This window comes from Synechococcus sp. CS-1328 (genome assembly GCF_025128095.1).
Taxonomy (GTDB): domain Bacteria; phylum Cyanobacteriota; class Cyanobacteriia; order PCC-6307; family Cyanobiaceae; genus CBW1002.
In genome coordinates this window covers 168148-213147 of sequence record NZ_JAHLYT010000048.1, presented here as the reverse complement: position 1 = coordinate 213147, position 45000 = coordinate 168148, and the positions used below count along the sequence as shown (strand labels likewise).

41 protein-coding genes (1 of these 41 only partly in view) are annotated in these 45000 nt (G+C 67.6%); 28 read left to right on the top strand and 13 right to left on the bottom strand.

The features are described from left to right. Positions 1-136: 136 nt before the first annotated feature. Positions 137-343, bottom strand: a complete 207-nt coding sequence (locus KQ310_RS09195; protein WP_259721448.1) for a hypothetical protein — start codon at positions 341-343, stop codon at positions 137-139. Further along, on the bottom strand, positions 330-497 hold the full coding sequence (locus tag KQ310_RS09190; protein ID WP_259721447.1) for a hypothetical protein: 168 nt from the start codon (positions 495-497) through the stop codon (positions 330-332). The genes KQ310_RS09195 and KQ310_RS09190 overlap by 14 nt, the downstream gene beginning before the upstream one ends. 543 nt (positions 498-1040) lie before the next feature. On the opposite strand from KQ310_RS09190, the gene KQ310_RS09185 reads away from it, so the two are divergent. From KQ310_RS09185 to ggt, 12 genes are all read left to right on the top strand, one after another. Further along, entirely contained in the window at positions 1041-1727 is a 687-nt protein-coding gene (locus KQ310_RS09185; protein ID WP_259721446.1) for a sigma-70 family RNA polymerase sigma factor, read from the top strand. A gap of 3 nt (positions 1728-1730) precedes the next feature. Continuing rightward, positions 1731-3203, top strand: a complete 1473-nt coding sequence (locus tag KQ310_RS09180) for a sensor domain-containing diguanylate cyclase (protein WP_259721445.1) — start codon at positions 1731-1733, stop codon at positions 3201-3203. 47 nt (positions 3204-3250) lie between these two features. Further along, positions 3251-3739 carry a YajQ family cyclic di-GMP-binding protein gene (locus tag KQ310_RS09175; protein WP_259721444.1) on the top strand — a complete coding sequence of 163 codons (489 nt, stop codon included), beginning with the start codon at positions 3251-3253 and terminating at the stop codon, positions 3737-3739. 228 nt (positions 3740-3967) lie between these two features. Further along, positions 3968-5173, top strand: a complete 1206-nt coding sequence (locus KQ310_RS09170; protein WP_259721443.1) for a radical SAM/SPASM domain-containing protein — start codon at positions 3968-3970, stop codon at positions 5171-5173. Continuing rightward, positions 5164-6183: a hypothetical protein gene (locus tag KQ310_RS09165; protein ID WP_259721442.1), complete on the top strand. Its 1020-nt coding sequence runs from the start codon at positions 5164-5166 to the stop codon at positions 6181-6183. The genes KQ310_RS09170 and KQ310_RS09165 overlap by 10 nt, the downstream gene beginning before the upstream one ends. Positions 6184-6263: 80 nt before the next feature. Beyond that, complete coding sequence (locus KQ310_RS09160) at positions 6264-6752, top strand: hypothetical protein (RefSeq protein ID WP_259721441.1); 489 nt, start codon at positions 6264-6266, stop codon at positions 6750-6752. Then, entirely contained in the window at positions 6749-7708 is a 960-nt protein-coding gene (locus tag KQ310_RS09155; protein ID WP_259721440.1) for a hypothetical protein, read from the top strand. The genes KQ310_RS09160 and KQ310_RS09155 overlap by 4 nt, the downstream gene beginning before the upstream one ends. Positions 7709-7710: 2 nt before the next feature. After that, on the top strand, positions 7711-10473 hold the full coding sequence (locus tag KQ310_RS09150; RefSeq protein ID WP_259721439.1) for a PEP/pyruvate-binding domain-containing protein: 2763 nt from the start codon (positions 7711-7713) through the stop codon (positions 10471-10473). An 11-nt stretch (positions 10474-10484) separates the two neighbouring features. Next, the gene (locus tag KQ310_RS09145) at positions 10485-11675 is read left to right on the top strand and encodes a BtaA family protein (protein ID WP_259721438.1); all 1191 of its coding nucleotides are present in this window, start codon (positions 10485-10487) and stop codon (positions 11673-11675) included. A gap of 76 nt (positions 11676-11751) precedes the next feature. Continuing rightward, positions 11752-12720 carry a GNAT family N-acetyltransferase gene (locus KQ310_RS09140; protein ID WP_259721437.1) on the top strand — a complete coding sequence of 323 codons (969 nt, stop codon included), beginning with the start codon at positions 11752-11754 and terminating at the stop codon, positions 12718-12720. A 5-nt stretch (positions 12721-12725) separates the two neighbouring features. Next, the gene (locus KQ310_RS09135; protein WP_259721436.1) at positions 12726-16568 is read left to right on the top strand and encodes a hydantoinase B/oxoprolinase family protein; all 3843 of its coding nucleotides are present in this window, start codon (positions 12726-12728) and stop codon (positions 16566-16568) included. After that, a complete protein-coding gene (gene ggt / locus KQ310_RS09130; protein WP_259721435.1) occupies positions 16568-18532 on the top strand; it encodes a gamma-glutamyltransferase in 1965 nt (654 codons plus the stop codon). The genes KQ310_RS09135 and ggt overlap by 1 nt, the downstream gene beginning before the upstream one ends. A gap of 18 nt (positions 18533-18550) precedes the next feature. On the opposite strand, the gene KQ310_RS09125 is transcribed toward ggt, so the two are convergent. Next, complete coding sequence (locus tag KQ310_RS09125; protein WP_259721434.1) at positions 18551-19063, bottom strand: HdeD family acid-resistance protein; 513 nt, start codon at positions 19061-19063, stop codon at positions 18551-18553. A 153-nt stretch (positions 19064-19216) separates the two neighbouring features. Here KQ310_RS09125 and KQ310_RS09120 point away from each other — a divergent pair, with 153 nt between their 5' ends. The 8 genes from KQ310_RS09120 (at position 19217) to KQ310_RS09085 (ending at position 29810) form a co-directional block, all read left to right on the top strand. Beyond that, positions 19217-19714: a DUF2231 domain-containing protein gene (locus KQ310_RS09120; protein WP_259721433.1), complete on the top strand. Its 498-nt coding sequence runs from the start codon at positions 19217-19219 to the stop codon at positions 19712-19714. After that, positions 19714-20337, top strand: a complete 624-nt coding sequence (locus KQ310_RS09115) for a DUF2231 domain-containing protein (protein ID WP_259721432.1) — start codon at positions 19714-19716, stop codon at positions 20335-20337. The genes KQ310_RS09120 and KQ310_RS09115 overlap by 1 nt, the downstream gene beginning before the upstream one ends. 159 nt (positions 20338-20496) lie before the next feature. After that, positions 20497-21459 carry a cytochrome c oxidase subunit II gene (locus tag KQ310_RS09110; protein WP_259721431.1) on the top strand — a complete coding sequence of 321 codons (963 nt, stop codon included), beginning with the start codon at positions 20497-20499 and terminating at the stop codon, positions 21457-21459. Positions 21460-21469: 10 nt separating this feature from the next. Then, a complete protein-coding gene (locus tag KQ310_RS09105; protein ID WP_259721430.1) occupies positions 21470-23161 on the top strand; it encodes a cbb3-type cytochrome c oxidase subunit I in 1692 nt (563 codons plus the stop codon). A gap of 3 nt (positions 23162-23164) precedes the next feature. Beyond that, the gene (locus tag KQ310_RS09100) at positions 23165-23776 is read left to right on the top strand and encodes a heme-copper oxidase subunit III (protein ID WP_259721429.1); all 612 of its coding nucleotides are present in this window, start codon (positions 23165-23167) and stop codon (positions 23774-23776) included. Then, positions 23773-25293 (top strand): GMC oxidoreductase, encoded by a 1521-nt coding sequence (locus KQ310_RS09095; RefSeq protein WP_259721428.1) that lies wholly within the window; start codon positions 23773-23775, stop codon positions 25291-25293. Before KQ310_RS09100 ends, KQ310_RS09095 begins: the two co-directional genes overlap by 4 nt. Continuing rightward, positions 25290-28025 (top strand): MGH1-like glycoside hydrolase domain-containing protein, encoded by a 2736-nt coding sequence (locus KQ310_RS09090; protein ID WP_259721427.1) that lies wholly within the window; start codon positions 25290-25292, stop codon positions 28023-28025. The genes KQ310_RS09095 and KQ310_RS09090 overlap by 4 nt, the downstream gene beginning before the upstream one ends. A gap of 174 nt (positions 28026-28199) precedes the next feature. Then, the gene (locus tag KQ310_RS09085) at positions 28200-29810 is read left to right on the top strand and encodes a GMC family oxidoreductase (protein ID WP_259721426.1); all 1611 of its coding nucleotides are present in this window, start codon (positions 28200-28202) and stop codon (positions 29808-29810) included. Positions 29811-29914: 104 nt separating this feature from the next. Here the strand turns inward: KQ310_RS09085 and KQ310_RS09080 are convergent, their stop codons facing one another. Next, on the bottom strand, positions 29915-30898 hold the full coding sequence (locus KQ310_RS09080) for a VOC family protein (RefSeq protein WP_259721425.1): 984 nt from the start codon (positions 30896-30898) through the stop codon (positions 29915-29917). 17 nt (positions 30899-30915) lie between these two features. Further along, the gene (locus KQ310_RS09075; RefSeq protein ID WP_259721424.1) at positions 30916-31878 is read right to left on the bottom strand and encodes a DMT family transporter; all 963 of its coding nucleotides are present in this window, start codon (positions 31876-31878) and stop codon (positions 30916-30918) included. 56 nt (positions 31879-31934) lie between these two features. On the opposite strand from KQ310_RS09075, the gene KQ310_RS09070 reads away from it, so the two are divergent. Genes KQ310_RS09070 through KQ310_RS09060 form a run of 3 tightly spaced genes read left to right on the top strand, consistent with a single transcriptional unit; the run spans position 31935 to position 34362 of the window. After that, positions 31935-32753 carry an SDR family NAD(P)-dependent oxidoreductase gene (locus tag KQ310_RS09070; RefSeq protein ID WP_399238013.1) on the top strand — a complete coding sequence of 273 codons (819 nt, stop codon included), beginning with the start codon at positions 31935-31937 and terminating at the stop codon, positions 32751-32753. A 17-nt stretch (positions 32754-32770) separates the two neighbouring features. After that, positions 32771-34099: a biotin/lipoyl-binding protein gene (locus KQ310_RS09065; RefSeq protein WP_259721423.1), complete on the top strand. Its 1329-nt coding sequence runs from the start codon at positions 32771-32773 to the stop codon at positions 34097-34099. Next, entirely contained in the window at positions 34096-34362 is a 267-nt protein-coding gene (locus KQ310_RS09060; RefSeq protein ID WP_259721422.1) for a hypothetical protein, read from the top strand. The genes KQ310_RS09065 and KQ310_RS09060 overlap by 4 nt, the downstream gene beginning before the upstream one ends. On the opposite strand, the gene KQ310_RS09055 is transcribed toward KQ310_RS09060, so the two are convergent. From KQ310_RS09055 to KQ310_RS09035, 5 genes are all read right to left on the bottom strand, one after another. Further along, complete coding sequence (locus KQ310_RS09055; RefSeq protein ID WP_259721421.1) at positions 34290-35969, bottom strand: TolC family protein; 1680 nt, start codon at positions 35967-35969, stop codon at positions 34290-34292. The two genes, KQ310_RS09060 and KQ310_RS09055, sit on opposite strands and share 73 nt — an antisense overlap. Before the next feature lie 74 nt (positions 35970-36043). Continuing rightward, the gene (locus KQ310_RS09050; protein WP_259721420.1) at positions 36044-36286 is read right to left on the bottom strand and encodes a hypothetical protein; all 243 of its coding nucleotides are present in this window, start codon (positions 36284-36286) and stop codon (positions 36044-36046) included. A gap of 11 nt (positions 36287-36297) precedes the next feature. Beyond that, positions 36298-36543, bottom strand: coding sequence for a hypothetical protein (locus tag KQ310_RS09045; RefSeq protein ID WP_259721419.1), 246 nt, complete (start codon positions 36541-36543; stop codon positions 36298-36300). A 4-nt stretch (positions 36544-36547) separates the two neighbouring features. Further along, positions 36548-37117 (bottom strand): DoxX family protein, encoded by a 570-nt coding sequence (locus KQ310_RS09040; protein WP_259721418.1) that lies wholly within the window; start codon positions 37115-37117, stop codon positions 36548-36550. A gap of 69 nt (positions 37118-37186) precedes the next feature. Continuing rightward, a complete protein-coding gene (locus tag KQ310_RS09035; protein WP_259721417.1) occupies positions 37187-38593 on the bottom strand; it encodes an NAD(P)/FAD-dependent oxidoreductase in 1407 nt (468 codons plus the stop codon). Positions 38594-38778: 185 nt separating this feature from the next. Between KQ310_RS09035 and KQ310_RS09030 the strand changes: the two genes are divergently transcribed. Continuing rightward, positions 38779-39033 (top strand): Nif11-like leader peptide family natural product precursor, encoded by a 255-nt coding sequence (locus KQ310_RS09030; RefSeq protein ID WP_197170480.1) that lies wholly within the window; start codon positions 38779-38781, stop codon positions 39031-39033. Between the two features lie 66 nt (positions 39034-39099). Here the strand turns inward: KQ310_RS09030 and hemL are convergent, their stop codons facing one another. Then, on the bottom strand, positions 39100-40428 hold the full coding sequence (gene hemL, locus KQ310_RS09025; RefSeq protein ID WP_259721416.1) for a glutamate-1-semialdehyde 2,1-aminomutase: 1329 nt from the start codon (positions 40426-40428) through the stop codon (positions 39100-39102). A gap of 175 nt (positions 40429-40603) precedes the next feature. Here hemL and KQ310_RS09020 point away from each other — a divergent pair, with 175 nt between their 5' ends. Further along, positions 40604-42070, top strand: coding sequence for an FAD-linked oxidase C-terminal domain-containing protein (locus tag KQ310_RS09020; protein ID WP_259721415.1), 1467 nt, complete (start codon positions 40604-40606; stop codon positions 42068-42070). A 14-nt stretch (positions 42071-42084) separates the two neighbouring features. Here the strand turns inward: KQ310_RS09020 and KQ310_RS09015 are convergent, their stop codons facing one another. Together KQ310_RS09015 and KQ310_RS09010 are read right to left on the bottom strand one after the other, a co-directional pair. Then, entirely contained in the window at positions 42085-42300 is a 216-nt protein-coding gene (locus KQ310_RS09015; protein ID WP_259721414.1) for a hypothetical protein, read from the bottom strand. Continuing rightward, complete coding sequence (locus tag KQ310_RS09010; protein ID WP_259721413.1) at positions 42284-42586, bottom strand: hypothetical protein; 303 nt, start codon at positions 42584-42586, stop codon at positions 42284-42286. Before KQ310_RS09010 ends, KQ310_RS09015 begins: the two co-directional genes overlap by 17 nt. A 51-nt stretch (positions 42587-42637) precedes the next feature. Here KQ310_RS09010 and KQ310_RS09005 point away from each other — a divergent pair, with 51 nt between their 5' ends. The 3 genes in view from KQ310_RS09005 to KQ310_RS08995 are tightly spaced (at most 22 nt apart) and all read left to right on the top strand, a layout consistent with a single transcriptional unit that may run on beyond the window. Further along, positions 42638-43522, top strand: a complete 885-nt coding sequence (locus KQ310_RS09005) for a PfkB family carbohydrate kinase (protein ID WP_259721412.1) — start codon at positions 42638-42640, stop codon at positions 43520-43522. A 22-nt stretch (positions 43523-43544) separates the two neighbouring features. Continuing rightward, positions 43545-44255: an ABC transporter permease gene (locus tag KQ310_RS09000; RefSeq protein ID WP_259721411.1), complete on the top strand. Its 711-nt coding sequence runs from the start codon at positions 43545-43547 to the stop codon at positions 44253-44255. After that, positions 44252-45000, top strand: partial view of an MlaD family protein gene (locus KQ310_RS08995; RefSeq protein ID WP_259721410.1) — the 5' portion only. It continues 157 nt past the right edge of the window; only the first 749 of its 906 coding nucleotides appear in the window; it begins with the start codon at positions 44252-44254; its stop codon lies off the right edge, out of view. Before KQ310_RS09000 ends, KQ310_RS08995 begins: the two co-directional genes overlap by 4 nt.

Genomic DNA, 45000 nt, shown 5'->3' with positions numbered 1-45000 from the left:
GCTCACCATGGAGCCGGGCGTGGGAATCCACGAGGGATTGGTTTGGTGTGAGAACCCCAAGCTCTCACGGGTCCCTGCCCACCCAATGACCTGAGACCCATTTCGGCGCAAGGGTTTTCAGAGATGTGTCGGGCAGTCAGGCTGCAAGGTCCGCCAGATCATGCACACGCAGGGGTTGGCGATCGTCGAGCACGATCCAGGCCTTGAGGATCTTCTCCACGGCCCGCTGGGCCGTGGAGCCCCAGTCTTCCTCTGGAAACTCCGAATCGAGTCCGCGCGCCAGGGTACGCAGGTGGCGGCGCACGATCGACAGCAGCAGCAGGGCGTCTTCAGCCGACGACATAGAGCACCCGGCCCTCCCGGACCGAATCACCCATAGGTTGCCATAGCGACTGGCTGAGGCGTTGGGCATCTGCAGCGCCCACCACCACCAGATCCAGCCCATGCCCAAGGGTTCCGATCTGACGGAGGCAACGCTGCCAGCGCTCCGCCGACATACAGGCGAAGGACGCACTGCCGCGTGGCAATCGAGCAGCGGATCGACCCGGTTCCCCCTAAAACCGCAATCCCCAGCCGACTGGCTGGCAGGGCCTGAAGAAGGAGCAGGAAACGCTGGCGGGCCTCGAGATAACTATTGAAGAGGTGCTTGATTGACGCAAAGGTGCAGCCCGCGCGAATCAGGTGTATCCATCAGCACAACTGGCTTAATGTGGACGCAAAAGCAGGTGACACCTCCACCGGCTTTCCATAACGGAGAGGCACGTTTCCAACCTGAAGAACACATGGACTCTGGCTGACTGAAAGCAGGTCGCAAAGACCCTGATACGCCTGGTTGTTCATCTTTTCATCCAATGTCCTACTCTCAGTTGCCTGTTGATTCTGGGTCCGACGGACTCACGGAGTATCTGCTTCTCTTACGACGAGTTCCGCTGTTCACGGCATCAGAGGAAATTCACCTCGCCGCCATCGTGCAGCAATGGCTGAAGGATCCCCAGCCCACCAAAGCGCTGCGATGCAGTGCGGAGAGGGCCAGAAACCGCATGGTGTCCGCCAACCTCAGGCTGGTGGTGATGATTGCACGCCGATACAGCAATCGCCTCGAAGGCCTTCACCTGGAAATGCTCGATTTGCTGCAGGCCGGCAACCTGGGCTTGATCGAGGCCGTAGAGCGATTTGATCCGAAGCGAGGCTATAAGTTTTCCACCTACGCCTTCTGGTGGATTCGCAAAGCGATCGGCAATTGCCTAAGGGAATCGGGCTCTCCCATCCGCATCCCCGTCCCGATGATCACGTTGGTCAGCCGTGCCAGGAGGCTGCAGGCCCGCTCCGATCGGAGCCTCACAACCGGCGAGCTGGCTGCTGCGCTTGATGTGGAGGAGGAGCGCCTGGAGGCCTCGCTTCGTGCCGTTCGGCACAGCCGCATGACCTCCCTGCATCAGCCGATTGCCGGCGCGTCAGACGATCTCTGCCTGATCGATGCGATCGCTGATGAGCGTGCTCCGGTGATGGAAGAGGACTACCGCTGGTTGCGGGAACAGGTGGAAGCCCTGGATCACCGAGAGCGCCGTCTTCTGAGCTTGCGTTATGCCGAACCGGATGGTCGCTCCCTGAGCTCCACCGCAGAGGTGATGGGGCTGACCAAAGGTGTGGTTCAGAATCTGGAGCGGCAGACCTTTCGGAAGCTGCGCCGTTGTCTGGCGCCGGTTCTTGATCCCCGCACGGCCTGAGCCATGACTGCGCAACTGCGTCCTGCCGATGCTGCCGTCATCATTCATGCCAACGTCGATCAGCCCTACCGCGCCATCGTCGAGCAGATGGGCCATGGCGTGCTCACGCTCTCCAGTTCCGGAGCGGTGCACTACGCCAATCAGGCTCTGGCAGACCTGATCGGCCACGCCCGCGAGACAATTTGCGGCCAACCGTTCACCGCGCTGACGCCCTCCAGCCAATGGCCCACGGTGGAGCGATTGCGGCAGGTGTCTCCAGGCCGCACCGAACAGGCCGAGCTGGTGCTGCTGCATCGCAATGGAGAACCCGTTCTCACCCTGATGAGCAGCAGCGGCCTCCGCAATGGTGACCTCGAGACCCAGTGTCTGGTTGCAACTGATCTGAGCGGCCTGGCTCCTGTGCACCTCGATCGGGGCAGTGAGACTTATCGCAACCGGCTGTTGACCGAGGCCCTCTCGGCCTTCCTGGTGGAAATCGACGCAGATCGCTGCATCCGCTGGATCACCCCCTCGGTGCGAACCCTGCTGGGCTGGACCTCCCATCAACTGCTGGGTGGCAGCCTCGCGGAACTCCTGCCAGACGTCGATCTCCTGCCGGACTTCAATCCCGCCCAGGCCTTCGCCCTCTGCCCGGATCAGCGCAGTGTGCTGCGCCTTCGGGCCAGCGATGGCACCGACCGATGGATGCGCTGCCTCTGCTGGCCCCTGGCCGGCGAGGGTCACGCCTGCAATGGCTGGATTCTTGCGTTCCAGGATGTCGGCGCAGCAGGGAAAAGCGGCGACGGCTCTCCTCAGAGCAGCTCCCATCAGGGCAGTTCCCATCTGGGCGGCTGCCATCCGCTCGAGAGATCCCGGATCACAGGCCGTTGCTGCAACAACGCCTCGCCCCCAGAACACGGCCATCGACGGGCATCGCAGGGGGAAGCCGGCATCGGCAGCGATCGCCTCACCGGCCTGATGAACCGCACGGCACTCCTGCAACGGTTGACCCGGCTGGACCAGTCCCGCTGGCGCCGCTGCCAGCCCGTGGGGCTGGCCTGCTGGGATCTCGATGCATTCAGGCTCCTGAACCAGACCTATGGCCGCGAGGCCGGCGATCAGTTGCTGCGCTCCCTCGCCGATCGCCTGCGCCATCTGGTGCTGCCCAGCGATCTGATGGCGCGTCTGGGCGGCGATCAGCTGGTGGCGGTCTTCGCCGGCATGGGCAGCCTCGAGGAGGTGGTGCAACTGGCTGAATCGATCCGCAGAGTTCTGGCGCTGCCGCTGCCGGTGAGCGGCCACTGGATCCGGCCTCGGCTCAGCGTGGGGGTGACCCTCGAGCAGCCGGGCGACTGCCCCGAAGATCTGCTCAGCCGCACCTGCCGAGCCCTGCGCCAGGCCAAGTCCCAGGGCGGTAATCGGGTCTTTCCCGTGGCAGCACCGCCGGCAGCACCGCTGCTGAGGGCTGCCGATCCGGATCTGGCCAGCTGCTGCTGAGCCGCCGGACACATACGATTTCCCCCAGGCCTTCACTCTCTGCGCGAATGAGCTCCTACTCCTTCGATGTCGTGTCCGATTTCGATCGCCAGGAGCTGGTGAACGCCATTGATCAGGTGCGCCGCGAGGTGATCCAGCGCTACGACCTCAAAGACTCCGGCACCGAAATCGAGCTGGAGGACACCAGCCTGGTGATCACCACCGCCAGCGACATGACCCTGCAGGCGGTGGAAGACGTGCTGCGCCAGAAGGCGACCAAACGGGATCTTTCGCTCAAGATCTTCGAGTTCCAGACTCCCGAACCGGCCGGTGGAAACCGGGTGCGGCAGGTGGTGACCCTCCGCAAGGGTCTCAGCCCGGAGCTGGCCAAATCGCTGAGCAAGAAGGTGCGCGACACCATCAAGAAGGTCACCGTGGCGATCCAGGGCGAAAGCCTGCGGGTCACCGGCAAGAACAAAGACGATCTCCAGCAGGTGATCGCCCTGCTCAAGAGCGAAGATCTCGAGGTGCCGCTTCAGTTCGAGAACTACCGCTGAGACCAGACCACCCAGTCCCCAGGCCGCGGACATCAGGCTGCGGACAACCAAGCCACGCCAAGCCCTTCAATTGGCTGGGCCCCTTCCCGCTGCCACTGAGCAGGCAGTGACTGGGCAGGCGCTTGACGCGAAACTATTGGTGCGCCAAAGGGTTTCTTAAGATAATCGTTGGAAACGTCCAAGCGCAGACGGGCCCCATACCTTGAAGAGTCGGAACGTTGCGGCACGATGCGCGGACTGGCCCAGCTGCGGAAGTTACGGCTGAGCTGGTTCCTGCTCAGCCATGGCCTGGGCAGTGCCCATGATTTCGTGGATGTGCTCTACCGCATCTATCTGAATCACAGCAAGATCATCCATTTTCGTGATGGATTTCCTGTTTATTCCCTCTCCACCCCGGCACTGTTCAGCCGCCCGGCCCATCACTTCATCGCCCGCACCCTTTACCGCGGCATCCAGAATCGCAACATCCCCAATCTGATGAGTCTGGCCGTCACCGACGGCTGTAATGCTCGCTGCAGCCACTGCAGCTTTTATGAGGGCGTTGAGGATCCCGGCCGCCCGCTGCTCAACCTTGAGCAGACCCGGGATCTGATCCGGCAGGCTCAGGAGCTGGGCGTCTCGATCATCAACCTGGTGGGCGGTGAACCGCTGCAGCGACCAGATCTGAGCGAGATCATCCGCAGCGTCAACAAGGATCTCTCCACCGTGCTGCTGTTCACCAATGGCTGGCACCTGGCGGAACAGGCGGTGGCCCTGCGCCGCGCCGGCCTCGACAGCGTCTACGTGAGCCTCGATGCCGCCGATGCGGCTCGGCATGACCAGCGCAGGGGGCTGCCGGGGTTATTCGATCGAGCCCTGCAGGGGCTGCGGGCGGCACGCCGGCAGGGCTTGTCGGTGGGGATCTCGGCCACCCTCACCCCGGAGGATTATGCCGCCGGCGAACTGGAGCGGCTGGTGGAGCTGGCCCGTCAGGTCGGTGCCCACGAAGTGCTGGTCTTCGATGCATTGCCCAGCGGTCGGCTGCAGCACCGCGATGATCTGGTGGATCGCGAGGGCCATGCCGGCGGCGACGACTGGGTGGAGCGGATGATCCGCTCGGCCGATCGCTGGAATGCGGATCCCCGCTATCCAGGCGTGGTGTTCTCGGCTTACATCAGCAGCCACCGCAGTGTGGGCTGCGCCTGCGGCACCAGCTACTTCTATCTCTCACCCTATGGCGATGTGATGTCGTGTGATTTCAACCACGCCATCTTCGGCAATGCCGTGCAGGAACCGCTCTGGCGCGTCTGGCAGCGCCTCAGCGACGATCCTGATTTCCAGCGGGCCAAGTGGGGCGGCTGCAAGGTGAAGGATTCCGAGTTTCGCGCCAAACCCACGGTGCGCGGCGGTGCGGCCACCACTGTTCCATCGGTTGAGCCGTCGTCATGGTCCTGACCCCCCTGCTGCTCACCGCCTGTGCGGTGGATCGCAGCCTCACCGGTGCCGCCGCCGGCTTCGTGGCCGCCGTGATCCTGCTCGGCCTGGCGGCGCTCGTCTGGCTGGCGCGCTTCCGGGATCGGATACCGAGCCGGCTGGGTCTGATGGCCGTGGGGGTGCTGATCTTCGAGCTGTTCACCGCGCCGATGTGGCACAACGCCCACCTTGGCCGCTGGGCCTATCTGTACCAGGATGTCAGCTGGATCCTCACCTTCGGTTGGAGCGTCTTTTTCCTATTGGTGGTGGAGATCATCGACCAACTCCGGCCCCGCTGGCGAGCCTGGCGACGCTTCACCCTGCAACTGCTGGTGATCACGCTACTCACTCTGCCCCTGGAAATTCTAGTGGTGCACTTGGGCATTCGCAGCTATGCGCCCGAGGTGCTGGATGCCGTGGTGGGGGGCTTCGTGGCTGGTGTGCCGCTGCAGCTGCTGTTCTACGTGCCCGTGTTCACCTCCCTGGTGCTGAGCTTCTACAAGTATTGGTGCCTGGTGCTGGAGGATCCGTTGCTGCTGCCGATGCGGCGGATTCACTGGGGTCGGGGCCTGGGCTTGACCCTGGTGGCGGTGCTGCTGTTTGAGGTGATGGTGGAGCCCATGGTTGAAAACCGCGGGTTTCCGGCCTGGTCGATGCTCTATCGCGACATCAGTGTGTTGATGAGCGGCCTCTGGATCCTGGTGATCGCCATCACCGCCGCCGTTGTGTCGTCTTATTTTGCCCACCGTCCGATCGCTCAGAGATTCGTGCTGGCGCTGATGGTGGCCACGGCCATCGCCCTGCCGATCGAATACACCCTCTGGAGCCTGGGGATGCGGGTCTATGGAGCCAGCGCCGTGGCGAACTTCTCGGGGTTCACGATTCCGCTGCTGGGGGCTCCGATTGAAATCGCCTTTGCGATTCCCTGTTATCTGGCCCTGATCATCTGCTTCGTTCGCTACTGGGACATCGTGATCGACAACCATCTCTGAACTGCCCCATCTCTGAACGGCCCATCACTGCCCAGCCGAACTGCTCCGATCCTCCGCACTCTGGCCCGCACCACCAGTCCATGACCTCCGCCTCTCCACCGCCGCCGTCACTGCCGGGCACGCCATCCCAGCGCCCCGGACCCAGACGGCAGGCCCCATCGCTGCAAGCCGTGCTGTGGCTGCTGCTGCTGGGCATGCCGGTGCTGCTGATCGGCCTGGTAGTGATGACAGGATCCCTGGGGAATGCCGCAGGACTTCTGTTTGTTTCGGTGGTCTGCACGGCCGGAATCGGCGGGGTGTTCTGGCTTGGCCTGGCCCTGCTGATCGGCTGGATGCTGAATCTGATCCTGCCCAGCCCACTGCGGCGGCCACTGACCCTGCCAACGACGGGCAGCGACCCGGTGGTGACGCGGCTCACCACCTATGTCGGCCGTGCCCGGCAGCAGGGCATGGCACCGGAGCGGATCCGCCAGGATCTGGCCCGTGGCGGCTGGAGTCCGGTGCAGATCGAGGCGGCCCTGGCCGATTCCCGCCCCGCCGATTCCCGCCCAACCGAAGCCCAGCCATGACCGGGGTGATCCGATACCCCCTGGCGCTGCGGCTGTGGCAATACCAGCGGGAACGCTTTCCGCTGGCTAAGCATGGGCCGCTGATCCTGGTGTTCAGCAGCGCGGCCGTGGGCTACGGCGCCGCCCTGCAGGCCCGTACCGCCAGCATTCCGGCGCTGCTGGCCGGATCGGTGGTGGCCCTGCTGCTGTTTCTGCAGATGCGCATCGCCGATGAATTCAAGGACCTGGACGACGACCGCCGCTGGCGGCCCTACCGGGCCGTGCCGCGCGGACTGGTGAGCCTGCGGGAGCTGGCCGGGGTGGGGGTGGTGGCCGCGGCCCTGCAGCTGGCCCTGGTGCTGGCGATCGCGCCCACGGCTCTGGGGGCTCTGGCCGTGCTCGGGGGCTACCTGCTGCTGATGTGCGCCGAATTCGGCTGTCGCCGCTGGCTCAAGGCCCACCTGGTGGTCTACGTCTTGAGCCACATGGTGATCGTGCCGCTGCTGGCCCTGCTGCTGCTCGCGCTGCAGAGCGGTGCCGTCCAGGGCGGGGCGTTGCCGCTGGTCCCTCTGGCGCTCTATCTGCTCACGGCCTATCTGGCCGGGCTGGTGATCGAACTCGGTCGCAAGATCCGGGCACCGATCGCCGAAGAGCCGGGGGTCGAGACCTGGAGTGCCCTCTGGGGTCTGCGGCCGGCCCTGACCCTCTGGTGGTGCTGCGTGCTGGCCTCCGGCGGGGCGGCCTTTCTGGCCGCCATGGCTCTCGGGGATGGCGCGACGGCCGGCCGTGGCACCGTGGTGGCACTGGTGCTGCTGCCGCTGCTGGTGGTGCTCCGGTTGCGGCTGCGCCGGCTACCGACCGTGCTCGAAGGTGCCGCTGAGGGGGGCGCCGAACCCCTGGCCCTGGCGACAGCCGTGTGGATCCTGGCCCTCTACCTCAGCCTGGGCTGGCCTGGATGGCTGGTGGGACGCTTCTGACCATGCAGGTGCAAGGACACGCGGCCTGGTGGCGCCCCCTCGATGGAGAGCCTGAGGCCACCAGAGAACGGGAGGAGGCCCTGGCAACACAACTGGGCGGTAAAGCCGCTGCCCTGCGCCGGCTGGCAGGCCTGGGCCATCCCGTGGGGCCAGGACTTGTGATCCTGCCGGAGGCGTTCTCCCTGGCCCTGGAACCCGACCACCCCTGCCCCCGCCGCCTGCCCGACTGGCTGGAGGCCGAAATGCGCCTGGCCGTGCAACCTCTTGTACGTGATGGTGGCCGCCTGGCGGTGCGGTCTTCCGCGCCCCTGGAAGACGGGCGGCAGCGCAGCTTTGCGGGGCAATACACCTCCGTACTGGACGTCGAACCTCAGGACCTCGCTAGAGCAGTGCTGGCGGTGTGGGCCTCGGCGTTCGAGCCGTCGGTGCGTGCCTACAGCTCGGCAGCAACCTCCACCCCAACCCCCGTCACAGCGCCAGCCCTGCTGGTGCAACCGATGCGCCGGCCCCTGGTGGCCGGGGTGGCGTTCAGCGCCGATCCGCTCACCGGTCAGCGGGGCGTCACCCTGATCCAGGCGGTGGCGGGTGTGGCCGCCGATCTGCTGGCGGGAACGGCCGAGGGCGACCAGTACCGCCTCAGCTGGGACGACCGGGTCCTGGAGAGTCGCCCCCTCCAGGCCGGCCGGCCCCTGCTGGACAGGACCCGTCTGCTGGCGGTGCATCACCTGGTGCGTAAGGTCGCCCGCGACTGCGGCGCACCCCAGGACGTGGAATGGGCACTGGAGGCACCGGAGCGACCAGGGGAGCCGGAGCGCCTCTGGCTGCTGCAGGCCCGCCCGATCACCACCATCGCGCGGGTTGCGGATCCAGACGGCGTTGTGGCGCTCTGGGACAACAGCAACATCGTGGAGAGCTACAGCGGTGTCACCACCCCGCTCACCTTCTCCTTCGCCCGCAAGGCCTACACGGAGGTCTACACCCAGTTCTGTCTGTTCATGGGCGTGCCCGCCAGCCGCGTGCGCCGGCACCGGCGGGTGTTCGCCACCATGATCGGCTTCCTGGAGGGGCAGATCTACTACAACCTCCACAGCTGGTATCGGGTGCTGTCGCTGCTGCCGGGGTATGCCCTCAATGCCGCCTTCCTCGAGCAGATGCTGGGGGTGCAGCAGCCGCTGGAGCCCCGTCAACGGGAGCAGCTGCGGCTGGAGCCCCCGGTCCATCCCCTGCGGGATCTGCTGCGGCTGGTGCGGGCGAGCGGCTCCCTGCTGGGCAACTACCTCACCCTGGAGCGGCGAAAGCGCAACTTTCTGGCCCGGCTGGATCGGGTGCTGCCCGGGGCGCACGAGGCCACGGCGCTGGCGGAAGCCCGTCCGGATCAGCTGGTGGAGCGCTACCGCGCCATCGAAGCGGAGTTGCTCAACCGCTGGGATGCGCCCCTGATCAACGACTTCTATGCGATGGTGCTGCACGGCGTTCTGGGCCGCCTGCTGGAACGCTGGGGCCTCGATGCCGGCGGGGGCCTGCGCAATACCTGGATCAGCGAGATCGGATCGGTGATCAGCAGCGAACCGCCGCGTCGCATCGCCGCGATGGCGGCGCTGGTGTTGGAGTTGGACGTGGAGCGGCCTGATCTGGTGGCCCTGCTGCGCCGCGGCTCCCTGCCGGCCATCCGCCGCGCCCTGGCCACGGTGCCCGAGCTGGAAGCTCCGCTGAACGACTACCTCGCCGTGTTCGGCGATCGCTGCCTGGAGGAGCTCAAACTTGAGAGCCTCACCCTCAACGACGATCCCCTGCCGCTGCTGCGCACCCTCGGGGCCGCTGCTGCTTCTGCGGCTGCGCTGACGGCGCGACGCCAACAGGGATCTTCCTCGGGACCGGCCGCTCCACGGGCGCAGGCCTCGGCATCGATCCAGCCAGCGCTGGCCCTGCGCGGGCCCCAGCGCTGGCTGCTGTTCGCCCTGCGTCGCCAGCTGCGGCGGTTGGTGGCAAACCGAGAGAACCTGCGCTTCGAACGCACCCGCGTGTTCGGCCTGGCCCGTCGCCTGCTGCTGGAGCTGGGCCGTCGCCTGGCCGCCCTCGATCGGCTCGATCGCCCCGAGGATGTGTTCTTCCTGGAGGTGGACGAGGTGATGGCGGTGGTGGAGGGCAATGGCACCACCACAGACCTGCGCGGCCTCGTGGCCATGCGTCGCGCCGAATGGCAGCGGCACTGCCGTCAGCCGCCCCTACCGCGGCGCTTCGAAACCCGGGGCCTGCCTGCTCTCGACCTGCCACCGCCTCCGGAGAAAGCCTCTCCCAGCAGCGATCCCAGGGATCCGACGGCAGAATCAGCCGCAGAACAAGTGGCAGCATCCAGCGCTGAAGCCCAGTGGCAGGGCACGGCCTGTTCCCCCGGGCGCGTGCGGGGCCGGGTGGCGCTGGTGAGCAATCCCCGGGCCTGGCTGGATGGTCCGGGGGCCACCGCCAACGAACCGCGCATCCTGGTGGCCGCCTGCACCGATCCGGGCTGGGTGCTGCTCTTCTCCCAGGCCTGTGCCCTGCTGGTGGAGCGGGGCAGCGTGCTCTCCCATGTGGCGATCGTGGCGCGGGAGCTGGGGCTGCCGATGGTCACCGAGCTCGCCGGCCTCAGCGCCCTGCTGCAGAACGACGACTGGCTGGAGATCGATGGCGGCAGCGGGCTGGTCCGCCGCTGTGATGGCCCTGATGCCGGCAGTGCCGCAAGCAAGAGTGCCGGTCTCGGGGCCACTGAGCCCGGCACCTATTGATGGGGCCAAGGATGTCCCGCTTGCTGTACGGCCAATGCTGGGAGGATGCCGATCGGCTGGTGGAGGCCCTGGCGCCCCTGCAGGGGTGCCGCGTGCTCTCGATCGCCTCCGGCGGCGAGAACAGCCTGGCCCTGCTCGCCGAAGGGGCCAGCCAGGTGGTCGCCATCGACCGCCATCCCGCCCAGATCGCCCTGCTTGCCCTCAAGGCCGCGGCCTACGGCTGCCTGGATCCGGGCGAACTGCTGGTGTTCCTGGGGGCCTGGGAACAACCTGAGGAGCCGGCGGCCAGGGACCTGACCGTCGCAGAGCCGCAGGTGCTGTCTGCGTCCGTGGGATTCCACCGGCTGGAGCTCTACCGGCGCTGCCGCGAGCGCCTCGATGCTGGCTCCCTGCGGTTCTGGGACCAGCAGCCGCAGGTGATCGCGGCGGGGGTGCTGCAGGCCGGACGCTTTGAGCGCTACCTGGCCCGCTTCCGCCGCTGGATCGTGCCCCGTCTGGCGGATCCGGCCGGCTGGCAGGCGCTGCTGCAGGGGCTGAGCCCGGAGGAACGCAGTGCCTGGTTCCAGCGCCGCTGGCAGAGCCGCGGCCAGCGGCTGCTGCTCCATCTGGTGTTCTCGCGCCTCCTGCTGGGCGGACTGGGCACCAGCCCGCAGCAGGTGCTCTACGGCAAGGGCTCCCAGAGCCGGCACCTGGTGGAGCGCCTGCGCCATGCCCTGATCGCCCTGGATCCCGCCGAGAATCCCTACCTGCACTGGATCCTTTTGGGCCGCTTCGGTGCCCATCTGCCCCGGGCCCTGCGGCCCGAGCTGGTGCTGCGGGTGCGTAGCAACCTGGCGGCGCTCCGCCTGCAGACCACCTCTCTGGAGGCGTTCCTGGCCTCGACCCAGCCAGCCGAGCGCTTCGATCGGTTCAACCTCAGCAACCTCTTCGACTACCAGTCGCCGCGAGCCACGGCGGAGCTGCTGGGCGCCCTGCGCCGCAGTTCGGCTCCCGGCGGCCGCCTGGTCTGCTGGAACCGCCACGCCGACCGCGACTGCCGCCTGGCGCCGCCGGCAAGCTGGCAGGACCAGACGGACCTGGCGGCGGAGCTGCACCGGCGCGATCGGGTCTTCTTCTACAAGCGCCTGGTGGTGGCGGACGCCAGGATGGACTGGAGCCTGGCCGGGGAGGTCTGCGATCAACGCCGCCGTCCTGCCGCTTGATCCCGGCCCTGCTGCAGCGCCTGGCACCCATCCCCTGGCTGCCAGCCCTCTCCTGGCCGGCGACGAGGCCTGGCGGGTGGTGGTGGATGGCCGGGAACGGGCCCGCTGCACCCTCTGGTTGCGCCACACCCCGGCCCTGGCCGGCGGGCGGCTGGGCACCATCGGCGCCCTGTCTGGCCCTGATCCGAGCCCCATCGACCAAATCGCCGCCGATGGTGCCACCACCGATCTCGCTGCTGATCTCGCAACCGATCTCGCCGCCGCCCGCACCCTGCTTGATCACGCCTGCCGGCGCCTAGAGACGCAGGGCTGCACCGAGGTGCTGGCCCCGATGAACGGCAGCAGCTGGCAGCCCTACCGCTGCCGCGAGGCAATCGCCCCGGACGTTGGAGCCCGTGACCCGCTGCCAGGTTTCGCGGGCGAGCCCCTGCCCGGCCCCGAATGGATCGCGCCCCTGAGCGCCTGCGGCTTCCACGTGCAGCAGCGCTACCACTCCTTTCTCTGCGACGACCTCAACCAGCGGCGGCGGCGCGGCCGGCCCGCCCGCCTGGAGACCCTGCGGATCCTCAGAGCCTCGGAGCTCGAAGCGACGGCCGGGCTGACACAGGTCCAAGCTCTGCTGCCCCAGGTCCATGGCCTGCTGCATCGGGCCTTCCAGCGGCAGCCCTGGTTTCTGCCGCTGCCCCTCGACACCTTCTGCCAGCTCCAGTACGGCGGCCTGGCCAGCGTCGATCCCGACAGCAGCCTGCTGGCCTTCGCCGGCGAGCAGCTGGTGGGTCTGCTGCTGGCCCATCCCGCCGATGCCAGCGGCACCACCCTGGTGATCCGCACCCTGGCGGTGCTGCCGGGCCGACCCTGGGCAGGGCTGGGGAGGCTGCTGCTGGAGCAAGCCCACGCCGCGGCCCTGCAGCGGGGCTTCCGGCGGGTGGTGCATGCGCTGATGCTGGAAGGCGGCGCCGGGCAGGCCCTGAGCCGGCACTACGCTCGCCCCCTGAGGAGTTATGTGCTGCTGGGCCGCCGCCTCGGCCCCGGCCGGGGGGAGTGATCGGCATGGTGCATCAGCCCGCATCCGGCTGGCGGTTCTGGATCGACCGGGGTGGCACCTTCACCGATGTGGTGGGCCGCGATCCCCAGGGCCAGCTGCACGTCTCCAAGGTGCTGTCGGTGCAGCCCCATCGCCATGGCGATCCCGCCGTGCGGGCCCTGCGGCAAATGGCAGGGCTGGCGGAGCAGGCGCCCATCCCCGCCGGCTTGATCGACGAGGTGCGTCTGGGCACCACCGTGGCCACCAATGCCCTGCTGGAGCGCTGCGGCCAACCGGCGGTGCTGCTGATCAACCAGGGCCTCAGCGACCTGCCCTGGATCGGGGATCAGCACCGGCCGGATCTGTTCGCGCTGCGCATCGTGCGACCCGAGCCCCTGCTGGAGCGGGTGATCGCCGTGGAGGGGCGACTCACGGCATCGGGAGCGGAGCTTCGGCCCCTGCGCCTGAATGCGCGGCTGGACGAGGAGCTGCGTGCCGCGCTGGCAGCGGGCATTCGCGGCTGTGCGGTGGCCCTGCTCCACAGCGTGCGCAATCCCGACCACGAGTTGCGGCTGGGGGCCTGGCTGGAGCAGCTCGGCTTCGATCCTGTGGTGCTCTCCCATCGGCTCAGCCCGCAGCCACGGCTGCTGCCCCGCTGCCAGACCAGCCTGGCCGAGGCCAGCATCGGACCGCTCCTGGGCGCCTATCTGGCCCAGGTGGAGGCGGCCCTGGGCACCGCGACGCGCCTGCGGGTGATGCAGTCCAGCGGGGGCCTGGCCGCACCACGCCAGCTCCTCGCCAAGGACACGATCCTCTCCGGGCCCGCCGGCGGCATGGTGGGCGCCGTGCGCGTGGCCGAGGCGGCGGGGCTGGGGTCGAGCCCGATCGTGGGTTTCGACATGGGCGGCACCTCCACGGACGTGTTCCACTTCGATTCCGGCCGCGGCGCCCTGGCCTGGGAGCGGAGCGCCGAGACCGAGATCGGCGGCCTGCTGCTGCAGGCGCCGCGGCTGCCGATCCACACGGTGGCCTCCGGTGGCGGGTCGGTGCTCCACTTCGACGGCGAGCGGCTGCAGGTGGGGCCCCGCTCGGCGGGCGCCGATCCGGGTCCGGCCTGCTATCGCAACGGCGGCCCCCTCACGGTGACCGACGCCAACCTGCTGCTCGGTCGCCTGAAGGTGACGCACTTCCCGGCGGTGTTCGGCGTCGATGGCGACCAGCCCCCCGATCGGGGCGTGGTCGCGGAAGGATTTGCGGCTCTGGCGGCCGCCATGGGCGCCTCCTGCATGGGTACGGCCTACACGGCCGAAGCAGTGGCCGAGGGCGCACTGGCGGTGGCGATCGAGCGGATGGCGGACGCGATCCGGCGCATCTCGATCCAACGCGGCCATGACATCCGCCAGGCGGTGCTGGTCTGCTATGGCGGTGCCGGCGGTCAGCATGCCTGCCGTCTGGCGGAGGCCCTGGAGGTGCGCCGGGTGCTGCTGCACCCCCTCGCCGGCGTGTTGTCGGCCTATGGCATGGGTCTGGCCGAACAGCGGCAGTTGCTGCAGAGGAACCTGCGGCAGCCCCTCGATGCCGCCCTGCTTGAGGCACTGCCCGGCCACGTGGAGCAGCTGCTGACCCAGGGCCGGGCCCAGCTCGAGGCCGCTGGCGATTCCCTTGAGGATCTGGCGGTGGAGGTGCAGCTGGAGCTGCGGCTGCCTGGCAGTGAACAGGGGCTGCGGCTGGGCTGGCCCAACGACCTGGCTGGGCTGCGGCGCAGCTTCATGGCCGCCCACCAACGGCGGTTCGGCTACATGCCCAGCGGCACGGCCAGCGCAAGAAAAGCCTCGGAGGAGCCGTTGGAGGAGTTGTTGGAGAAGTCGAACGCCTCTGATCTGCCCCTGATGGTGGAGCTGCTGGAGCTGGAGGTGGTGAGTGGTCGGGATGCCCGCGCTCGAAGCGGCCCAGGCCAGCCTCCAGAGGAGTCCGAGTCAACAACGGAGCCCCATCCAGGACCTGATCGGGACACAGACCTCGCGCGGCTCTATCTGCCGGCAAAGGGCTGGTGCCACGTCCCCCTGCTGCAACGCCACCAGCTGAAGGCCGGCAGTGACCTGAACGGCCCGGCCCTGATCGCCGAAACCACCGGCATGGTGGTGCTCGAACCTGGCTGGTCGGCCCGGGCCCTGGCCGGGGGTGAGTTGCTGCTGCAGGCGATGGATCTCCCCTCGCCAGCCACGCAAGGTTCGGAAGTCGCCGCCGGCTATCCGGCGCCCGCCATCCCCGAGGGAATGCCCAGTTCAGCTCCCGATCCAGTGCGTCTGGAGCTCTACAACCACCGCTTCGCCGCCATCGCCGAGCAGATGGGGGTGCGCCTGCAGCAGACCAGCCAGTCGGTGAACATCCGCGAGCGGCTCGACTTCTCCTGCGCCCTGTTTGATCACCAGGGCCGGCTGGTGGCCAATGCCCCCCACATCCCGGTGCATCTGGGCTCGATGGGCGCCAGCGTGCTCAGCCTGCTGCGGGCCGTGGCTGAGGGTCGCCTGCCGCCCCTGCGCCCCGGCGATGCGATCGCCAGCAACGACCCCTACGACGGTGGCACCCATCTGCCGGACATCACCGTGGTGACGCCGGTGTTCCCTGCGGCAGGGGGCGGAGCCGCACCGGTCCTGTTCGTGGCCTGCCGCGGCCACCACGCCGATGTGGGGGGCATCACACCGGGATCGATGCCGCCCTTCAGCCGCAGCATCAGCGAGGAGGGCTTGCTACTGCGGAACGTGCCGGTACTGACGGGCGGCCGCTTCGATCGAGCAGCGTGGGAGGAGCGACTGGGCAGCGCGACACCACCGGTGCGCAACCCCGGCCAGCTGCTGGCCGATCTGCAGGCCCAGGTAGCGGCGAACCAGCTGGGGGTGCAGGAGCTCCGGAGCCTGATCGAGCGGGAGGGGCTGCAGGAGGTGCAGGCCTACCTGGGGCACGTGCAGGCCAATGCTGCAGAGGCGGTGCGCCGCCTGCTGGAGACCCTGCAGGGCGGTCAGCACAGGGTCGAACTCGATCACGGCGGCCAGATTCAGGTGGCGGTTCGGGTCGATCGGCAGGCCCGCCGGGCCGTGGTGGATTTCAGCGGCACCTCACCCCAGCAGCCCGACAATGCCAACGCGCCCCTGGCCGTGACCCGGGCCGTGGTGCTCTACGTGTTCCGCTGCCTGGTGGGTGAGGAGATTCCGCTCAACGAGGGTTGCTTCGAGCCCCTGGAGATCGTGGTGCCACCGGGATGCCTGCTCCATCCGCAGCCGCCCGCCGCGGTGGTGGCCGGCAACGTGGAAACGTCCCAGGCGGTGGCCAATGCCCTGTTCGGCGCCCTGGGCGTGATGGCGGCAGCGCAGGGAACGATGAATAACCTCAGCTTCGGCAACGACCGCTGCCAGTACTACGAAACCATCTGTGGCGGCACCGGCGCCGGCATCGATCGCAAGGGGCGGGGCTTCGCCGGAGCGGCGGCGGTGCAGAGCCACATGACCAACTCGCGCCTCACCGATCCGGAAATCCTGGAAGACCGCTACCCGGTGCTGCTGGAGCGGTTTGCGATCCGCCGCGGCAGCGGTGGTGCCGGCCGCTGGCCCGGCGGGGATGGGGTGGTGCGCGAACTCCGCTTCCTGGAACCGATGACCGTGTCACTGCTGAGCGGCTCGCGGCGGGTGCCGCCCTTCGGCCTGGCGGGCGGGCAGCCGGGTCGCTGCGGTGCTGATCGGCTTTGGCGTGCCGATGGGAGCCAGGAGATGGTGGCGGGTTGCGCAGAGCTTGCTGTGAAGCCAGGCGATCGGCTGGTGGTGGAAACTCCGGGCGGCGGCGGCTATGGCGCCATGGAGCAGGGAGACGTCTGATGCCCCGCTCGCCCGGGCCTGCCACCCGTCACTACCTCGGAGACGGCAACCGCCGATCCCACCTCCGAGGCGGCATTCGCCCATCGATCGGAGTTCTGGCGGCGGCAGGCGTCTTGGCCCTTCTGAGCCCATCCCTTGGCTCCGCTTCAGCCCTTGACCATTCGCCCAGGCCAGGAGCTGCAGTTCCAGACTCGCCCCAGCCGGCCGCCGCCGATCTGCAGGAACGCCAGCAGCGGTTTCATCCGCTCTGGTCGCCCAGAGGTGTGGTGGCCAGCCAAGACCGCCTCGCCTCGGAAGTGGGTGCCGAGACCCTGCGGGCCGGGGGCAATGCGGTGGATGCGGCGGTGGCCACGGCCTTCGCCCTGGCGGTGACTCTGCCCCAGGCCGGCAACCTCGGCGGTGGTGGCTTCCTGGTGCTGTGGTTACCGGGAGCATCGCCGGCGGCAAGCCGCCGCTGCCCGCTGGAGCGCGATCCCGAGCTTCGTCTGGGGGGTGGCACCGCCGTGGCGGTGAACTTCCGCGAAAAGGCGCCACTGGCGGCCCGGCCCGATCTGTTCCTGCGCCCTGATGGCACGGTGGATCGGCAGCGAGCCACCCGCAGCCTGCTCAGCACCGGCGTGCCCGGCACGGTGGCGGGCCTGACCCTGGCCCAGCGCTGCTATGGCCGCCTGCCGCTGCGGAGCGTTCTGGCACCAGCGATCGCGTTGGCCAGGGGGGGCTTTCGGGTCAGCCGGGTTCTGAGCGATTCCCTCGCCGCCGCAGCTCCGCTGCTGCAGGCCGATCCCACCTCCCGGCGCCAGTTCTTTGTGACATCCGCCCCGACCTCGGCCGTGCCCGATACGGCGCCACCAAGTCCCTTGGCGCCGGGGGAGCTGCTGGTTCAGCCGGACCTGGCGGATACCCTCCGCCGCATCGCCTCTGAAGGGGAGCGCGGCTTCTACCGGGGCCCCGCAGCCGAGAACCTGGTGGCATTGATGCTCCAGCGCGGTGGCCTGATCCGCCACGACGATCTGCAGTCCTATCGAGCCCAGCTGGTGCGGCCGCTCACCAGCGAGTTCCGCGGCGCCACCGTATTGACCCAGCCGCCCCCCAGCAGCGGCGTGACCCTGCTGCAACTGCTGAAGCTGCTCGAACCGCTGGATCTCGAAGCCAGCGGCCTCAATGGCGCCGCCACGATCCACCCGATGGTGGAAGCGATGAATCTGGCCTACCGCGACCGCAATGCCCTGCTCGGTGATCCCGATCAGGTGGACGTGCCCCTGGATCGGTTGCTCGATCCGGCTCGCCTCGCCGCCCAGAGGCGCAGCATCGACCGGCGGCGGCACCGGCCCGCGGCGGAGCTGACGGCCGAACCAGCCCTGGGCCGGGAGGGAACCAACACCACCCACTTGTCCGTGGCAGACGCCCAGGGCGGGATGGTGGCGCTCACCACCACGCTCAACTTCGCCTATGGCAACGGGGTGAGCGTGCCGGGCTCCGGCTATCTGCTCAACAACGAAATGGACGACTTCACCGCCCTGGCCGGTGCGGCCAATGCCTTCGGGCTGCGGCAGGGGACGGCCAATGCGATCGCGCCGGGCCGGCGGCCGCTGAGCTCGATGAGTCCCACCCTGGTGTTCCGCGCCAATGGACAACCCTGGCTAGCCACGGGAACACCCGGCGGCAGCCGCATCATCACCACGATTCTGCAGGTGCTGCTTAACCGCCTGGTGTTCGGGCTCAACCTCGCCGGTGCGGTGGCCTCACCGCGGTTGCACAGCCAGCTCTGGCCCGATCAGATCAGCCTGGAGCAGGGATTCAGCCCAGATACCCGCCGTCTGCTCGAGAGGCTGGGCCATCGGTTGGAAGCGGCGGCGGCGATGGGATCGGCCAACAGTGTGGAGGTGGTGCCCCAGGCAGCCGGTGGCGGCAGCCTGGGAGTCGCGGATCCGCGCCGCGCCGAAGGAGCCGCTGTGGCGGAGTGAAGGCCCAGGGCCGCTGGCTCACTCAGCGGCAGGGGCAGCCGTGAGCAGGTTCACCCCGGAGAAGGCCAGGGCGATGCCGAACAGGGTGCCGATCGCCCAGAGGCTGTCAGCCGGCCATTCGGCGATCAACATCACGCCCAGGATCGCCGTGACGATGCCATCCACTAGCACCAGGCTGCGGGCCGGAGCCGCGCTGCCGGCCGCCGCCGCCAGCTCCATCACTCCCTCAAACGCCAGCAGGAAGCCCACGAACAGGGTGAGACTCACTTCGCTGCTCACCGGGAAGAACAGAATCCACACGCCACCGGCCAGATAGAGCAGGCCCGAAAGACTGCGTAGCAGCTTGGCCTGGGTGGTGGGCACGCCACCGATGCGCAGAAACTGAGAGATGCCGGCCGCAATCGCCACACCACCGATGCCGATGGTGAGCAGGGTCGCGGAGACGAAGGGCAACACGATCGCCAGACCGGCAGCTGCAAACAGCAGTCCGGCGGTGATCCAGCGCAGCAGGGGGGAGGCGGGAGCAGCCACAACAATCAACAAGGGCGTCTGGGCAAACTAATCGCGGCCATCGCGAGTTTCGGTGTTCAAATCCCGATGCAACTGTCGCAATCCATCACAGAGCTCTCGCTGCGCGCCAACTCCGCGCAAGGTTGAGTGTGATGCCGGCCCGGTGCTGTCCGCATGCTCGAGCTGCTGCCCCCCCTCAACGATCACAACCTGCCCTGGATGGACACGATCCATCCGATCGTTGTCCACTTCGTGATCGCCATGGCGGTGATCAGCGTGATCTTTGATTTCATCGGGGTGTTCGCCAGGAAGCCCAACCTGTTTGAGGTGAGCTTCTGGAATCTGCTGGTCGCCACCGTGGCGATCTTCGTGGCGATCATCTTCGGCCAGATCGAGGCGGGTCTGGCCTCGCCCTACGGCGCCTCGCGCGACATCCTCAATCTGCACAGCACGATCGGCTGGTCTCTGGCCGCCGTGCTCGCGGTGCTGTCCGCCTGGCGTTATGTGATCCGCAGCCGGGATCCCCGCAGCCTGCCCCTGCCGTTTCTGGGTGCCGGCGCCGTGCTCAGTGTGCTCGTGGCCGTGCAGGTCACCCTCGGCAACCAGCTGATCTGGATCTACGGCCTGCACACGGTGAAGGTGGTTGAAGCCCTGCGCGCCGCCCAGATCTGATGGCCCTTCTCTACCTGCCCGAACCACCACCGATCGAGCAGATTGCTGCACGCCTGGGGCCGAACGGGCTGCCCTATGCGATTCCAATTCACCCCACGTTGGTGCATTTCACGATCGGCCTGTTCGTGATCGCCATTGCCTTTGATGTGGTGGGTGCGCTCTACCCTCTCGAGAAGCGTCTGTTCCGCTTCCTGGCGCTGCCGATCACCCGCTCCGGCTTTCACGATGTGGGCTGGTACAACCTGCTGGCCTGTGCGGTGCTCAGCTTCTTCACCGTGGCGGCAGGCTTCGGCGAGATGCTGCTGGCGGTGCCGCTGCCCGATGTGACCAGCGCCCTTGGGTTACAGAGCATGGCCACCATGGTGTGGCACGGCGTTGGCGGCGTGGCTTTGCTGCTGGTGATCGTGGCGATGACGATCTGGCGGGGCCTGCAGCGCTTTCGCTGGCGCCAGGACCTAGGCCGCCAGGTGCAATGGAGCTACCTGCTGGTGGGGCTGGGCCTATTTGCGGTGCTGGGGTTGCACGGCACCCTCGGCGCCGAACTGGCCGCCGAATTCGGTGTGCACGTGACCGCCGATCAAATGCTGGCGGCGGGTCTCGCCCTGGGTGAGGGTCTGCCCTGATCACCATCAGACGCCTCTGGATGTCTTGCACCGTGCCATTCCGCCTCTAGCTCCCAAGCCTCTGCCAATTCCGCTTCGCCCACTCCAGATCCCTCCAGTCCAGATCCGCCCAATCCAGATCAGCCCACCCAGTCCAGTTCCGCCCAGTCCCGCCCCGCCATGACCAACCTCTCCGCTGCCAGCGCTGGCCCGCTCCGCCCCAGGACCCTGGGACTGGTGGCGATCGCGCTGCTGCTCGATGGGGTCGCCAGCCTGCGCATGGCCGACTGGTCGCACCAGTGGCTGCCGCTGCCCGCCTCAGCGGCGGCGCCCTACGTGGATGATCTCTTCGCCCTGGAAACGGGGATCGGCACCTTCATCTTTCTGGGGTGTGTGTCCGTGATCGGCTGGACCCTGCTGTTCAACCGGGCGCCCAAATACGACATGGACGACGGCGACCCGATCGAGGGGAACCTGCGCCTGGAGATCACCTGGACAATCCTTCCCCTGGTGATCGTGATGCTGATCGCCTGGCATGCCATCCGCGTCAGCGACACCCTCGCCACCCTCGGCGGCAAGGTGCGTGTCACGGGTACTGCCGAGGCCATGGCGCTGGCGAATTCTGGAGCGGAATCCAGCCGTTCCGTCGCCGCCGGCAGCTTCGGCCCGATCGAGGTGATCGGCCGGCAGTGGTCGTGGGAGTTCGTCTATCCCAACGGCGTGCGCAGCACCGAGCTGCATCTGCCGTTGAACCTGCGCTCCAGCTTTCACCTGATCGCCACGGATGTGATCCACGGCTTCTTCATCCCGGCCTTCCGGTTGAAGCAGGACATGATCCCCGGCAGCGTGATCGATTACAGCCTCATCCCCACCCGCGTAGGCCGCTACCGGCTGCGCGATTCGATGTTCAGTGGTGGTTACTTCTCCTCCAACCAGACCGACGTGGTGGTGGAAAGCGAGGCCGACTTCCAACACTGGCTGGAGCAGGCCGCCCGGCAGCCGCTGAAACCCGGTTACAACGAGGCCCGCCGGCTCTACGAGAAGCGACTGGCCGAGGGAGATCGCGGCTGGGCCACCGTGCCGCCGGCCCCACCACCCCTGGTGCATGTGAGCACCAATCCCGCCGCCGTTCATGTGTCCTGAGCCTGCCACCATGTCGTCCTCCGTCTCCTTCGATCCGCGGGTTCTCAAGACACCCCAGCCGGTGCCTGGAGCGCCGGACAACTGGAAGCGATTTTTCAGCTTCAACACCGATGCCAAGGTGATCGGCATCCAATACATCGCCACGGCATTGTTCTATCTGCTGGTGGGTGGCGTGCTGGCGATGATCATGCGGGGCGAACTGATCACACCAGCGGCGGATCTGGTCGATCCATCCGTCTACAACGGCCTCTACACGATGCATGGAACAGTGATGCTGTTCCTGTTCCTGTTTCCAATCCTCAACGGCTTCAACAACCTGTTGATCCCGCCGATGATCGGCGCGCCGGACATGGCCTTTCCCCGGCTGAACGCGGCGGCCTTCTGGCTATTTCCGGTTTTCGGCGTGATTCTGATGGCCAGCTTCCTGGTGCCCGGTGGACCATCGGGCTCCGGCTGGTGGGCCTATCCGCCCCAGAGCATCCAGAACCCCCTTGGCCACTTCATCAACGGCCAGTTTCTCTGGATTCTGGCGGTGGCCCTGTCGGGGATCTCCTCGATCATGGGGGCGATCAATTTCGTCACCACGATCATCCGCATGCGGGCCCCGGGGATGGGCTGGTTCCGCCTGCCGATTTTCTGCTGGACGGCGATGGCCGCCCAGACCATTCAGTTGGTGGGTCTGCCGGTGCTCACCGCCGGGGCGGTGCTGCTGCTGTTCGATCTCAGCTTCGGTACCAGCTTTTACCGACCGGAAGGGGGCGGCGATCCGATGCTGTATCAGCACTTCTTCTGGTTCTATTCCCACCCCGCCGTCTACGTGATGGTGCTGCCGGTGTTCGGCATCTTTTCCGAACTGTTCCCCGTCTACGCCCGCAAGCCTTTGTTCGGCTACAAGGTGGTGGCGATCGCCTCCTTCGGCATCACCGTGCTGAGCCTGATCGTGTGGGTGCACCACATGTTCTACAGCGGCACACCGCAGTGGATGCGCAACCTCTTCATGGTCACCACCATGCTGATCGCCGTTCCCACCGGCATCAAGGTGTTCGCCTGGATCGCCACACTCTGGCGCGGCAAGCTGCGGCTCACCACGGCGATGCTGTTCTGCCTGGGCGGCCTGGTGAACTTCATCTTCGCCGGCATCACCGGCGTGATGCTGGCCACCGTGCCGGTGGATATTCATGTGGGCAACACCTACTTCGTGGTGGGCCACTTCCATACGGTGATCTTCTCGACGATCACCTTTGGGATCTATGCCGGCATCTACCACTGGTTCCCCAAATTCACCGGCCGCATGACCTATGAGGGCCTCGGCAAACTCCATTTCGGGCTCACCTTCGTGGGTGCCCAGCTCAATTTCATTCCCATGCACTGGGCCGGGCTGATGGGCATGCCACGGCGGGTGGCGTCCTACGACCCGGAGTTCGCCTTCGCCAACGTGCTCGCCAGCCTCGGTGCCTTCCTGCTGGGGGTGGCGATGATTCCGTTCATCCTCAACATCGTCAGCTCCTGGGCGCGCGGACCGAAGGCGCCACCCAACCCCTGGCAGGCGATCGGGCTGGAGTGGCTGCTGCCCTCACCACCACCGGCCGAAAACTTTGAAGACGACGTTCCCACCGTGATCAGCGGCCCCTACGGCTATGGCCTGGGCAAGCCCCTGGTCGAGAACGAAGCGCACTATGTCGCCCGCGCCCTGGAGGCCTGATCGATGACCCTCTCCTCCCCTTTACCTGCCGACGATCCCGCCGCGGCTAGCGGGTCGCAGCAAGGCCATGCCAATCACACCCTGACCGGGTTCGTGATCTTTCTGCTCTCGGAGAGCGTGATCTTTCTGGCCCTGTTCGCCGGCTACATCGTGTTCAAGATGTCGTCGCCGGTGTGGTTACCGGCTGGGGTGGAGGGGCTGGAGATCCGCGACCCCCTGCTGAACACTGTGGTGCTGGTGAGCAGCAGTGGGGTGGCCTGGCTTGCCGAGCGTTGTCTCAAGCGCCAGAAGCTGGTGTCTTTCCGGCTGTGGTGGCTGCTCACGATGGCGATGGGCAGCTTCTTCGTCTATGGGCAGGCCGTGGAATGGCTCCACCTCGGCTTCGGTCTGGGCGATGGCATCTTTGGCAGCACCTTCTATGTGCTCACCGGCTTTCACGGTCTGCACGTGATCACGGGCATCCTGCTGATGGGCCTGATGCTGCAGCGTTCGTTCCGCCCCGGCAACTATGACAAGGGCGAAACCGGCGTGGTGGCCGTCTCGCTGTTCTGGCACTTTGTGGATGTGATCTGGATCGTGCTGTTCGTTCTGATCTACGTCTGGCAGCGCTCATGATCATCGACGACCATTTCTACGACGTTGTCATCGTCGGCAGTGGCGCCGGCGGCGGCACCCTCGCCGGTGAGCTGGCAGAGGCTGGACATTCCGTGCTGCTGCTGGAACGGGGCGGTCCGCTGCCCCTGTCCGAGCAGAACCTGGTCGATGTGGACCTGTTCCGCCGGCCCCGTTTTCACCCCGACGAGCCCTGGTTCGGCAGCGACGGCGATCCGTTCGCGCCGCAGATGGTCTACGCCCTGGGCGGAAACACTAAGATCTGGGGCGGTGCCCTGCAGCGGATGCGGGAGGCCGAATTCAGCGGGCTGCCCCTGCAGGAAGGGGTCGCCCCCGACTGGGAGCTGCGCTACGGCGACCTTGCCCCCTGGTACGACCGTGCCGAAACCCTCTACCGCGTCCATGGCCGCGCCGGTCTCGATCCGTGCGAACCACCACGCCAGGGCGACTATGCCCACCCGCCACGGCCTATCGATCCACTGCTGGAGCAGCTGCAGCACGGGCTGGAGCGGCAGGGGCTGCATCCCTATCCTTTGCCACTGAGCTGGTCCACATCAGCGCTGGATCCCAGCGGTGATGCCGAACGGTTCGGCATCGATCGGGCCGCCACACAAGCCGGCTTCACCCTGCGATACCGCGCCGAAGTGGAGGCGCTGCATGTCAACCCCAGCGGCACCGAGGTGCGTGGGGTGGAGGCCCTGATCGATGGCCAGCGCTGGCTGTTCCGCGGCCATCAGATCGTGCTGGCGGCCGGTGCGGTCAACACTCCCGCCATCCTGCTGCGCTCCCTCAGCGACCGCCATCCCGATGGTCTGGCCAACGGCTCCGATCAGGTGGGGCGCAACCTGATGAAACCGCAGCTGAGCGCCCTGCTGCAGCGCGCCAGCCAGCCCGGCAGCGGCAGCTACGGCCCCAGCCTGGGCCTGACGGATTACTACTGGGGCGATCGCAATGTGTCGTTCCCGCTGGGATCGATCCAGAACGGCGGCGGCGTGCTGCAGGACACGCTCTTCGCCGAATCACCTCCGGTGCTGTCGCTAGTGAGTCGTCTGCTGCCGGACAGCGCCCTCGAGTGGCTGGCCAAACGTTCCGTCTGCTGGTGGGCGATGAGCGCGGTGCTGCCCGATCCCGATAACCGCATCAGCCTGCGCAGAGGCGGCAGTCTGCAGGTGAACTACCTGGCCAACAACCTGGAGGCCCACGACCGGCTGGTGTACCGCTGGCTCGACACCATGAAGAAGGTGGAGGCCGATCCCGAAACCACGGTGGTGCAGGCGGCACCGGTGTATCCCCGTGGCGAGGCACCGCTGAGTGTGATGGGTCTGGCCTGCGGCACCTGCCGCATGGGCAGCGATCCGGCCCGGTCGGTGGTGGATCTCGATGGGGTCTGCCATCAGCTGGCCAACCTCTCGATCGCCGACGCCAGCATCCTGCCCGGTTGTCCGGCGGTGGGCCCGGGTCTCACCGTGATCGCACTGGCCCTGCGCCTGGCCGATCGCCTCAAGGCCAGCCTGCGATGAGCGAGGCCAGCTCCACATCGAACGCAACCGACGCCGACTCCAGCGAGGCGCGCCGCATCGCCGAACGGGATCAGGGGCTGGCGCCCTGGGACCTGTGGGGCTCCTATCTGCCGGATCGCCAGTGGGGCACCGTGCGGGAAGACTATTCCGCCGATGGTGATGCCTGGCGCTCCTTTCCCCACGACCAGGCCCGCTCACGCGTCTACCGCTGGGGAGAAGACGGTCTGCTGGGACTGTGCGATGCCGAGTGCCGACTCTGCTTTTCGGTAGCCCTCTGGAATGGCGTGGATCCGATCCTCAAGGAGCGGCCCTTCGGGCTCGGCAACCCCGAGGGCAACCACGGCGAAGACATCAAGGACTACTACTTCCACCTGGCCAACACACCTACCCATGCCTTCATGCGGGGCCTGTACCGCTATCCGCAGCGGGAGTTTCCCTACCAGCAACTGCTGGAGGAGAACGGCCGGCGCGGCCGCGATCAACCGGAATACGAACTGATCGACACGGGCATCTTCGAGGACGATCGCTACTTCGATCTCGAGATCACCTATGCCAAAGCTTCAGCCACCGACCTCCTGATCCGCCTGCGGGCCGTGAACCGGGCCAGTGTGGCCGCTCCCCTTACCCTGCTGCCCACCCTCTGGCTGCGTAACACCTGGAGCTGGGGGTATCCCGAAGAGGTGGAGCATCGTCTGCAGGCCAGCGGTGATGGTCTGATCAGCGAAGCCATTCCAAACCTGGGCCGCTATGGCCTGCGCTGCGGTGAAGCGGGTCGCTGGTTGTTCACCGACAACGAAACCAACCACGAGCGTCTTTACGGCAAGCCCAACCCAACGCCCTTTCAGAAAGATGGCTTTCATCGCTACGTGATCGCGGGCGAGACGGGCGCCGTCAACCCGGCCGGCAACGGCAGCAAAGCGGCGATCCTGCTGCAGCGCATGTTGGAGCCGGGCGAAGAGTGGGTGGTGGATCTGCGGCTGCAGGCCCTCGACGGCGAGTCCGGCGCGGCTTCTGCCGACCCGCTATCGCCGGATCAAGATCCAATGCCGCCGGATCCCTTTGGGGCGATGTTCTCGCGAGTGCTGAACCTGCGGGAGCAGCAGTGGCACGACTACTTCAACCAGTGCGCTCCCGGGCTTGGGGACGACGACCGGCGCATCTTTCTGGCGGCCTCAGCCGGTCTGCTCTGGTGCAAGAAGTACTACGGCTGGAGTGTGCTGCGCTGGCTGGAGGGAGATCCAACCCAGCCGGCCCCACCAGCGCAACGATGGAGCAGCACGACGGCCGAGTGGCAGCGGTTGCATGCGCACGATGTGATTGCCATGCCCGATGCCTGGGAGTATCCCTATTTCTGCCAGTGGGATCTGATGTTCCACGCGGTGGCCTTCGCCGGCATAGATCCAACCACCGCAAAAGAGCAGTGCCTGCTGCTGCGCAGCCCCCACTACACCGCCCCCAACGCCCAGACGCCGGCCTACGAATGGGCCCTGTCGGATCCGAATCCGCCGATCGGGGCCTGGGCGGCGATGCGCATCTTTCAGATCGATCGCAAGAACAACGAGGAGGCCGATTCAGCTTTCCTGGCCAGGTCGCTGCGCAAGTTGCTGCTCGAATACGGCTGGTGGGCCAACCGCAACGACCGCAGCGGCGACAACGTGTTCGACGGCGGCTTTCTGGGTCTCGATAACATCGCCGTTTTCGACCGACGCTTCCCCCTGGCCGATGGCAGCCACATCAAGCAGTGCGATGGCACCGCCTGGATGGCCTCACTCAGCCTCAATCTGCTGCAGATCGCGGTGGAACTCAGCCGCGAGCAACCAGACGTGGCAGATCTCTGCGAGCGCTTCGTGGTGGATTATGTACAGCTTGCCATCGCGCTCAATTCCCAGGACGACAATAGCGTGCTCAGCTGGGATGAGCAGGATGGCTTCTATTACGACGTGATCCAGCGGCCAGACGGCAGCTTTGATTATCTGCGCACCCGCTCCATCACCGGCCTGATTCCTTTGCTGGCCGTGACCAGTTTCGATGTGGAGACCGTGCTCCGTCTGCCGATGCTGGATGTACGCAACACCCTGGCCTGGCTGATTCATGAGCGCACTACCCCGGCCTGGGTGGCGGAGCATCTGGGCCTCTGGAACAACGACCGGATCTTGTTCGCCCTGGTGCCCCGGGATCGGTTGCAGCGCATCTGCGAACGGCTGTTCGACGAAGACGAATTTCTTTCACCCCACGGCATCCGTTCCCTCTCCAAGGTCTACGGCGAGCACCCTTACACCTATTGCGAAGCCGGCGAAAGCCAGACCCTCGCCTATGCACCGGCCGACAGTCCGGTGGCGATGTTCGGCGGCAATTCCAACTGGCGCGGGCCGGTGTGGGTGCCGATCAACCATCTGTTGATCGAGGCACTCCAGAAATTCGCCCACTTCTATGGCGACAGTTTCCAGGTGGAATTCCCGACCCGCTCGGGGCGCTGGCTGAATCTCTGGCAGGTCTCGCTGGAGCTGGAGAAGCGCCTGGTGGGCCTGTTCCGGCTCGGAGCCGATGGCACCCGGCCGTTCTGGGGAGACACGCCCAGCTTCCGCAACGATCCCCGCTGGCGTGACCTGATCCAGTTCAACGAATACTTTGATGGGGATCACGGCCGCGGCATCGGCGCCTCCCATCAGACTGGCTGGACAGCGATGGTCTGCAAGATGCTGGTGCAGCTGGCCCGCTACCCGGACAGCTGACTTGGACCATTGACTTGGACCATTGACTTGGACCATTGACTTGGACAACTGCTCTGGACAACTAACTGCTCTGGACAACAGATCAGAACTGCCGACTGATCACACCATTCCTGCCAGAGCATCCTCAGCTCACCGCACTTTTCCCTCTCCACCGTTTCCCCTGTTCCCATGGAGATGACCGGTCCGTCCCTGCACACTTCAGCCCTGCCTGATCCGCGCCAGTTGACGGTGAACGATGGCGATCACTTCGATGTGGTGATCATCGGCAGCGGCGCCGGCGGCGGCACCCTGGCCCGCCATCTGGCAACGAGTGGCCTGCGGATTCTGGTGCTGGAGCGCGGCGACTGGCTGCCGCAGGAACCCCAGAACTGGGATGCTGAGGAGGTGTTTCAGAAGGGGCGATACGTCTCGAAAGACACCTGGTTCGACAAGCGGGGCCAACCCTTCCAGCCCGGCAGTCACTACATGGTGGGGGGTGCCACGAAGATGTACGGCGCCGCCCACTTCCGCCTGCGGGAGCAGGACTTCGAGGCGCTGACCCATCACGACGGCCTCTCGCCGGCCTGGCCGTTGCGCTATCCCGACTTCGAGCCCTTCTACCAGCGGGCCGAGCAGATGTATCACGTGCACGGCCTGCGCGGCGAAGATCCCACCGAGCCGCCCGCCAGCGGTCCCTATCCCCATCCACCGGTGGCCCATGAGCCGCGGATGCAGCGGCTGGTGGATGATCTGCAATCGGCCGGTCTGCATCCATTTCATGCCCCCAGCGGCGTGCTGCTCGATGAAGCCAACATGGCCTTCAGCCGCTGCCGCAAGTGCAACTGCTGCGACGGCTTTCCTTGTCTGATGCACGCCAAGTCTGATGCCGAGGTGATCGGCATCCGCCCGGCCCTGGCCGCCGCCACGGTGTCGCTGCTGACCCGCGCCCACGTGCAGCGCCTGCGCACCGATGCCACCGGCCGCAGCATCACGGCGGTGGAGATTGAGCGGGATGGGGAGCCGTTGCGGGTGAGCGGCGATGTGGTGGTGGTGAGCTGCGGCGCCGCCAACAGCGCCCGGCTGTTGCTGCAATCGGCCAATGACCAGCACCCCCAGGGGCTGGCCAACGGTTCCGATCAGGTGGGCCGCAACTACATGTTCCACAACAGCAAGGCAATGGTGGCCCTGGCCCATGAGCCCAACACCACCGTGTTTCAGAAAACGGTGTCGATCAACGACTGGTATCTCGGTGATGCCGAGTTCGCCTACCCGATGGGCAATATCCAGATGACCGGCAAGACGAACGGCACGATCATGAAGGGCTACGCGCCTCTGGAAACCTTCCTGATGCCTGGCTGGTCGATGGATCGGATCGCGGCACACGCGCTCGATTTCTGGATCTCCTCGGAAGATCTGCCCCACCCCGAAAATCGGGTCACGGTGGATGGCCAGGGCCACATCCACCTCAGCTACACGCCCAACAACCAGAGCGCCGCCAAGCACCTCTCCGACAGGCTTACCGGCCTGCTGGAAAGCCTCTACCTGCGCAAGCATCTGGTGGAGCGCCAGATCTACATCAAAAGTGCCATGTCGATCGCGGCGGTCGGGCACCAGGCCGGCACCTGCCGCTTCGGTTCCGATCCGGCCAGTTCAGTGCTGGATCTGAACTGCAAGGCCCATGAGCTCGACAACCTCTACGTGGTGGACACCAGCTTCATGCCCAGCATCGGTGCCGTGAATCCATCCCTCACTGCCATCGCCAACGCCCTGCGGGTAGGTGATCACCTGATCGAACGGCTGCGCTGAAATCCCTGCGCTCGAAAGCACTCACTCGGAGATGCTTACTCACAGATGCTCACGCGAAGACAGTCACGCAAAACCATCACACCAAGACCATCACACCGGGTCGCTCACTCCAAGACAATCAACTGATGGCCATCGGGATCAGCCAGCCGCAGGCCGCGCCGCCAGGGGGGGAGAGCCTCGCCCAGGTCGATCACCCCTGATAGCAGCTGGCCGCCGTAAGCAGCCACCTGGGCAGCTACCTGGTCAAGATCGCTCACCGCCAGACGGATGTGCCAGTGGGCCAGGTCCTGCAGGGCCTGATCGGGCGGCATCGGCAGCCCCCGGTTGGGCGGCTGGTACTCCAGGGTCTCGATGCCCATGCCCTGCGGGCAGCGCAGGGGCGTGATCGTCACCCGGGTCTCCGCCAGCCCATCGAGCCGGTCCTGCTCCGGGCCACTGTTTTCGCCGCTAGGCAGCGCCTCCAGGCCGAGCACGGCTGCGTAGAAGGCGCGGCTACGGGCGGTGTCCGCGATGGCGATGGCGCTGTGATCGATGCCGAGCAGCCTGGGGATGGGGCCTGGGCAAGGCTGGTGCCAGCGGCCATCGCCCTTGTCGGCGGGGAACTGCAGCAGCTCAAGGTTATGTCCATCGGCATCGCGGAATTTGTATGCCCTGATGCCGGCGGCGGCGGTGTTCCAGTCCGGCAGCCGCTGGGGGGCCTCCGACACGGCCGTGAGTGAGCCGTTGGCCAGCAGCGGTTGCAGATCCGCGTACAGGGCTTGGAGATCGGGCGTCACCAGGCAGAGGTGCTGGAACCAGAGATCACAGCTGCGCGACTCGGGAGGAATCTCCCGGCCCGGCCGCTGGCCCTCACCCGGATCCAGCACCTGAAGCAGATCCAGCCGCTCCTCCCCAACCCCCAGCCGCAGCCGGCGCAGCTGCCCCAGTCCCAGACCCAGCAGAGCGGCCTCGGCGCCCCCCTCGATGCAGTCCTGCCCCAGCAGCGTGAAGCCCAGGCTGTCGCAGAAGAAGGCGGCGCTGCGCTCGGCATCGCGGCAGGTGAAGGCGACGGACTGGATCTGCGGACAGGGGCAGATGGGCGTGCTCATGCTGCGGATGGACCGGCTCATGCTTCTGTGCCTGAAGCGGGGTGAACGGCCGCTGCGGGCCGCTGCAGCACGATGCTGAGCACGCCACCCAGGGTGATCAGCGCGGTGCCGAACCACACTGGTGGGGTGGGTTGTTCGGCGAACCAGATCCAACCGATCAGACCGGCAAACACGACCGATGAATACTGAAAGGCGCCGATCGCCCCCGGTTCGGCATAGGTGTAGGCCTTGATCAACAGGAACTGAAAACAGGCCAGGCAAGCGCCCGATGCCACGACCGTGACCCACTGAGACGAATCGATGCCGCTGAGCAATCCTGCGCCAACGCCGGCCGGCCGCAAGGGCCCGAGCACCGCCACGGTGGCGCCGATGCTGCCGATGATCAGGAAGTAGGCCATCTGGGTGAGCGGCGATTCGCTCTGGTCCAGCCGCTTCACGGCCAGAAACTCCACCGCGCAGAGCAGACCGGCCGCCAGCCCGAGCAGATCACCCGGACGGGTGAGAAGAGAGGCATTCGGCTGCACCACGATCACCATCCCGGCGAAGCCGATCGCGAGGCACCACCACAGGGCGCGGGGCACCTGCTGACCGAGCACCAGCAAGGCCAGCAGGGGGATGAACAGGGGCGTGGTGTTCAGCAGCACATTGGCATTGACCAGATTCACCAGCCGAGCCGCGGTGATGAACAGGAAGAATCCAGCCAAGCCGGTGCAGCTGCGCAGCACATGCAGATGCAGAACGCTGGTGCGCAGATCCCGCCCGCCCCGCAAGAGCAGCCAGGGCAGGATCAGCCCAAGGGCGATCACGAAGGTGAGCCAGGTGAACTGCATCGCCCCCATGCCGCTGCCGAGGGCCTTGCCGAAGGCACTCTGGGCGGTGTTCGCCAGAAAGGCGAGCACCAGCAGGCCGGAACCCAGCATCAACGAGCCCATCGTGGTCTCCACCCGTTGGGGGGGTGTGGATGTAGTCACAGTCGCCACCGCCACAGGGCCGCACCATCGCCCCATGCTTACCGTCAAGGGCATCCCTGTCACCCGTGGGTACTGTGACCAACACCGCCAATCCTGAAGCCGCCCGCAGCCTGGCCCACCTGCTGGAAGGCAAGGTGGCGATCGTCACCGGCGGGAACAGCGGCATCGGCAAGGCGATCGTGGAAGCCCTGGCCCATCGCGGCGCCAAGGTGGTGATCGACTACCGCTCCCATCCCGAGGCCACCGAAGAGATCGAACGGGAAATCGGCGCCTTCGGCGGCAGCAGCTATGGGGTGCAGGCGGATGTCTCGAAGCTCGATGATCTTCAGGGCCTGGTGAAGGCGGCGGTGGAGAAATACGGCCGCCTGGATGTGATGGTGAACAACGCCGGCATCGAAACCCGCACCTCGATTCTCACCACCACACCCGACGACTACGACAAGGTGCTCGATGTGAATCTGCGCGGTGTGTTCTTCGCCACCCAGTACGCCGCCCAACAGATGATCGCCCAGGGCGGCGGCGGCCGCATCATCAACATCTCCTCGGTGCACGAAGACTGGCCGATGCCGAACAACACCCCCTACTGCCTGGCCAAGGGCGGCATGCGCATGCTCACCCGCACCGCCGCCCTGGAACTGGCCCCCCACGGCATCACCCTGGTGAACGTGGGTCCCGGCGCCGTGGCCACCCCGATCAACGACTCCACGATGAACAACCCGGAGTTGCTGGCGAAACTGGATGCCGCCATTCCCCTGGGGCGCATGGCCCGGCCGGAGGAGGTGGCCAATGTGGTGGCGTTCCTGGCCAGCGACGACGCCAGTTACATCACCGCCACCACGATCTTCGCCGATGGCGGCATCATGCAGAGCAGCCCGGGCCTCTGAACCGGCATCAGCAACAGATGACGCGCGGTTGGCTGGGGAGCCAGGTCGCCGATCCGGAAGGAAAGGTGCTGCTGGCCCAGGGCGGGGTCGCCTTGCTCACGGCGGCCTGGGTGCTGTTCTGGCCGGTTCCCACCGAGGTGCGGGGCAGGGGGGTGTTCATCGTGCCCAACGCCGCCCGGGTGGTGGACGCCCGCGCCGAGGGTCAGATCCTGGCGATCCCGGTGCGGGTAGGGGAGCGGGTGCGGCGCGGCACAGTGCTGTTCCGCCTTGATCTGCCGGCCCTGGAGCAGGAGGTGCAGCGGCAGGAGCGGGATCTGCGCGAGCTGGAGAGCATCGATGCCGACCTGAGCCGCCGCGACCGGATCCGGCTGGCGGCGGCGGGGCGGGTGCGGGACACGGCGGTGACCAATCTGCGGCGGGAGGAGGAGCGGCTGGGGGCCTTGCGCCGCACCTACGACCAGAAGGCGGCCGATTTCCGCCTGCTGGCCCAGCGACGGGTGGTGGCACCCCTGGCCGAGGAGGTGGTGGCCACGGAAGACCGCAGCACCCAGCTGGCGGTGGCGATCGAGACCGTGCGCATCCGCGAGAAGGAGGCCCTTGATGCCTTCGAGAAGGTGAAGCTCGAGATCGAAACGGAGCGGCAACGGCGCCGCTACGGGATTGAGGACAGCCGCCGCAGCCTGCGGGTGCTGCGTGCCCGCCTGGCCTACGACGGCACCCTGCTGGCGGATCGTGATGGCACCCTGCTGGATCTGCAGGTGGTGCGGGGCCAGTCGGTCAAACCAGGCCAGCGTCTCGGCACCCTGGCCGAGGGTGAGGAGGGTCCCCTGAAGGCCGTGGCCTACTTCGCCCCGGCCGATGCCCGCCGGCTGCGGCCGCCGCTGCCGATGGAGGTGGTGCCCGACTGGAATGAGCGCGGCCGCTTCGGGGGGATCACTGGCCGGGTGAAGCTGGTGGGGCTGCTGCCGGCCACCCGGGAGGATATCGACACCACCCTGGGCAATCCCCAGCTGGCCGAGGCCCTTGTAGAGCGCGGTCCGGTGATGCGAGTCGACATCCTGCTCAACTCCGACGGCAGCACTGCCCCCAACAGCAGTGACCCCAACAACAGTGACCCCGACAGCAGTGACCCCAGCTCCGCCGGTTACCGCTGGACCCTGTCGCGCGGCAGCACGGTGTTCCCGATCCGTGCCGGGCTCACGCTGCGGGCCCATGGATACGTGGAATGGCGGACGCCGATCAGCTATCTGCTGCCGGTGTTTCGCGATCTCACCGGCTCCTACCGCAACCTCGGCCAGGAGCGCCAGGACGTGCCGGCCCTGCGCCAGCGGGGAACCCTGCCATGAAGCTGTCCAGCTCGCCGCTGGGCCGGGAACTGCCGTTGCTGATCGTGGAGATCGCCCTGTTGGTGGTGCTGCTGCATGCCAACGCTCCAGAGGTGTGGTTCTGGTTTGCGGTCTTACTGCTGCTGCTGCTCTGGCGCTTCCTGGCCTGGCAGGCACGACGCGGCGAGCGTTCCAGGGCGCCGCAGGGACCTCAGGAGCCCGTCGACTCCCCTGCGGCAGCGGCCGGCAGCACCAGCGGCAGCGACACCGGGGCTCCGGGCTGATCCGGCACCGGCAGCAGCTCCCGCAGCAGCTGGGCGTAACTGCCGTTGGCCAGGGTGATCGATTCGGCCACCCCCTCCATCGCCTGGGTGAGCAGGCGGATCGTGTCGCTCACATCGGTGTAGTTGGCCAGCCCGAGCTGGTAGCGGGCCCGCACATCCCGGAAGGCCTCGCGGGCGGAGCCATAGGAAGCCCGCGCCGCCAGGATCTGCTCAAGGGCGGCCCGGTGATCGAAGAAGGCGGCCTCCAACCGCTGGCGGATGGCATTGCGCCCCTCGGCCAGGGCCTGGGTGGTGCGGTCGGCGGCAGCTCGGCTGGCTCCGGCAGCGCCGCTGCTCACCCCGGCGTCGAACAGGCGCCAGCGCAGCTCCAGCCCCGCCTCCCAGGCGCCGTTCTGCTGATAGAGCTGCGGGATGTTGGTGGCCGCGCAGCAGCCGCGCAGCTCGATCTCGGGCTTGTCCGCAATCCCCTCGCCGTAGCCGGCCCGGGCGTAGAGGCGCAACTGCGGCAGCAGCTCGGCGGCACGGCGGTCGGCCTGGCGCAGCAGGGCCTGACGGGCAGCCTGCAGGGCGAGCAGTTCCGGGTTATCGCGGAAGCCCGCCACCACGGTGCGCTCCAGATCCAGGGGCCAGGGGGGCTGCAGCCGCACCGCCTCCGGTGTGGTGAGGGTCACGGTGAAGGGCACGTTCAGCAGGTTGCTGAGCTGCCGCTGGCGGCTGCGCCGCTGGGCTTCGGTCTGGGCCAGCCGGTAACGGCTCTGCTGCAGGGCGGCCTCGGCCCGCAGCCGATCGAGCCGGGGCACCAGGCCACTGCCCTCCAGGGCGATCACCTCCGCCAAGACGGCCGAATCGTTGTCGACCACGGCCTGGCGGATCCGCCGCAGCTGCTGGGCGAGCTGGAGGGAATAGAAGCTGAGGCTCACCTCCAGTTGCAGCTGGCGCAGGCGGTTGGCGTAGCGGTGTTCTGCCGCCTCAAGCTCCTGGCGATTCTCCGACAGGGCGGCGCCCCGCTCGAAGTTCACCAGGTCCCAGCGCAGCGCCAGAGCAGCGGTGCCCAGCAGCTGGTTCTCCCGGATCCGGTTCCAGCCGTTTGGATCCACCAGAAAGGGCGATCCGGCTGGGTAAAGAGCAGCGTTGTCTTGCCACACCTTGTTGTAGCTGGCCATCTGGCGGCCACCGCCGCCGAGCTCCAGCCACAGCTCCGGCCAGAAGCGGCCGCGCACCGAGCGGAGCCACTGTCGGCGCTCCTGCACGCTGGCAACCTCCTGGGCCAGGGCCGGGCTGTTGCGCAGGGCCAGCGCCAGAGCAACGGGCAGGCTGAGGCGCACCTCCTGCTCGATCGTCACGGCGACGGCAGCGGCTGGAATCGTTGCCGGTGCAGGGGCGGCCAATTGCTCAAGCAGGCCCTGCTCGGCGGGGCTGAGGCCATCGCCACCAGCCGAGCCAGGCAGACCGGCGGGGTCGACCTCGCCGGCGGGAACCACCTGATCCAGGGCGGCTGCATCCCGCTCGAAGCGCTCCAGGCTGCGCAGCAACAGCTCCGAGGGGGGCGGCAGGCCCGCGGCCGCCGCCGCCAGACCCGGGGCGAGCAGCACTGGCGCGATCAGCACCTGTGTGATCAGCCCAGAAAGCAACCAGCCACGGCGGCGACGACGAGGGCGGCACTCCTTCCCACCAGCGTCGATCACGACGACGGCGGCGGCGGTGACGGTGGCGTGCCGGGGCCGCTGGAGCCATCGCGGGAAGCTCCGGCCACCATCGCGCTGGTGCGGGCCAGGCAGCCGATCGAGAAACAGATGGCCCCACTGCCGAACAGCCCCCAGTCCCAGCGGAGGCTGGTGTCCCGTTGCCGCAAGGCCAGCAGCACCACCAGAGCCGCCGCCAGCCAGGGCAGGGTGACCACCAGGAGCAACCGGTTCGGGAGCATCGGGCAGGGGATCAGCGGGAGGTGAGACGTTCGAGCATCCGGCGCTCCTCGGCCAGGCGCTGGTTGGCCCGGGCCAGCTCCCAGGAGAGCTTGGCCACGCAGCCGATCGAGAAGCAGATCATCGCGCTTCCCACCAGGCCCCAGCCATGGGGGTGGAGGCTTTCGTCGTCGGCGCGGAGCAGGCGCACGGCCACAACCCCCACAAAGCTGGCAGCGGCCCAGGGGCCATACACCCAGAAGCGGAGCGACGCGGGCATGGGCTCAGTCGAGGGCCGCCTCGATCAGGTCGGCGATCAGCAGATTGTCGAGCGAGAGGGCGCCGCCGCCAGCGCAGATCAGCACCAACCCCATCACCACATAGACGGCGGCCTTCTCCCAGCTGGGCGGCTCCCCCACCCCACCGGGCCCGGCGTAGTCGCCGGCAGGGATCTGATAGGGATCCGGGGCGATGAAGGGCGTGCCCTTGGCAATCTCCAGCACCATCGCGTAGGCCATCGACACCAGGATGGCCAGAGCCGCCAGGGGCGTGAACAGCCCCGGCAGCAGGGCGATGCCCGAGCCCCACATCGAGAAGGCGGAGAGAAAGCAGAGCCACACCGGCGTGTTCAGCGCCCGTGCCCAGGTATCCAGATGGCGCAGCTTGGGCCAGCCGTGGCGGATGAAGGCCACCCCCAGGAACAGACGCAGCAGCAGCAGGGCCCAGGGCAACAGGCCGGAATCCCCCGCCAGCCACACCGCAGCTGTGGCGAGCCAGGCCGGCAGGGCCACGGGCAGCCATTCGAGGATGGTGAGCTCCATGGCGCTCAGGGGGCGGGCCGGGTTTGCAGCCACCGTAGGGAGAACCCGCTCACCCCGCAGGAACAGGCGGCCTCCGGCCGATCACGCTGTGGCGTCATGTCCTCATTCGGCGCTGCTTTCCGGTGCACTTTCCGGCTTCCCCTCCGCCTCCCGCCGCTCCAGACCCACCTCCACCTGCAGGTGCTGATTGGCGCGGCCGGTGATCAGCAGGGCGGCGCGCTCGCGGGTGGCGATCTGCCAGAGCCATTTGGTGAGCAGGGTCAGGCGGTTTTCGCTGTCGGGCATGAAGGCCAGGTGGGCCAGCCCCCACAGCAACCAGCCCAGGGGGCCGCTCACCCGCAGGCCGCGCAGGTCGGCCACGGCGTGGAGGGGGCCCAGCACCGCCATGCTGCCCAGATCCAGCCACTGGAATGGGGCAGCATGGCGGCTGCCGCGGCTGATCGCCAGCAGGTCGCGGGCCACCCAGCCGCCCATCTGAACGGCCGGGCCGGCCATGCCCGGCAGCGGCTTGCCATCGGCGGTGTGGCTGTAGGAGCAGAGGTCACCCACCACACGGATCTCCGGGTGCCCCGGCACGGAGAAATCCGGCTCCACCACCACCCGGCCGCCCCGATCCACCGGGCAGCCGCAGCGTTCCGCCAACAGCCGGCCCAGGTGGGAGGCGCGCACACCGGCGGTCCAGCAGATCGTGGCCGCCTCGATGGTCTGCTCGCCCGCGGCCGTGCCCACCACCACCCGATCCGCCTCGATGCTTTGCACCCGCCCGCCCAGCAGCAGCTCCACCCCCACCCCGCGCAGGTAGTCGCCCGCCTGGCGCGACAGACTCGGATGCATGGCCCGCAGCAGCCGATCGCCGGGGTCCACCAGGGTGACGCGGGTGTCGGCCGGATCGAGCTGGCGAAAATCCCGGGCGATCGCATGGCCCATCAGCGCGATCACCGAGCCGGCCAGTTCGCAGCCGCTGGGCCCGCCGCCGATCACCACCACAGACTGCAGCAGGCGGCGACGCTCTGGATCGGGGGTCTGCTCCGCCTCCTCCATGGCCTCAAGCAGGCGACGGCGGATCTCATCGGCGTGCTCGAGGATCTTCATTGGCGGCGCCAGTGGGCGCCACTCCTCATGGCCGAAGTAGGTGCTGCCCGATCCGGCGGCCAGGATGAGGTGGTCGTAGCGGTAGCGGCGGTCGTTGAACACCACCTCCTGCGCCACCGGATCAAGATCCACCACCTCCCCCAGCAGCACCTGCACGTTGGGGGCCTGGCCCACCATCTGCCGCAGCGGTGAGGCCACGTCCGCCTCGGACACCAGGCCCGTGGCCACCTGGTAGAGCAGCGGCTGGAAGAGGTTGAAGTTGCGCTTGTCGATCAGCGTGACCCGCACCGGCTGGCGGGCCAGCACGTGGGCTGCCTTGAGACCGGCGAAGCCTCCACCCACGATCACCACATGGGGGCAATCCTTGAGGCTGGCGTCGGCGGGCTCGAGTTCCAGGAAGAAGCGTTCCTTCGCCATCGGCGTCCAGCCACTGAGCGCAACCTATTCACGCCATCCGGATCGGTCTGTTCCATGTCACCGGCTGCGGTCAGGCGGCACAGTGACAAGCGGCGCAGCGTTGGAGCGGATGCAACGGTCGAGCGGTGTAGCCGGTCGAGCCGCGAATCCTTGGCCATGCTGGGGCCGACCTCTCCTGTTCCGCCATGACCCTGGCCGCCCTGCGCTCCTTCACCGCCCGTCTCGCCGCTGACCCTGCCCTGCGGGACAAGGTGCACGCCGCCAACGGTCTTGACGAGGTGGTGGCGATCGCTGCAGAACAGGGCGACACGATCTCCAAGACCACGTTGCTGCGGGAGCAGGCTCGCGCAGTCGCTGAGACCCCCGATCACCATCTCGAGGGCATCAACAGCTGGGCCGATGCCCTGATGGTCTGCTTCGGCGCCACAGACAAAGACTGAGCTCAGGCTGCCTGAGCTCCGGCTGAGCCCCCAGGGATCCAGCCGATTCATGCAGCCCAACAGGCCTCAGGCGATCGCCGCGAAGCTCTCGCGGAATGCGGCGATCGTGGCGTCGATGTCGGCGTCGCTGTGGGCCAGGGAGGTGAAGCCGGCCTCGAAGGCGCTGGGGGCCAGGTAGAAGCCCCGCTCGAGCATGGCGCGGTGCAGCCTGCCGAAGCGCACCGTGTCGGCGGCCTTGGCGTCTTCGAAATTGCGCACCGGCCCCTCACAGAGAAAGAAGCCAAACATGGCGCTGATCGATCCACCGGTGATCGGCAGCCCGGCATCGCGGGCGCCCTGCTGAATGCCGTCCGAGAGGCGCTTGGTGATCGTCTCGAGCCGCTCGTAGGTGCCGGGTTGCTTGAGCAACTCCAGGGTCTTGATGCCGGCGGTCATCGCCAGGGGGTTGCCGCTCAGGGTGCCCGCCTGATACATCGGACCAGCCGGAGCCACCATCGCCATGATGTCGGCGCGGCCGCCGTAGGCACCCACCGGCAGGCCACCGCCGATCACCTTGCCCATCGTGGTGAGATCCGGGGTGACCCCGAAACGGGCCTGGGCGCCGCCGTAGCTGATCCGGAAACCGGTCATCACCTCGTCGAACACCAGCAGGGCGCCGTGCTCCTTGGTGAGTTCGCGCAGGCCCTCAAGGAAGCCCGGCTCGGGGGTGATGAAGCCGGCGTTGCCCACCACCGGCTCCAGGATCACGCCGGCGATTTCGCCGGCATTGGCAGCGAACAGCTCCTTCACCGCCTCCAGGTCGTTGTAGGGAGCGGTGAGGGTGTTGGCGGTGGTGCTGCGCGGCACCCCGGGGGAATCGGGCAGGCCGAGGGTGGCCACACCGGAGCCGGCCTTGACCAGGAACATGTCCGCGTGGCCGTGGTAACAGCCCTCGAACTTAATGATCTTCTCGCGGCCCGTGAAGGCCCGGATCAGGCGCAACACCGACATGCAGGCCTCGGTGCCGCTGTTCACGAAGCGCACCATCTCGACCGACGGCACGGCCTCGATCACCAGCTCCGCCAGGGTGTTCTCCAGGGCGCAGGGGGCACCGAAGCTGGTGCCCTTGTCGAGGGCCTCATGCAGGGCTGCGATCACCTCGGGATGGGCGTGGCCACAGATCGCCGGACCCCAGCTGCCGATGTAATCGACATAGCGGTTGCCGTCCACATCCCAGGCATAGGCCCCCTTGACCCGATCGAAGAAAATCGGTTGGCCACCGACGGAGCGGAAGGCCCGTACCGGCGAGCTGACCCCGCCGGGCATCAGCGTCTGGGCGGCGGCGAAGAGCTCCTCCGAACGGGTGGTGTTCAGGGCCGGAGCCGATGCGGGAGCCGTGGTGGAGGCCGAGGTCAAGGCGGAGTCCGAAAACGGTGGAAGAATCCGGCGGACAGGAGCGATCAGGTGGCGCTTCGGCGGGGAAGCTGCCACGGGTCGTGTTCCCCGACACCGCAGGAATGATCTCCATCCTGACCCAGAACGGAACCCCCGCGTGCAGCCTCGGTAAGTTCTTGGTGGCTGACAGGGGCGTGTGACGATCGACTGGGCCGCTCTGGAACGGCAATGCCGCCGCCTCCTGCCGGCGCGGGCAGTGGTGGCACGGCGGCAGGAGCTCCTGGCCTACGACAGCGACGGCCTCACCCTGCACCGCCACCAGCCCCCTCTGGTGGTGCTGCCCGAGACCACCGAGCAGGTGGCGGCACTGCTGCGCCTCTGCGACCAGGGGCAGATCCCCTTCGTGGCCCGGGGCAGTGGCACCGGCCTCTCCGGCGGCGCCGTGGCCGAACAGGAGGCGCTGGTGGTGGCCACCAGCCGGATGCGCTCGATCCTGCAGGTGGATCTCGACAACCGCCAGGTCACCGTGCAGCCCGGCGTGATCAACAGCTGGGTGACCCGGGCCGTGGCCGGTGACGGTTTCTATTACGCCCCCGATCCCTCCAGCCAGGTGGTCTGCTCGATCGGCGGCAACGTGGCCGAGAACTCCGGCGGGGTGCACTGCCTCAAATACGGCGTCACCAGCAACCACGTGCTGGCGCTGGAGGTGGTGCTGCCGGACGGCACGATCACCAGGCTGGGCGGTGACCTGGCCGAACAGCCCGAACTCGACCTGCGCGGCGCCTTCATCGGCAGTGAAGGCACCCTCGGCATCGCCACGGCCATCACCCTGCGCCTGCTGCGCGCTCCCCAGAGCGTGGCCGTGCTCCTGGCCGACTTCGCCTCGATGGAGGCGGCGGGTGAGGCGGTCCGCCTGGTCACGGCGGCCGGTGTGCTGCCGGCGGGGATGGAGATCATGGACAACTTCACGGTCAACGCCGTGGACGATCTGTTCGGCCGCGATGAGTACCCGCGCGATGCAGCGGCGGTGCTGCTGATCGAACTCGATGGCCAGGAGCGGGAGGTGAGCGCGGCGGTGGAGCTGGCCGGCGCGCTCTGCCGCCAGGCCGGCGCCCGCACGATCCGCCAGGCCACCGATGAGGCCGACAGGGCCCTGCTCTGGAAGGGCCGCAAGAGTGCCTTTGCAGCCGTGGGCCGGATCACACCCACCTACTACGTGCAGGACGGCGTGGTGCCGCGCAGTGCCCTGCCCTCGGTGCTGGCGGCGATCGAGCGGCTGGCGTGCCAGTACGGGCTGCCGGTGGCCAACGTGTTCCACGCCGGAGACGGCAACCTTCATCCGCTGATCCTCTACCGTGCCGACGACCCTGGCGTGAGCGACCGGGTGCAGCAGCTCGGCGCCGACATCCTTCGCCTCTGCATCGAGGCCGGCGGCAGCATCACCGGCGAGCACGGCGTCGGCAACGACAAGCGCTGCTATCTCGACTGGATGTTCGCCCCCGACGATCTGGCCACGATGCAACTGGTGCGGCGTGCCTTCGATCCCCAGGGTCTGGCCAATCCCGGCAAGATCTTCCCCACCCCCCGCAGCTGCGGGGAATCGATGCGACGCCAGGTGCGGCTGCAGCAGGAGGGGGTGACGCTGCCGGTGGCAGCCTTCTGATCAGGGTGTGACAGTCAGCCGTTCGGTGGCTGAGCCTCCAGCGGCTCGGGCAGCCAGCGCTGCGCCTGCAGCGTCAGCAGCCAGGCCGCCGCGAAGCAGGCCGCCCCGATCCACTGCTGCCGTACCAACGCCACCAAGGCCACACTGCTGGCGCCAATCCGCAGGCAGCGCACCGCGAACCTGGCCAGGGTGACAGCTCGGGTGGAGCTGGGGTCAGGAGAGGGGGGCATCGGGGGCGCTGCGCGGGGAGGGGGAACGGGGGCGCGAAGGCTGTTCAGGAAGCGCCGCCAGCAGGGCGGAGATCGTCAGCAGGGCGATCAGAGCCCACCAGCGCCGCCTCAGGGTGATGCGCGGCAGGCGCGGCATCCACCGCAGCCAGCCGCGACGCCGGCGGCGATGCGGCGCCAGCTCCACCACCGTGCCGGTGAGGGGACGACCGCAGCGGCCACACACCATGCGGCCCGCCAGACTGCGATCGGCGCGTACCGCCCAGCTGCCGCAGGTAGGACAGGCCATGGGTGCCCTGAATCGGTGCTGCGTCGTTCTTAACCAGCAAACCACGGCTCCGTGATCGAACCGCTGCCGCTCGCTGCCCTGCCGCTCTCAGATCTGCCGCTCACTGACCTGCCGTGCCTGCCCGTGGCGGTGGTGGGCCATGTGGAGGTGGTGAGCTTCCTGGGGCTGACGCAATGGCCCCGCCCCGGAGTGATTCAGCATGCCAGCGCCTTCGCGGAGGAACCCGCTGGCGGAGGGGCCGTGCTGGCGGTGCAGCTGGCCCGGCTCACCGGCGCCCGTGTGCCCTTCTTCACCGCACTCGGCCGCGATCGCGTCGGGCTGCAGGCCGCCGAACGGCTCGAAGCCCTGGGGCTGGAGTTGCACGTGGCCTGGCGCGATGCCCCCACCCGCCGGGGCATGAGCTTCAGCGATGCCAGCGGTGAACGCAGCATCTGCGTGATCGGCGAGCGACTCGCGCCCAGAGCCAGCGATCCCCTGCCCTGGGCTCGGCTGGCGGCGATGCGGGGGGTGTTCGTCACCGCGGCCGATCCGGAGGCCCTGCGCCTGGCTCGGCGGGCGTCGTGGCTGGCGGCCACGCCGCGGCTGCAGCTGCCGGTGCTGCAGCAGGCGGGCGTGCCTCTCGATGCCCTGATCGGCAGCGCCCTTGACCCTGGCGAGCAGTTGCCGCCGAATTCGATCGATCCAGCCCCGGCCCTTTGGATCGGCACCGAAGGCGCCGCCGGTGGCCACTGCAGACCAGGCGGGCGTTTCCAGGCCCTACCCCAGCTGCAGCCCGTGGTCGACAGCTACGGAGCCGGTGACAGCTTCGCCGCCGGTGTTAGTGCCGGCCTGGCCGCCGGTTGGTCCCTGGCCGCCGCGCTCAGCCTCGGTTGCCACTGCGGCCGGGCCTGCCTCGACGGGCTGGGCCCCTATGCCACCCAGCTGCGGCTCTGCTGACACGTCTCGGCTGACCCGGTGCATGCCGCGGCAGCGCAGTTGCTTTGGCGGCCATGGCATCCTGGTACGCCCACAAGCCATCGGCGATCGGATGCTGGTGCGGATCCGCCAGGAGCTGGCCGAAGCGGCGCCGCTGGCGGTGCTGGTGGGCGCCAGCCTCGGCTACGGCCTCACCACCATGGTCTCGAGCGCCCTGGGCCAGAACAGCAACCTCAGCCTGCAGGCCCTGATGATCGGCACGCTTCAGATCTTCGGGCCGGTGGGGGTGAACCTGATCTGGATCAGTCGTTCGGCACCGCTGCGGGTGGGTCTGGCGGCGCGGCACCGCTGGCACCAGATGCAGCGGGGTGAACCGCCCGATGCCGGCGGTCCGCGCCTTTGGAGGGAACTGGCCGCGGCGGCGATCACGGCGATGCTGCTGCTGCCTTACTTCGTGGGCTCCGTCCTGCTGGCCGGTGTGGTGGCCACTCCACGGATCGATGCCGCGGGGCAGCTGAGCGAGCTGGTGGGGCAGATCAGCCCGGCTGATCTGGTGCAGACCCTGCTGCGCACGGCCCTGTTTGCCGTCGCGGCCGAAGCGCTGTGCCTGCGCAAGGGCCGCCGGCTGCAGTCGTCTCTCGAGGAATTGCCCCGCCTGATCGCCGATGCCATCCCGGAGTGCTTTCTGATGGTGATCGCCCTGGAGGCGGCCTGGATCACCCTGATCGACCCGATCCACGGAATCGTGCGATGACAGAGCCTCTGACCGCCACCCCTGACCGCCCCCCGGCACGACTCGATCGACCGGTGGTCAGCCGTCTGGGCTGGCTCGTCCTGCTCGGCGCCTTGCTGATGGGCGGCTGGGTGATGCGCGGCATGCTTGTCGAACAGCTGCGCTGGCGCAACAGCTTTGAAGCGCGCCTGCGGACCAGCGATGCCACCGGCATCTGGCCAGGGGTGCATGTGACCCTCTCGGGCTATCGCATCGGCCGGGTGGATCGGGTGCAGCTCGGGCCGGATGGTGTGGTGGTGGTGGATCTGCGCATCGTGGGGCGCTATCGCTCGCTGCTGGGCCCACGCAGCCGCGCCTACGGCACCCGGCCCGGCGTGATCGGCGACAGCGAAATCGCGATCTCCCCCGATCCGAGGCCGCCTGGCTCTGCGGCCGTGCGCAGCGATCTGCTGATCCCCTACGACCCACCCACCAATGTGGCCAATCTCCTGCAGGAGCTGGCCCAGACACGCCTGCAGCTGGATCACACCCTGCAGAGCACCGTGAAGGTGGTGGAGAAGGACCTGCCCGGCGCGATCGGACGCTTCAACGGCACACTGGCGGATGTGAGTCGCCTGGCCGGCACCCTCGACCGTGAGACCGGCAGCACGGCGGCCTTGACCCGCGACACCCTGCGCGCCTACCAGCGCACGGGCGCTGAGCTGGGGCTGACCTCCAGCCGGGTCGATCAGGTGCTGCAGACGACCACACCAGAACTGGTGGGAGC

Coding starts and splice junctions, on each gene's coding strand:
- KQ310_RS09195 (WP_259721448.1), bottom strand. CDS start 343: ATGTCGTCGGCTGAAGACGCCCTGCTGCTGCTGTCGATCGTGCGCCGC.
- KQ310_RS09190 (WP_259721447.1), bottom strand. CDS start 497: ATGTCGGCGGAGCGCTGGCAGCGTTGCCTCCGTCAGATCGGAACCCTT.
- KQ310_RS09185 (WP_259721446.1), top strand. CDS start 1,041: ATGGTGTCCGCCAACCTCAGGCTGGTGGTGATGATTGCACGCCGATAC.
- KQ310_RS09180 (WP_259721445.1), top strand. CDS start 1,731: ATGACTGCGCAACTGCGTCCTGCCGATGCTGCCGTCATCATTCATGCC.
- KQ310_RS09175 (WP_259721444.1), top strand. CDS start 3,251: ATGAGCTCCTACTCCTTCGATGTCGTGTCCGATTTCGATCGCCAGGAG.
- KQ310_RS09170 (WP_259721443.1), top strand. CDS start 3,968: ATGCGCGGACTGGCCCAGCTGCGGAAGTTACGGCTGAGCTGGTTCCTG.
- KQ310_RS09165 (WP_259721442.1), top strand. CDS start 5,164: ATGGTCCTGACCCCCCTGCTGCTCACCGCCTGTGCGGTGGATCGCAGC.
- KQ310_RS09160 (WP_259721441.1), top strand. CDS start 6,264: ATGACCTCCGCCTCTCCACCGCCGCCGTCACTGCCGGGCACGCCATCC.
- KQ310_RS09155 (WP_259721440.1), top strand. CDS start 6,749: ATGACCGGGGTGATCCGATACCCCCTGGCGCTGCGGCTGTGGCAATAC.
- KQ310_RS09150 (WP_259721439.1), top strand. CDS start 7,711: ATGCAGGTGCAAGGACACGCGGCCTGGTGGCGCCCCCTCGATGGAGAG.
- KQ310_RS09145 (WP_259721438.1), top strand. CDS start 10,485: ATGTCCCGCTTGCTGTACGGCCAATGCTGGGAGGATGCCGATCGGCTG.
- KQ310_RS09135 (WP_259721436.1), top strand. CDS start 12,726: ATGGTGCATCAGCCCGCATCCGGCTGGCGGTTCTGGATCGACCGGGGT.
- ggt (WP_259721435.1), top strand. CDS start 16,568: ATGCCCCGCTCGCCCGGGCCTGCCACCCGTCACTACCTCGGAGACGGC.
- KQ310_RS09120 (WP_259721433.1), top strand. CDS start 19,217: ATGCTCGAGCTGCTGCCCCCCCTCAACGATCACAACCTGCCCTGGATG.
- KQ310_RS09115 (WP_259721432.1), top strand. CDS start 19,714: ATGGCCCTTCTCTACCTGCCCGAACCACCACCGATCGAGCAGATTGCT.
- KQ310_RS09110 (WP_259721431.1), top strand. CDS start 20,497: ATGACCAACCTCTCCGCTGCCAGCGCTGGCCCGCTCCGCCCCAGGACC.
- KQ310_RS09105 (WP_259721430.1), top strand. CDS start 21,470: ATGTCGTCCTCCGTCTCCTTCGATCCGCGGGTTCTCAAGACACCCCAG.
- KQ310_RS09100 (WP_259721429.1), top strand. CDS start 23,165: ATGACCCTCTCCTCCCCTTTACCTGCCGACGATCCCGCCGCGGCTAGC.
- KQ310_RS09095 (WP_259721428.1), top strand. CDS start 23,773: ATGATCATCGACGACCATTTCTACGACGTTGTCATCGTCGGCAGTGGC.
- KQ310_RS09090 (WP_259721427.1), top strand. CDS start 25,290: ATGAGCGAGGCCAGCTCCACATCGAACGCAACCGACGCCGACTCCAGC.
- KQ310_RS09085 (WP_259721426.1), top strand. CDS start 28,200: ATGACCGGTCCGTCCCTGCACACTTCAGCCCTGCCTGATCCGCGCCAG.
- KQ310_RS09080 (WP_259721425.1), bottom strand. CDS start 30,898: ATGAGCACGCCCATCTGCCCCTGTCCGCAGATCCAGTCCGTCGCCTTC.
- KQ310_RS09065 (WP_259721423.1), top strand. CDS start 32,771: ATGACGCGCGGTTGGCTGGGGAGCCAGGTCGCCGATCCGGAAGGAAAG.
- KQ310_RS09060 (WP_259721422.1), top strand. CDS start 34,096: ATGAAGCTGTCCAGCTCGCCGCTGGGCCGGGAACTGCCGTTGCTGATC.
- KQ310_RS09050 (WP_259721420.1), bottom strand. CDS start 36,286: ATGCTCCCGAACCGGTTGCTCCTGGTGGTCACCCTGCCCTGGCTGGCG.
- KQ310_RS09045 (WP_259721419.1), bottom strand. CDS start 36,543: ATGCCCGCGTCGCTCCGCTTCTGGGTGTATGGCCCCTGGGCCGCTGCC.
- KQ310_RS09035 (WP_259721417.1), bottom strand. CDS start 38,593: ATGGCGAAGGAACGCTTCTTCCTGGAACTCGAGCCCGCCGACGCCAGC.
- KQ310_RS09030 (WP_197170480.1), top strand. CDS start 38,779: ATGACCCTGGCCGCCCTGCGCTCCTTCACCGCCCGTCTCGCCGCTGAC.
- KQ310_RS09015 (WP_259721414.1), bottom strand. CDS start 42,300: ATGCCCCCCTCTCCTGACCCCAGCTCCACCCGAGCTGTCACCCTGGCC.
- KQ310_RS09010 (WP_259721413.1), bottom strand. CDS start 42,586: ATGGCCTGTCCTACCTGCGGCAGCTGGGCGGTACGCGCCGATCGCAGT.
- KQ310_RS09000 (WP_259721411.1), top strand. CDS start 43,545: ATGCCGCGGCAGCGCAGTTGCTTTGGCGGCCATGGCATCCTGGTACGC.